Annotated in this window: 58 protein-coding genes, 1 tRNA gene and 1 other RNA gene (2 of these 60 cut by a window edge); 25 read left to right on the plus strand and 35 right to left on the minus strand. The window is 58.0% G+C overall.

From position 1 onward, the window contains the following. Both AC2FFA_RS06545 and AC2FFA_RS06550 read right to left on the minus strand, forming a co-directional pair. Positions 1 to 104, minus strand: partial view of an NADPH:quinone reductase gene (locus tag AC2FFA_RS06545; RefSeq protein WP_496850655.1) — the beginning only. The gene continues 886 nt to the left of window position 1, outside the view; the window shows 104 of its 990 coding nt (coding positions 1-104); its start codon is at positions 102 to 104; the stop codon falls past the left edge of the window. Between the two features lie 95 nt (positions 105 to 199). Then, on the minus strand, positions 200 to 661 hold the full coding sequence (locus AC2FFA_RS06550; RefSeq protein WP_496675846.1) for an SH3 domain-containing protein: 462 nt from the start codon (positions 659 to 661) through the stop codon (positions 200 to 202). 198 nt (positions 662 to 859) lie between these two features. On the opposite strand from AC2FFA_RS06550, the gene AC2FFA_RS06555 reads away from it, so the two are divergent. From AC2FFA_RS06555 to AC2FFA_RS06580, 6 genes are all read left to right on the plus strand, one after another. Next, positions 860 to 1,846 carry a 2-hydroxyacid dehydrogenase gene (locus AC2FFA_RS06555; RefSeq protein ID WP_117872586.1) on the plus strand — a complete coding sequence of 329 codons (987 nt, stop codon included), beginning with the start codon at positions 860 to 862 and terminating at the stop codon, positions 1,844 to 1,846. Positions 1,847 to 1,866: 20 nt separating this feature from the next. Next, complete coding sequence (locus AC2FFA_RS06560) at positions 1,867 to 2,256, plus strand: GFA family protein (RefSeq protein ID WP_117868195.1); 390 nt, start codon at positions 1,867 to 1,869, stop codon at positions 2,254 to 2,256. A gap of 111 nt (positions 2,257 to 2,367) precedes the next feature. Further along, positions 2,368 to 4,155 carry a gamma-glutamyltransferase gene (gene ggt / locus AC2FFA_RS06565; RefSeq protein WP_496850658.1) on the plus strand — a complete coding sequence of 596 codons (1,788 nt, stop codon included), beginning with the start codon at positions 2,368 to 2,370 and terminating at the stop codon, positions 4,153 to 4,155. Between the two features lie 93 nt (positions 4,156 to 4,248). Next, entirely contained in the window at positions 4,249 to 5,658 is a 1,410-nt protein-coding gene (locus AC2FFA_RS06570) for an FAD-binding oxidoreductase (RefSeq protein WP_496850659.1), read from the plus strand. Between the two features lie 86 nt (positions 5,659 to 5,744). Next, positions 5,745 to 6,023 (plus strand): hypothetical protein, encoded by a 279-nt coding sequence (locus AC2FFA_RS06575; protein WP_117868198.1) that lies wholly within the window; start codon positions 5,745 to 5,747, stop codon positions 6,021 to 6,023. Positions 6,024 to 6,165: 142 nt separating this feature from the next. Further along, positions 6,166 to 8,673, plus strand: coding sequence for a GcvT family protein (locus AC2FFA_RS06580; RefSeq protein WP_496850661.1), 2,508 nt, complete (start codon positions 6,166 to 6,168; stop codon positions 8,671 to 8,673). Positions 8,674 to 8,715: 42 nt separating this feature from the next. Here AC2FFA_RS06580 and AC2FFA_RS06585 read toward each other — a convergent pair whose 3' ends face one another. The 3 genes from AC2FFA_RS06585 to AC2FFA_RS06595 form a co-directional block, all read right to left on the minus strand. Then, positions 8,716 to 9,051 (minus strand): carboxymuconolactone decarboxylase family protein, encoded by a 336-nt coding sequence (locus AC2FFA_RS06585; protein WP_496719164.1) that lies wholly within the window; start codon positions 9,049 to 9,051, stop codon positions 8,716 to 8,718. 72 nt (positions 9,052 to 9,123) lie between these two features. After that, positions 9,124 to 9,777 (minus strand): DUF938 domain-containing protein, encoded by a 654-nt coding sequence (locus AC2FFA_RS06590; protein WP_496850663.1) that lies wholly within the window; start codon positions 9,775 to 9,777, stop codon positions 9,124 to 9,126. Next, positions 9,774 to 10,847 (minus strand): NAD(P)/FAD-dependent oxidoreductase, encoded by a 1,074-nt coding sequence (locus tag AC2FFA_RS06595; protein WP_496850665.1) that lies wholly within the window; start codon positions 10,845 to 10,847, stop codon positions 9,774 to 9,776. The genes AC2FFA_RS06590 and AC2FFA_RS06595 overlap by 4 nt, the downstream gene beginning before the upstream one ends. Before the next feature lie 162 nt (positions 10,848 to 11,009). On the opposite strand from AC2FFA_RS06595, the gene AC2FFA_RS06600 reads away from it, so the two are divergent. Both AC2FFA_RS06600 and AC2FFA_RS06605 read left to right on the plus strand, forming a co-directional pair. Continuing rightward, positions 11,010 to 11,438, plus strand: a complete 429-nt coding sequence (locus AC2FFA_RS06600) for a hypothetical protein (protein ID WP_496850667.1) — start codon at positions 11,010 to 11,012, stop codon at positions 11,436 to 11,438. After that, a complete protein-coding gene (locus AC2FFA_RS06605; protein ID WP_496850669.1) occupies positions 11,435 to 12,667 on the plus strand; it encodes an HlyD family secretion protein in 1,233 nt (410 codons plus the stop codon). Before AC2FFA_RS06600 ends, AC2FFA_RS06605 begins: the two co-directional genes overlap by 4 nt. 61 nt (positions 12,668 to 12,728) lie before the next feature. On the opposite strand, the gene AC2FFA_RS06610 is transcribed toward AC2FFA_RS06605, so the two are convergent. The 7 genes from AC2FFA_RS06610 to AC2FFA_RS06640 form a co-directional block, all read right to left on the minus strand. Beyond that, positions 12,729 to 13,874: an iron-containing alcohol dehydrogenase gene (locus tag AC2FFA_RS06610; RefSeq protein ID WP_496850671.1), complete on the minus strand. Its 1,146-nt coding sequence runs from the start codon at positions 13,872 to 13,874 to the stop codon at positions 12,729 to 12,731. A gap of 67 nt (positions 13,875 to 13,941) precedes the next feature. Continuing rightward, positions 13,942 to 15,324: an aldehyde dehydrogenase family protein gene (locus AC2FFA_RS06615; protein ID WP_496850673.1), complete on the minus strand. Its 1,383-nt coding sequence runs from the start codon at positions 15,322 to 15,324 to the stop codon at positions 13,942 to 13,944. 93 nt (positions 15,325 to 15,417) lie between these two features. Beyond that, the gene (locus AC2FFA_RS06620; RefSeq protein WP_299895093.1) at positions 15,418 to 16,770 is read right to left on the minus strand and encodes a glutamine synthetase family protein; all 1,353 of its coding nucleotides are present in this window, start codon (positions 16,768 to 16,770) and stop codon (positions 15,418 to 15,420) included. A gap of 90 nt (positions 16,771 to 16,860) precedes the next feature. Next, entirely contained in the window at positions 16,861 to 17,892 is a 1,032-nt protein-coding gene (locus tag AC2FFA_RS06625) for a TRAP transporter substrate-binding protein (protein ID WP_496850674.1), read from the minus strand. 67 nt (positions 17,893 to 17,959) lie between these two features. Continuing rightward, the gene (locus AC2FFA_RS06630; protein ID WP_299895087.1) at positions 17,960 to 19,285 is read right to left on the minus strand and encodes a TRAP transporter large permease; all 1,326 of its coding nucleotides are present in this window, start codon (positions 19,283 to 19,285) and stop codon (positions 17,960 to 17,962) included. Beyond that, complete coding sequence (locus tag AC2FFA_RS06635) at positions 19,285 to 19,803, minus strand: TRAP transporter small permease subunit (protein WP_496681551.1); 519 nt, start codon at positions 19,801 to 19,803, stop codon at positions 19,285 to 19,287. The genes AC2FFA_RS06630 and AC2FFA_RS06635 overlap by 1 nt, the downstream gene beginning before the upstream one ends. A gap of 16 nt (positions 19,804 to 19,819) precedes the next feature. Further along, a complete protein-coding gene (locus AC2FFA_RS06640) occupies positions 19,820 to 20,605 on the minus strand; it encodes an N-formylglutamate amidohydrolase (protein ID WP_496761344.1) in 786 nt (261 codons plus the stop codon). 103 nt (positions 20,606 to 20,708) lie between these two features. Between AC2FFA_RS06640 and AC2FFA_RS06645 the strand changes: the two genes are divergently transcribed. The 6 genes from AC2FFA_RS06645 (at position 20,709) to AC2FFA_RS06670 (ending at position 27,606) form a co-directional block, all read left to right on the plus strand. Then, the gene (locus tag AC2FFA_RS06645; protein WP_117868212.1) at positions 20,709 to 21,581 is read left to right on the plus strand and encodes a MurR/RpiR family transcriptional regulator; all 873 of its coding nucleotides are present in this window, start codon (positions 20,709 to 20,711) and stop codon (positions 21,579 to 21,581) included. A gap of 104 nt (positions 21,582 to 21,685) precedes the next feature. Beyond that, positions 21,686 to 21,759, plus strand: a tRNA-Gly gene (locus tag AC2FFA_RS06650). 129 nt (positions 21,760 to 21,888) lie between these two features. Then, a complete protein-coding gene (locus tag AC2FFA_RS06655) occupies positions 21,889 to 23,709 on the plus strand; it encodes an ABC transporter transmembrane domain-containing protein (RefSeq protein WP_496850677.1) in 1,821 nt (606 codons plus the stop codon). A 159-nt stretch (positions 23,710 to 23,868) separates the two neighbouring features. Next, positions 23,869 to 25,758, plus strand: coding sequence for an acyl-CoA synthetase (locus tag AC2FFA_RS06660; protein WP_496850679.1), 1,890 nt, complete (start codon positions 23,869 to 23,871; stop codon positions 25,756 to 25,758). Between the two features lie 12 nt (positions 25,759 to 25,770). After that, a complete protein-coding gene (locus AC2FFA_RS06665) occupies positions 25,771 to 26,694 on the plus strand; it encodes an alpha/beta hydrolase (RefSeq protein ID WP_496850681.1) in 924 nt (307 codons plus the stop codon). Positions 26,695 to 26,802: 108 nt separating this feature from the next. Beyond that, complete coding sequence (locus AC2FFA_RS06670) at positions 26,803 to 27,606, plus strand: methyltransferase domain-containing protein (protein ID WP_496850683.1); 804 nt, start codon at positions 26,803 to 26,805, stop codon at positions 27,604 to 27,606. 23 nt (positions 27,607 to 27,629) lie between these two features. On the opposite strand, the gene AC2FFA_RS06675 is transcribed toward AC2FFA_RS06670, so the two are convergent. From AC2FFA_RS06675 to AC2FFA_RS06745, 15 genes are all read right to left on the minus strand, one after another. After that, positions 27,630 to 28,466 (minus strand): alkaline phosphatase family protein, encoded by an 837-nt coding sequence (locus AC2FFA_RS06675; RefSeq protein WP_496850685.1) that lies wholly within the window; start codon positions 28,464 to 28,466, stop codon positions 27,630 to 27,632. A gap of 154 nt (positions 28,467 to 28,620) precedes the next feature. Beyond that, positions 28,621 to 30,258, minus strand: coding sequence for an ABC transporter ATP-binding protein (locus tag AC2FFA_RS06680; RefSeq protein WP_496850687.1), 1,638 nt, complete (start codon positions 30,256 to 30,258; stop codon positions 28,621 to 28,623). After that, a complete protein-coding gene (locus AC2FFA_RS06685) occupies positions 30,255 to 31,070 on the minus strand; it encodes an ABC transporter permease (RefSeq protein ID WP_117868219.1) in 816 nt (271 codons plus the stop codon). The genes AC2FFA_RS06680 and AC2FFA_RS06685 overlap by 4 nt, the downstream gene beginning before the upstream one ends. Then, positions 31,067 to 32,023, minus strand: coding sequence for an ABC transporter permease (locus AC2FFA_RS06690; RefSeq protein ID WP_117868220.1), 957 nt, complete (start codon positions 32,021 to 32,023; stop codon positions 31,067 to 31,069). Before AC2FFA_RS06690 ends, AC2FFA_RS06685 begins: the two co-directional genes overlap by 4 nt. Positions 32,024 to 32,038: 15 nt before the next feature. Then, positions 32,039 to 33,625 carry an ABC transporter substrate-binding protein gene (locus tag AC2FFA_RS06695; RefSeq protein ID WP_117868221.1) on the minus strand — a complete coding sequence of 529 codons (1,587 nt, stop codon included), beginning with the start codon at positions 33,623 to 33,625 and terminating at the stop codon, positions 32,039 to 32,041. Positions 33,626 to 33,860: 235 nt separating this feature from the next. Then, positions 33,861 to 34,964: a DUF4147 domain-containing protein gene (locus AC2FFA_RS06700; RefSeq protein WP_496850689.1), complete on the minus strand. Its 1,104-nt coding sequence runs from the start codon at positions 34,962 to 34,964 to the stop codon at positions 33,861 to 33,863. After that, entirely contained in the window at positions 34,964 to 35,401 is a 438-nt protein-coding gene (gene dtd / locus AC2FFA_RS06705) for a D-aminoacyl-tRNA deacylase (protein WP_117868223.1), read from the minus strand. Before dtd ends, AC2FFA_RS06700 begins: the two co-directional genes overlap by 1 nt. A 42-nt stretch (positions 35,402 to 35,443) precedes the next feature. Next, positions 35,444 to 36,112, minus strand: a complete 669-nt coding sequence (locus AC2FFA_RS06710; protein WP_496850691.1) for a nitroreductase — start codon at positions 36,110 to 36,112, stop codon at positions 35,444 to 35,446. A gap of 65 nt (positions 36,113 to 36,177) precedes the next feature. After that, a complete protein-coding gene (locus AC2FFA_RS06715) occupies positions 36,178 to 37,293 on the minus strand; it encodes a TFIIB-type zinc finger domain-containing protein (RefSeq protein WP_299895054.1) in 1,116 nt (371 codons plus the stop codon). A gap of 7 nt (positions 37,294 to 37,300) precedes the next feature. Further along, complete coding sequence (locus tag AC2FFA_RS06720; RefSeq protein WP_496850694.1) at positions 37,301 to 37,618, minus strand: CPCC family cysteine-rich protein; 318 nt, start codon at positions 37,616 to 37,618, stop codon at positions 37,301 to 37,303. A gap of 9 nt (positions 37,619 to 37,627) precedes the next feature. Next, positions 37,628 to 38,776 carry an SPFH domain-containing protein gene (locus tag AC2FFA_RS06725; RefSeq protein WP_496850695.1) on the minus strand — a complete coding sequence of 383 codons (1,149 nt, stop codon included), beginning with the start codon at positions 38,774 to 38,776 and terminating at the stop codon, positions 37,628 to 37,630. 22 nt (positions 38,777 to 38,798) lie between these two features. Next, positions 38,799 to 39,725, minus strand: coding sequence for a DUF2927 domain-containing protein (locus AC2FFA_RS06730; protein ID WP_299895047.1), 927 nt, complete (start codon positions 39,723 to 39,725; stop codon positions 38,799 to 38,801). Between the two features lie 43 nt (positions 39,726 to 39,768). Next, positions 39,769 to 40,959, minus strand: a complete 1,191-nt coding sequence (locus tag AC2FFA_RS06735) for a toxic anion resistance protein (RefSeq protein WP_299640154.1) — start codon at positions 40,957 to 40,959, stop codon at positions 39,769 to 39,771. A gap of 30 nt (positions 40,960 to 40,989) precedes the next feature. After that, the gene (locus tag AC2FFA_RS06740; RefSeq protein WP_496850698.1) at positions 40,990 to 41,904 is read right to left on the minus strand and encodes a 5-bromo-4-chloroindolyl phosphate hydrolysis family protein; all 915 of its coding nucleotides are present in this window, start codon (positions 41,902 to 41,904) and stop codon (positions 40,990 to 40,992) included. 175 nt (positions 41,905 to 42,079) lie between these two features. Further along, positions 42,080 to 42,958, minus strand: coding sequence for a pseudouridine synthase (locus tag AC2FFA_RS06745; protein ID WP_496850700.1), 879 nt, complete (start codon positions 42,956 to 42,958; stop codon positions 42,080 to 42,082). Between AC2FFA_RS06745 and AC2FFA_RS06750 the strand changes: the two genes are divergently transcribed. After that, on the plus strand, positions 42,957 to 43,421 hold the full coding sequence (locus AC2FFA_RS06750) for a nucleoside deaminase (protein ID WP_496719143.1): 465 nt from the start codon (positions 42,957 to 42,959) through the stop codon (positions 43,419 to 43,421). The genes AC2FFA_RS06745 and AC2FFA_RS06750 overlap by 2 nt on opposite strands. 8 nt (positions 43,422 to 43,429) lie before the next feature. Here AC2FFA_RS06750 and AC2FFA_RS06755 read toward each other — a convergent pair whose 3' ends face one another. Beyond that, entirely contained in the window at positions 43,430 to 44,122 is a 693-nt protein-coding gene (locus tag AC2FFA_RS06755) for a metal-dependent hydrolase (protein ID WP_496719142.1), read from the minus strand. Between the two features lie 60 nt (positions 44,123 to 44,182). Here AC2FFA_RS06755 and AC2FFA_RS06760 point away from each other — a divergent pair, with 60 nt between their 5' ends. Further along, positions 44,183 to 44,854: a ceramidase domain-containing protein gene (locus AC2FFA_RS06760; RefSeq protein ID WP_496850702.1), complete on the plus strand. Its 672-nt coding sequence runs from the start codon at positions 44,183 to 44,185 to the stop codon at positions 44,852 to 44,854. Positions 44,855 to 44,927: 73 nt separating this feature from the next. On the opposite strand, the gene AC2FFA_RS06765 is transcribed toward AC2FFA_RS06760, so the two are convergent. Both AC2FFA_RS06765 and AC2FFA_RS06770 read right to left on the minus strand, forming a co-directional pair. Next, entirely contained in the window at positions 44,928 to 45,491 is a 564-nt protein-coding gene (locus tag AC2FFA_RS06765) for a DUF4202 domain-containing protein (protein WP_496850704.1), read from the minus strand. Positions 45,492 to 45,647: 156 nt separating this feature from the next. Beyond that, on the minus strand, positions 45,648 to 45,806 hold the full coding sequence (locus tag AC2FFA_RS06770) for a hypothetical protein (protein ID WP_162896729.1): 159 nt from the start codon (positions 45,804 to 45,806) through the stop codon (positions 45,648 to 45,650). Between the two features lie 227 nt (positions 45,807 to 46,033). Here AC2FFA_RS06770 and gatC point away from each other — a divergent pair, with 227 nt between their 5' ends. From gatC to rnpB, 5 genes are all read left to right on the plus strand, one after another. Beyond that, positions 46,034 to 46,321, plus strand: a complete 288-nt coding sequence (gene gatC, locus AC2FFA_RS06775) for an Asp-tRNA(Asn)/Glu-tRNA(Gln) amidotransferase subunit GatC (protein WP_117868236.1) — start codon at positions 46,034 to 46,036, stop codon at positions 46,319 to 46,321. 3 nt (positions 46,322 to 46,324) lie between these two features. Beyond that, positions 46,325 to 47,812 (plus strand): Asp-tRNA(Asn)/Glu-tRNA(Gln) amidotransferase subunit GatA, encoded by a 1,488-nt coding sequence (gene gatA / locus AC2FFA_RS06780; protein ID WP_496850706.1) that lies wholly within the window; start codon positions 46,325 to 46,327, stop codon positions 47,810 to 47,812. Positions 47,813 to 47,850: 38 nt separating this feature from the next. Further along, complete coding sequence (locus tag AC2FFA_RS06785; RefSeq protein WP_496850708.1) at positions 47,851 to 48,555, plus strand: hypothetical protein; 705 nt, start codon at positions 47,851 to 47,853, stop codon at positions 48,553 to 48,555. Continuing rightward, positions 48,506 to 49,213: an N-acetylmuramoyl-L-alanine amidase gene (locus tag AC2FFA_RS06790; RefSeq protein ID WP_299895022.1), complete on the plus strand. Its 708-nt coding sequence runs from the start codon at positions 48,506 to 48,508 to the stop codon at positions 49,211 to 49,213. The genes AC2FFA_RS06785 and AC2FFA_RS06790 overlap by 50 nt, the downstream gene beginning before the upstream one ends. Positions 49,214 to 49,337: 124 nt before the next feature. Continuing rightward, positions 49,338 to 49,737: RNase P RNA component class A (rnpB, locus tag AC2FFA_RS06795), an RNA gene on the plus strand. Positions 49,738 to 49,743: 6 nt separating this feature from the next. Here the strand turns inward: rnpB and AC2FFA_RS06800 are convergent. From AC2FFA_RS06800 to AC2FFA_RS06810, 3 genes are all read right to left on the minus strand, one after another. Beyond that, the gene (locus tag AC2FFA_RS06800; protein ID WP_299895019.1) at positions 49,744 to 50,076 is read right to left on the minus strand and encodes a GYD domain-containing protein; all 333 of its coding nucleotides are present in this window, start codon (positions 50,074 to 50,076) and stop codon (positions 49,744 to 49,746) included. Between the two features lie 69 nt (positions 50,077 to 50,145). Then, positions 50,146 to 50,988, minus strand: coding sequence for a DUF2182 domain-containing protein (locus AC2FFA_RS06805; protein ID WP_496850710.1), 843 nt, complete (start codon positions 50,986 to 50,988; stop codon positions 50,146 to 50,148). Positions 50,989 to 51,001: 13 nt separating this feature from the next. Then, positions 51,002 to 51,637 carry a DUF1326 domain-containing protein gene (locus AC2FFA_RS06810; RefSeq protein ID WP_299640183.1) on the minus strand — a complete coding sequence of 212 codons (636 nt, stop codon included), beginning with the start codon at positions 51,635 to 51,637 and terminating at the stop codon, positions 51,002 to 51,004. A 270-nt stretch (positions 51,638 to 51,907) separates the two neighbouring features. Between AC2FFA_RS06810 and AC2FFA_RS06815 the strand changes: the two genes are divergently transcribed. From AC2FFA_RS06815 to AC2FFA_RS06825, 3 genes are all read left to right on the plus strand, one after another. Continuing rightward, positions 51,908 to 52,615 (plus strand): DUF533 domain-containing protein, encoded by a 708-nt coding sequence (locus AC2FFA_RS06815; protein WP_496675770.1) that lies wholly within the window; start codon positions 51,908 to 51,910, stop codon positions 52,613 to 52,615. Positions 52,616 to 52,742: 127 nt separating this feature from the next. After that, entirely contained in the window at positions 52,743 to 52,910 is a 168-nt protein-coding gene (gene rpmG / locus AC2FFA_RS06820; protein ID WP_037309480.1) for a 50S ribosomal protein L33, read from the plus strand. A 206-nt stretch (positions 52,911 to 53,116) separates the two neighbouring features. Further along, positions 53,117 to 53,623, plus strand: a complete 507-nt coding sequence (locus AC2FFA_RS06825; RefSeq protein WP_162896730.1) for a hypothetical protein — start codon at positions 53,117 to 53,119, stop codon at positions 53,621 to 53,623. 136 nt (positions 53,624 to 53,759) lie between these two features. Here AC2FFA_RS06825 and AC2FFA_RS06830 read toward each other — a convergent pair whose 3' ends face one another. Both AC2FFA_RS06830 and AC2FFA_RS06835 read right to left on the minus strand, forming a co-directional pair. Next, a complete protein-coding gene (locus AC2FFA_RS06830) occupies positions 53,760 to 54,539 on the minus strand; it encodes a Bax inhibitor-1/YccA family protein (RefSeq protein WP_117868245.1) in 780 nt (259 codons plus the stop codon). Between the two features lie 184 nt (positions 54,540 to 54,723). Then, complete coding sequence (locus AC2FFA_RS06835; protein WP_496850713.1) at positions 54,724 to 54,933, minus strand: DUF1127 domain-containing protein; 210 nt, start codon at positions 54,931 to 54,933, stop codon at positions 54,724 to 54,726. Between the two features lie 124 nt (positions 54,934 to 55,057). On the opposite strand from AC2FFA_RS06835, the gene AC2FFA_RS06840 reads away from it, so the two are divergent. Next, on the plus strand, positions 55,058 to 55,301 hold the 5' end (the start) of the coding sequence (locus tag AC2FFA_RS06840) for a LysR family transcriptional regulator (RefSeq protein ID WP_117868247.1). Its footprint extends 638 nt past the window's final position; only the first 244 of its 882 coding nucleotides appear in the window; its start codon is at positions 55,058 to 55,060; its stop codon lies off the right edge, out of view.

A 55,301-nucleotide genomic window follows, 5' to 3' on the forward strand; every position in this document is an offset into this window, starting at 1 on the left:
AGCTCTACCGTGACCTCGCCCGGACCCGGCCGGACCGGAGGGAGGTCCTGTATCCGCAGGACATCAGCCGGGTCTCCGAAGGTGGAATATGTAACTGCGCGCATGATCGTCTCCGTTTTGGTCGAGTTTCACAGCATATCGGCGGGAAACTCAAACACCTTGTCGCGAGTCCGCGATGCGGGGGAGTTCAGCCCAGTGGTTATTCGCGAATCTCGGACGGGTCGACACCCCAAAGGTTCGATTTCAATGTCCAACCCCGATACCCGCCGGCGGTGATCCGGCACCAGTCCAGCGAACAGGTTCCCAGCCGGGCCACTACCCCGGATTCGAAATGCGCATTCACGGGCGAGGTCGGATCAGGTCGGGCATAGACAGGCAGCATTTCGGCTTCAACCAGCACTGTCCGAACGCCCGACAGCAAAGCGTAGTGAACCCAGCCTCCAGCGCCGTCGCGGTCCTGAACCCTTCGCCAATTGCCGTATTCGGCAGTAACCTGCAGCGGCATGCCGCGTCGTTTGAACACCCAGTCGATTCGGTGTGTCAAAGAAGGCCCGCGTCGAACGTTGCCTTCGGCCGCTTTCATCGAGACATAACGGGGTAGGGGCAGGTTGGTGACTGATCCACGTTTCACGTCGGCATGAGCAGCCCACGCGCCGAACATGACCAGAAATACGGATAGTGCCGCCAGACAACGGCGTTTTACCGGTCGAATACCACTCACTGACTGCCTGCTCTTATGCCTGTTGATCCGGTTCCGAAAAAAGGTCGACTCAATGCCAAAGGGGTTCTTGTGCCCCGCCTTTTCCTGCGCCACGATGCCATGGCGCGCGTCCGTTTGCAAAGCAGTGGGAGGGCCGAGGTGCCAAGAGAACGTTTGAGTGTTGTCGTTACGCGACGGTTGCCCGAAGCGGTCGAAACACGTTTGAGCGAGTTATTTGACGTGCGCTTGCGCGACGATGACACTCCGATGACGCGCGAGGAACTGGTGGCCGCAGTGCAAGACGCCGATGTGCTGGTGCCTACGGTAACTGATGCGATTGATAGCGGTCTACTGGGGCAGGCGGGCGAAAAGCTGAAGCTCATTGCCAATTACGGGGCTGGTGTCGACAATATTGATGTGTCCACAGCGCGTCAGCGCGGTATTCTGGTGTCGAACACGCCGGGTGTGCTGACTGATGACACCGCCGACATGACGATGGCCCTGATCCTGGCAGTTACCAGACGCATTCCCGAAGGTCTGAGTGTGATGCAGCAAGGAGATTGGTCCGGCTGGGCACCCACCGCTTTTCTGGGAGGTCGTATCGGAGGTCGTCGTCTGGGTATTCTGGGCATGGGACGGATCGGGCAGGCAGTAGCGCGGCGTGCAAACGCGTTTGGAATGCAGGTCCACTATCACAACCGTCGCAGGCTGCGCCCAGAGACTGAGCAGGAACTGGAGGCAACCTATTGGGAAAGCCTGGATCAGATGGTCGCGCGGATGGACGTGATCTCGGTCAATTGCCCCTCAACGCCGTCGACTTTCCATCTGATGAACGCACGTCGTCTGAAACTGATGAAACCCTCGGCGGTGATCGTAAACACGTCACGTGGCGAAGTCGTGGATGAAAATGCCCTGACCCGGATGATCCGTGCAGGTGAAATTGCGGGGGCGGGGCTGGATGTCTACGAACAGGGCACTGACGTGAACCCGCGCCTGCGGCAGTTGCCCAATGTGGTTCTGTTGCCTCATATGGGATCGGCAACGCTGGAGGGCCGGGTGGAGATGGGCGAGAAGGTCATTATCAACATCAAGACTTTCGAAGACGGCCACCGCCCGCCGGATCAGGTTGTGCCGGCGATGCTGTAGCACTCCGGAAAGGAGCAGGAATGGACGTTTATGAAGGAGGATGCCGATGTGGAAATCTGCGCATCAAAGCTTCAGGTCGTCCTCTCAGGGTGGGGATTTGTCACTGTCTGGATTGTCGCAAGCATCATGGCGCTTTGTTCTATGCGGCGGCCGTTTTCCCGGATGACAGAATTGAGGTTTCCGGCGAAGCGCGCGGCTATGTTGACAGGTTCTTTTGCCCTGGCTGCGGCTCTCCGGTCTTTGCGCGCAGCGGAGCTGAAGTGGAAGTGCATCTTGGGTGCCTTGATGCGCCAGACCAGTTGACGCCAACTTATGAAAGCTGGGTCACCCGGCGTGAAGCGTGGTTGCCTGATTTCTGTGGAATGACCCGCTTTGACCAGGGTCGATTGGCAGACGGCTTAAAGGCTTAACTCATGTGACGGAAGTCTGCCGTGTGTTCATGCCCGTGCAGCTTATCCTTGTTCAGAGTGTGTTCGGCGTACAGTTTTGATAATTAAGGATGTATTGGAGGATTTGATCAGATGAGACGTGTTTCAGTTCTACTGCTTTCTGCATTGTGTTGTGCAACCCAGGGGTTCGCTCAGGAAGCGGCCGATGCCGTTGCGCCGGAAACGGCCACGGAAGGGCAGGTGCAGGCCGTGACAGAAGAGGTCATCGCCGCGCTCGAGGCCAAGCTAGATGGTATTCCGGTCACGTCTGAGACCTGGATGATTGCCGCAGCCAACCCGCTGGCCGTGGAAGCCGGAGCCAGAGTATTGCGCGCAGGTGGATCCGCCGCAGACGCAATGGTAGCGGTGCAGGTCGTGTTGGGCCTGGTCGAGCCTCAATCCTCGGGCTTGGGCGGTGGTGCGTTTCTGGTCTGGTACGACGCAGCGACCGGGCAGATGACAACCCTAGACGGACGTGAAACCGCACCGCTTGCGGCCACACCGACCCTGTTTCAAGACGAAAGCGGAGAGCCGCTGAAGTTCTTCGACGCAGTTGTTGGTGGGCTGTCCGTGGGTACTCCGGGCACACCTGCTTTGCTGGAAGAGGCGCATCGCCGCTGGGGTCGTTCTGCGTGGCCGGGATTGTTTGCCGATGGAATCCGGTTGGCGGACGAAGGGTTCCTGGTGTCCCCACGTCTGGCCAGCCTTGTCGAAAACGATGCCGAGCGCCTGTCGCACTTCCCGGAAACCGCTGAATACTTCCTGTCGGGAGGCGAACCGTTGCAGCAGGGGCAGCGCCTGATGAACCCGGCTTATGCCGAAACACTGCGTGTGTTGGCCAGTGACGGGGCGGCTGGATTCTACGGTGGTGAGATTGCAGCAGATATCGTGCGCACGGTTCGCAACGCTCCCGGCAATCCCGGTGTTCTGTCCGGCGCGGATCTTGCGCTGTATCAGGTGATCGAACGCGAGCCGGTTTGCGCAGAATACCGTGCCTATGAAGTCTGCGGCATGGGCCCGCCGTCGTCGGGTGCGTTGACCGTGGGGCAAATTCTGGGGATGCTGAACAGCTATGATCTGGCGGCCATGGGCTCGGAAAGCGCCGAGGCGTGGCGGCTGATCGGAGACGCTTCGCGTCTCGCCTTTGCGGACCGGGGCCGCTACATGGCCGACAGCGATTTCGTACCCATGCCGACCAGCGGGCTGGTCGATCCGGCGTACCTGTCGCAACGTGCTGAATTGCTGGACTCCGAAGGCGCTTTGGCAGAGGTCGGACCGGGGCAACCAGAATTCGATCACGCGCTAAACTGGGCGGATGATGTATCGCTGGAATTGCCCTCGACCTCGCATATCTCGATCGTGGACGGCTATGGCAATGTGCTGTCGATGACCACGACCATCGAGAACGGCTTTGGTTCACGCCTGATGACAAACGGGTTCCTTCTGAACAACGAACTGACGGATTTTTCGTTCAAGACCCACAGTAACGGCGTGCCGATTGCCAACCGACTGGAGCCCGGAAAACGTCCGCGTTCGTCCATGAGCCCGACCATCGTGATGCAGGATGGCGCGCCGGTTTTGGCTATTGGTTCTCCGGGTGGCAGTCGGATCATCGGCTATGTGGCCAAGTCGATCATCGCCTGGGCCGACTGGGGAATGGATGTGCAACAAGCCGTGTCACTGCCGCATCTGGTCAATCGTTTCGGGACTTACGACGTCGAGGCCGGGACCTCTGCAGAAGGCTTTTCTGACGGGCTGACCGAGCTTGGATTCGAGGTAAATCCGCGTGACCTGACATCTGGCCTTCACGCCATCGAAATTGGCGGCGGGCTGAGCGGTGGTGCCGACCCGCGCCGCGAAGGTATTGCGCTGGGCGAATAGGCCCTCGGTATTTGTGGGGATTGCCCGCACTTAGTGGGCCAATTAGTCATAGACTGAAAGGCCCGCGATGTGTTGGGGCAAGGGAGGATGACGATGGTGCAGGCGACCGCTTTGCCTCGGAATGAAACAGGTATCGAAACCGTCATAGGTGTTCTGAAACAACGCTTTGGCGACAGGTTGCAAACTGGTGCCGCAATCCGGGAACAGCACGGGCACACCACGACCTGGATCGAAAACCAGAGCCCGGATGCTGTGGTTTTCCCGCATACAACGCAGGAGGTTTCGGAAATCGTCAAAACCTGTGCCGCGCACAGGGTACCGGTGATCCCCTTCGGCACTGGAACGTCGCTGGAAGGGCATGTGAATGCGCCAGCGGGGGGAGTCTCGGTCGATCTGATGCAGATGGACAAGGTGCTGGCGGTCCACGCCGAAGATCTGGATTGCGTCGTGCAGCCAGGCGTCACGCGTGAGGCGCTGAACACCCATTTGCGGGACCAGGGTCTGTTCTTTCCGATTGACCCGGGGGCGAATGCCTCGCTGGGCGGTATGGCCGCGACCCGCGCTTCGGGCACCAATGCGGTGCGGTATGGAACGATGAGGGACAACATTCTCAGCCTTGAGGCGGTCATGCCGGACGGCCAGATCATCCGTACCGGTCACAGGGCCAAGAAGTCATCGGCCGGGTATGATCTGGCACGTCTTTTGATTGGGGCGGAAGGTACGTTGGGGATCATCACCGAGTTGACTCTGCGGTTGCAGGGCATCCCCGAAGCGATCAGCTCGGCCAGGTGTTCTTTTCCATCGGTCGATGCAGCGTGTCGTGCTGTGATGATGACCATTCAGTATGGCATTCCGGTCGCCCGAATAGAGTTGCTGGATGAAATGTCGGTTCAGGCGGCAAACGCCTATTCCGGGCTATGCCTGCCGGAAACGCCGTTGTTGCTGCTTGAATTCCATGGCTCTGAAAGCGGTGCAGCGGAACAGGCTGAAACCTTTGGTCAGATCGTCGAGGAGTTCGGCGGCACTGACTTTGCTGCGACCTCGACCACCGAAGAGCGGAACAAGCTTTGGCAGGCCCGGCATGATATGTATTGGGCGTGCCTGCAACTGCGCCCCGGCGCGCGTGGCATTTCCACAGATGTCTGCGTGCCGATCTCGCGTCTGGCGGAATGTGTGACCAGCACCCAACAGAAGGCATCCGATCTTGGTTTGCTCGCGCCAATGGTCGGGCATGTGGGGGATGGGAACTTCCACTCGCTTCTACTGATCGACATGGAAAATACCGAAGAAGTTGTCAAAGCCGAAGAGTTTGTCGGCTGGTTGAATGATCTGGCAATTTCAATGGAAGGCACCTGTACAGGTGAACACGGCATCGGTCAGGGCAAAATGCCTTACCTCATCAAGGAACTGGGTGCTGCCACGCAGTATATGGCGGCGATCAAGGCCGCTCTGGACCCCGAAAATATCATGAATCCCGGCAAGGTTTTGTCCGACCAATCGTAATGATTTTCGCGTTCTGGCCCGCATTGCGCCTTCAAATCGTCCACATGTTTTGGTTTCACAGACTTGATTGAGAACAGGTGGTCGACGTGAGTGCAAAATATCTGGCAGGGTTTGCAGCAGTCTGTGGGGTGGTCGTTGCTGGGCTGGATTATTCTCAGCAAGCCAAGGCATCCGAGACTGGGCTGGGTATCAAAGGTTATCTTGCATCGGTATCCTCGCGTGTCGGAATCTCGGACAGTTGGTTCGAAGCAGAAGCTCAACCTGTACAGCCAGAGGAACCTGCGGCTAAGACGCCGTCAGAGGACACTCGGAAGCTCGTCTGCACCACGATCGGGACAAGCAAGCGCTGTCGCTCCAGCGGTTGAGATCAGGGGTTTCATGCCTGATCTTCGATCCGCTTTCGATGTTCGGGTCGTTTTTTTCGTATCACTGGTCGGATGAATGTCGCGCGATCCCTCTCAAGTGCGCCATATGGTGTCAACTGATTTCAAGGGGAGACGCCCGGTTATGAAAACCCAAGTCAAAGCATTGGTCGTTGGCGGCGGCGCCGTTGGGACCTCGATTGCCTATCATCTGGCCAAAGCGGGCTGGGATGATGTGATGTTGATCGAACGGGACGAGTTGACGTCCGGGTCCACCTGGCACGCGGCTGGCCTGCTGCCACTGTTTAACATGTCCTATGCGACAACTCACATCCACAAGTACTCGGTCGACTTCTACAAGACGCTGGAAGAAGAAACCGGGCTGAATGCGGGTTTTGCCGTTGTCGGCAACCTGCGCATGGCACAGACGCAAGAGCGCATGGATGAGTATATGCTCTACGCCTCGACAGCGGAGACCTGCGATGTCGCGTACGAATGGCTGACCCCCGACCAGATCAAGGAGCGTTGGCCCCTGATCGAGACATCGGATCTGAAGGGTGCGATCTATCACACCGAGGACGGCTACATTAACCCGGCTGACGTGACTCAGGCGATGGCCAAGGGTGCCCGTCAGCGTGGTGTCGAGATCGTGCGCAAGATGCAGGCGGATGCCTTCCATTGGAATGGCACCCATTGGGAAGTCACCTGCACCAAGATGGTGGAAAAAGGCGGCAATCTTGTCGAGAGCGATGAGAAGGTCGTGATTACTGCCGAGCACGTCGTCACTGCATCGGGCAACCACGCACAGCGCACCGCTAAGATGCTGGGCATCAAGATGTCGGCGATCCCGGTCGAGCATACGTTCATCGTCATGGACAAAGACCCGGAATTGGTCAAATGGCGTGAAGCGGGCAACCCCGAACACCCCGTTGTGCGCGATGCGGACAACGAATCCTATGCGCGTGAAGAGCGCGGTGGCTGGATTCTGGGTATCTATGAACACGGCGCCCCTGCGCGGTTTGAACACGGTGTGCCGGACAGCTTCCGCGCAGACCTGTTCCCGCTGGATCTGGATCGGATTGCGGATCAGTACATGGCCATGGCCGAGCGTGTGCCGTCCTGCGCCGAATCCGGCCTGAAGGACGATTTCAACGGCCCGATCTGCTATACGCCTGACGGCAACCCGCTGGTTGGTCCTGCACCGGGTCTGCGCAATATGTGGTTGGCAGAAGGTTTCAGCTTCGGTATCACCGCCGCCGGGGGCACCGGCTATTATCTGGCGCAATTGATGGTCGATGGCGAAGCCGAGATCGACATGGCCTCGCTGGACCCCAAACGCTACAGCAGCAACTGGATGACCACCGAGTTCGCGGCCCGCAAGAACGAAGAGTGCTATGAGCACGTCTATATCCTGCACCATCCGGACGAAGAACGTGAAGCCTGCCGTCCGCTGCGAACAGTTCCGGCCTACGACCGTCAGAAAGCGCGCGGCGCTCAGTTTGGATGGGTCAACGGCTGGGAACGTCCGAACTATTTCGGCCCCGTCGATGCAGCTGACAATTTCGACAAGGAAAGCCGCTCGTTCCGCCGTGGAGGCTGGTGGCAGTACGCTGTCGAAGAAGCCAAAGCGATCCGCGAAGGTGTCGGCCTGATCGACGCGTCGGCCTTCACCAAACATGTCGTCAAAGGCCCCGGTGCGACCCAGTTCCTGGATTGGTTCACCTGCAACAAGTTGCCGAAGGTCGGTCGGATCAACCTGACCTACGCGCTGACGTCGCACGGTACCACCCGCACCGAATACACCATCGTCCGCAATGGCGAGAACAACTACTACATCGTCTCTGCCGGTGCCTGGACCGAGTATGACGCCGACTACCTCCGCAAGGCGGCCGAGGACAAGATGGAGGCGTTCGGTTACATCGAAATCCAGGACGTGACCACGCAATGGGGCGTCTTCGCCATCGCCGGACCCAAGTCGCGCGACGTTCTGAAAGAGGTCATTAAAGACGCCGATCCGGAAACCGCGCTGTCCAACAAGCGTTTCCCGTGGCTGTCGGCCCGTCAGATCGAACTGGGCATGTGCCCGGTCAACGCGATCCGCGTGGCCTATACTGGTGAGCTGGGCTGGGAACTGCATCACCCGATCGAGATGCAGAACTACTTGTTCGACCTGCTGGAAAAAGCCGGTGAAAAGCACGGTATGAAGCTGGTCGGTGCGCGCGCCCAGAACTGGCTGCGGCAGGAGAAATCCTATCGCGCCTTCGGCACCGAACTGGGCCGCGATGCGACCCCGCTGGAAGCCGACCTGCCGCGCTTTGTCGATTTGTCGAAAGACTTCTACGGCAAGGCCAAGCTGGAAGAGACCGGCGTGCGCGTGAAGTGCTGTACCCTGCTGATCGACGGCCCGGAGGATGCCGACCCATGGGGCCGCGAGGCACTGTACACACCGGAAGGCGAGCGTGTGGGTCGATTGACCTCGGGCGGTTATTCCGTGGCATTCGAGAAGTCCATCGGCATGGGTTATGTAAAGCCCGAGCTGGCAGTCGAAGGCACAAAGCTGAAGGTCAAAATGCAGGACAAGCTTTGGGATGCGGTTGTAACCTGCGACAGCCCTTACGATCCTAAAAACGAAACCATCCGCAAGGACGGTTGATCGAAGAAAGGCCCTGGAAACCTCCGGGGCCTTTTCTTTTTGTCATGTTGAGAGTTCGTCGAAGCATTCCAGCGCCTTGGCCGCGTACATCATGGCTGGGCCGCCACCCATCTGGATAGCCATGGCCAACACGTCGGACACTTCCTCTCGTGTCGCACCTGCCTTGATCAAAGCTTCGGTATGCAGGGTGATACAGGGTTCGCAGCGCAGGCTGACCGACATGCCTAACGCAATGAGTTCCTTGGTTTTGTAGTCGAGTGTACCGCCCTCTTTGACGGCTTTGCCAAGCGCTCCGAATGCGCGCGTCGTGTCGGGGATAGAACCGTTCAGGTTTCGCAAACTCTTTCGTGTTGCCGAGAGTTTTTCTTGCCATGCCATTTCTGAGTGCCCTTCTTCATATTTCGCAACCGGAATATGAAGTGGGGTACAGCTGTTTGACTTTGATCTCGATCAGACGACAGGGCGCTCGGCAATGAATGCAAGGTTGTTGGCAGGCATCTCGACCGTAGCCAGCATGTGCAGACCGACGTTTTTGAACAAATTCAGAATGCCCCCGTCGTTTTTGTAGCCGATTTCGGGGTCTTGTTGAAACAAAGCCGCATGAAAGCGGACATCCCCGTCACTGGTGAGTTGGCCCGAGCGTTTGAATGGGCCGTACAAGATGAACCGCCCCTTTGGTGACAGCGATTGGGCGACTTCTGAAACGATGGTTCTGGTTTCCTGCCAACTGATCAAGTGAATCAAGTTGATCAGAACGATCAGATCCTTGCCGTAAATCCGCCTGTGCCAGCCTGATATCGCTGCATCCAGTTCTACGACCTGTGCAACATTGGGCGAGTTGCGGGTATAGGCGTCGATACTCACGCGCCGCTCAAGGTCAACTTCCGAAGGCTGCCAGGTCAGCCCGGGCAGCACTTCGGCGAAGGCACTGACATGCTGACCTGTCCCGCTTGCGATTTCCAATGCCTGGCCTTGGGACGGGCCCCATTCTTGCAGCAATGCACACAGGGCGTCCGTGTTTCGGGATGCTGCCGGGGCCACCAGCTTGCCATCTTCAGACGCATTGGCGACGCTTGCAGAAGAGGGGAGGCTGCGTTTGATCATCGTTTCAACCTGTCAGGGGTCAACATGCCTACTATGTCAGGTTCCAGCTCGGGTGTGTTTCCAACAACAAGATCGCACAACAGTTGCGAGGCCGCCGGTGAGGTTTGAAAACCATACCCGCCCTGACCGCCACTCCAGACAAACGAATGGTCCAGTGGGTCGCGCCCAAGCACCAAGGTCCCGTCAGGGGCAAAACTGCGCAAACCTGCCCAATTCGTTTCAACCCTTGTGACCGGCTCGGTCATCAACTCTTCATACCGCGCCAGTCCCTCTGCCAACACCATATCATCTGCATAGGCATCCTGCGGCGGAACCGGATCGGCTTCGGATGGTGAGACCAGAAGCTTGCCCGCATCCGGTTTGGCGTACCATGTCTCGCCAGCGCCCAGCATCATGGGCCAGACAGAAACGTCATGCCCTCCGGGGGCGGGCAGACGCGCCATCGACCGACGGCGAGGTGTGATGCCGATACCAGGCAGCCCTGCAAGCTGTGCAACCTCATCCACCCAGGCACCGGCTGCGTTGACCAGAGTGCGGGCGTCAAAGATCTCATTGGCCTCAACCACCCAATGCTTTTCTTTTCGAATGCCGGTGACTTTGCTTTTCGTCGAAACCGTTCCTCCGTTTTGCCGGATGGTCCGGGCGAAATCCTGCAACAGGCGATCTGTATCGATGTCAAAGGCCGCTTCGCTGATGGCTGCAAACCCGACTTTGTCCGGGTTCAGGATCGGAACGCGCGATATGGCCAGATCCATCGTTATCTTCACCATGTTCAGATCGGCGCGATCGGCTTCAAAAATGTCGGGTTGTTCAACCGCTCCGACCAGCATCAAACCCCGCGGGGTCAGGTACCCGCCATTCTGTGTGCGCAAGAAGGCGGCCCCCGCTTTGTTCAGGGCGACGACCGAGGGAGGCCCATAGCTTTGTTCGAACAACGCCGCCGACCGGCCCGATGCGTGATAGCCCAGGGCGTCTTCGGCTTCGAGAACCACCACAGTTCCATGTTGCGACAGGCGCGCACCCGCACTGAGCCCGGCGATTCCGCCGCCGATGATAAGGAAATCAATCATTATTAGCGATCCGTTCGAGACAGATATACAATGGGTTTCTTGAATTTCATGCTGACCCTAAAGCTCCTCATTCGCCACGCGTTTGGGTTTTCAGACTATAAGCAGCCTTGAAATTGTGCTTCAACCCGGTCAAAGAAGTATCAAAATAAACAGGAGGGTAAGGTGACCGCAGCAGACCTTCATCCAATGGCCACAGGGCATATTCCCGGATATGTTGTCGCAGCTGACGGAAGCGATTACCTTTTCTCCGCCATGGTCGTTTTTTTCGTCGTTCTGGTGGTGTTGATCGGTGTCGGATACCTAACACTTCATTCAGTTCCTGAAAAAATGGCCCACGAAAACAATCACCCGCAATTCCAATTGGTGGGTATTCTGGCGCTGCTGGCACTGTTCACACATAATGGGCTTTTCTGGGTTGCCGCTATTTTGGTCGCAGGGTTCCAGTTTCCGGATTTTGCCACCCCGCTTAGAAATATTGCCGACGCCATTCGTGCTCTTGGTCAATCTCCTGTTCCGGAACCGGTGCCTGAAACAACGGTACCGGCATCGCCGGATTCCGAAGCCAGCAATGCGCAGGAGCAAACCACATGATCGAGACCATGCTCTGCGCCCTGATAACGGTGCTGCCCGACTATCTGTTCCGCCGGTTCGTTCAGGGTAAGCGGATCGGTCACGAGATTACCTTGTTTACCATGTGGTACGAACTGCGGTGGGGGTTGACCACCTGTGCCATTCTGGCGCTGACCGTGATCACCACGCTGTTTTATTTTCATCCAGCCAGTAAAACCGCGGCGTCCTATTTCCGGACAGTGACCATTCTGCCGCAATTGGGCGGCCGTGTTTCCGAGGTTTTTGTCAAGAACAACGAGCTGGTAACCGCTGGGCAACCGATTTTCCGGATCGAGGATTTTAGTCAGACTGCACAGGTTCAGGCGGCAAATGCGCAGATTGCACAGGTGCAGGCCTCACTTAAGGTTGCGGAAACCGACTTAGCCGAGGCCGAAGCTGGAATTGCCGGTGCCAAGGCAGCGCTTGCGCAGTCTCTGGAGGATCTTGAGCGCAACACAACCCTGCGTGACGAAGGTTCAAGCGCGGTAAGGTTGGCCGAGATTGAGAGGCTGGAAAACCTTGTTGCCCAGCGAGAGGCCCAGGTTCTTGCAGCGGAATCCAAACGTGCTGCGGTTGAGCAGCAGATTGAAGAACTGATCCCCGCTCAGCTGGCAAGTGGCATTGCGCAACTGGATGCTGCGCAGACCGAATTGGACAAAACCGTAATCATCGCGGGCGTCACGGGGCGGGTCGAACAGTTCGGCCTGCAGGTCGGTGACTACGTAAGCCCGTTGTTGCGACCTGCTGGTATTCTGGTGCCATCGCACACCGGACATGACCGCTTTCAGGCCGCTTTCAGCCAGCTGTCTGCTCAGGTGATAAAGCCGGGCATGATTGGCGAATTGGGCTGCATGACCAAGCCATTCACCGTGATCCCCACTGTGGTGGTCGAGGTGCAGGATGTCATTCCTTCCGGCCAGATCCGTCCATCGGATGAATTGCGGGACGTGCAGACCAACAGCAATCCCGGCTCGATTCTGGTTTATATGGAGCCGCTATACAAAGGTATGGCCGATGACATTCCACCGGGCAGCAATTGTCTGGCCAATGTCTACACAGACAACCACGAGCGGTTGGAGCACGGGGATCTGGGCTTTTGGGAGGCGGCTTTCCTGCATGTGGTTGACACGATCGGAGTAGTGCATGCGGCCGGTCTGCGTTTGCGTCTGATCCTGATGCCTGTCAACACACTGGTGCTGACCGGGCACTGATCTGGTACAGGCTGCGCAGTTTTGTAGGGCCCGGCAGAAACTCACTGCCGGGCCCTTGGTTTTACAGAGCTGCCTTGAACAGCTGCGTCAGGTTGTCTTTCGTCAACTCAATCGGGTTTCCGCCGCATGAAGGATCGACGATCGCCCCTTCGACAAGCTCTGCGATTGAGGCTTCGGTCACACCCAGGTCGGACAGAGTGCGGGGGATGCCAAGGCTGTCGTTGAAATCCTGCACGAAGGCGCGGAACCCATCGAAGCCACCGTCGATGTCCAGATATGCCGCGGCTTGCTGGAACCGGTCTGCAATGGCCGGGGCGTTGAAGTCCAGAACAGCGGGCATGCAGACCGCGTTTGTGGTGCCGTGATGGGTGTTGAATACCGCACCAATTGGGTGGCTCATCGCGTGGATCGCGCCAAGGCCCTTCTGGAATGCCGTTGCGCCCATGGCAGCGGCGCTCATCATCTGGGCGCGGGCTTCGATATCGGTACCGTCAGCATAAGCGCGTGGCAAGTACTCCTTCACCAGTCGCATACCTTCCAGCGCGATGCCCTGGCTCATTGGGTGATAATGCGGGCTCGAGAAGGCTTCGACGCAATGCGCGAAGGCGTCCAGGCCTGTTCCTGCCGTAATGAACTTGGGCATTCCGACGGTCAGATCCGGGTCGCAAATCACAACGGTGGGCAGAACCTTGGGATGAAAGATGATCTTCTTGGCATGGGTCTCGGAATTGGTGATGACGCTTGCGCGGCCTACTTCCGACCCTGTCCCTGCGGTGGTCGGAACCGCAATGATTGGCGCGATAACGTCGGCATCGGCACGGGTCCACCAGTCGCCTATATCCTCAAAATCCCAAACGGGGCGGGTCTGACCCGCCATGAATGCGACCATCTTGCCCAGATCCAGCCCGGAGCCGCCGCCAAAGGCGATCACCCCGTCATGGCCACCCGCGTTGTAGGTCGCAACTCCGGCCTCGAGGTTTTTCTCGTTCGGGTTGGGGTCCACATCGCTGAACACCCCACGGCCCAGGCCGGCGGCGTCCATGATATCCAGTGTCGCGGTGGTGATGGGCAGATCGGCCAGCCCCTTGTCCGTGACCAGCAATGGCTTCTTCATTCCGGCGGCGGCGCAGGCTTCGGGTAATTCCCTGATGCGCCCGGCTCCGAATTTGATGGCGGTCGGATAGGACCAGTTTCCAACAAGTGTCATGTCAGGTTTCCTTTGCAAAATAAGGCCTGCTTCGGCGAGGGGGTGGGTCCGAAGCAGGCCGTCGTCCTTAGCCCGTTACCTTTTTGAGGTGGTAGGATTTGGGACGTGTCAGGTTGTGATATCCGATCACGGACAGACCGCCGCCGCGCCCTGTATTCTTGCAGCCCGTCCAGCACAGGCCGGGGTCCAGATAGTCGGCGCGGTTCATGAACACAGTGCCCGTTTCAATCCGGTCACCTACCCGCGCCGCACGATCCACATCACGGGTCCAAAGGCTGGCGGTCAGGCCAAACTCACTGTCATTCATCAATGCGATGGCCTCTTCGTCGGATGACACTTTCATGATGCCCACCACGGGCCCAAAGCTCTCGTCCCGCATCACGCGCATGTCATGGGTGACATTGGTCAGGATTTGCGGTGTCAGATACGCGCCACCATCGTCTTCAGCGAAGGTGTCGATATGCGCGACCGCGCCGGATGCAACCGCCTCGGCGATCTGTGCTCGCACCTCATCGGCAAAACGCACATTGGCCATCGGGCCAATCGTTGTCTCGGCATCCAGCGGGTTGCCCAGTTTGTACCCCTTCACGATGTCCACCGCCTTGGCGACAAAGTCATCATAGAGGCTTTCGTGGACATAGATCCGCTCAATACCACAACAACACTGGCCCGAATTGAACATCGCACCGTCAATCAGCGTGTCGACTGCGGCATCCAGATCGGCGTCGTCCATGACATAGCCGGGATCCTTGCCGCCCAGCTCGGTGCCGACGCCGGTAAATGTGCCCGCCGCGGCACGTTCCATCGCCTGGCCGCCGCCGACCGAACCGGTGAAGTTCACAAAATCAAACGCGTTACCCGCAATCAGGTCGTTCGTAACATCGTGGTTCAGAAAAACGTTCTGGAACACGTCCTCGGGCACACCCGCCGAATGGAACGCCCTTGCCATGCGCTCGCCCACCAGCAAGGTCTGGGTGGCGTGTTTCAGGACGACCGTGTTGCCCGCGATAAGCGCCGGTGCGACCGTGTTGATCGCCGTCATGTAAGGGTAGTTCCAGGGCGCCACCACAAAGACGACCCCGTGCGGGATGCGCTTGATATAACGCTTGAACGTCTCATCCTCGCCCACAGCGATATCTGCCAGGGACGCCTCGGCAATCTTCGCCATGTGGCTTGCGCGTTCGTTGAACCCACCGAACTCACCACCAAAACGCACCGGGCGACCCATCATACGGGCCAGTTCGGGCACGATCTCATCGTTCATGGCACCAATGGCGGCCACGCCAGCCATCACAAGATCAATCCGCTCCTGCAACGGACGGGTCGCCCATTCCGCCTGAGCAGCCCGAGCGCGGGCTGCGGCCCCGAAAGCGGCGTCTCGCGACAATACTTCACGTTCGGCAAAAACCGATCCGTCGATCGGCGAGACACATTTCGATATCTGCCCCATTTTCACTCCATTTCCGAAAGAAACAGGAACCCTGCTTCATCTGGCTAAAAATATCCCGGGGGCTGGGGGCAGAGCCCCCAGCACGACCCGAACTCACGCCCGCTCGAACCCGCGGGCGATTTCCCAATCCGTCACCACGCGCTCGAACTCCTCGATTTCGACCTCAGCAGCACGGGTATAGTGGTCGACGACGTCATCGCCCATGGCCGCCCGCAACATGACCGAACCATGCAGGGCATCCCGCGCCGCACGAAGGTTGCCAGGGATCATGCCAGTCTCGCCCTGATAAACGTCCCCTTGGGTGGGTGGCTGCAAGTCCAACTCCTCTTCGATGCCCGCGATCCCTGCCGCCAGCATGCCAGCCATCGCCAGATAGGGGTTCATATCTGAGCCCGGAATCCGGCACTCGACTCGCACAGCCTTGGTGCCGTCTCCGCACAGGCGGAAACCAGCGGTGCGGTTGTCCACTGACCAGATGATCCGCGTCGGCGCGAAGGTGCCTTTCATGAAGCGTTTGTAGCTGTTGATGTAAGGTGCCATGAAACAGGTATAATCCGGGGCGTATTTCAGCAGACCGGCCATGTAGTTCTTCATCAGCGCCGACATGCCCAGTTCGTCAGCGTCATCGTAAAAGGCGGGCTTGCCGTCGGCCCACAGTGACTGATGCACGTGGGATGAACTGCCCACCTTATCGTGATGCCATTTCGGCAGGAAAGTCGCCGCATGACCATGCTGCCACGCGATCTCTTTCACCGCGTTTTTGGCAATCGAGTGGTACTCGGCTGTATCCATGGCGGGCGCGTATTTGATGTTCAGCTCTTCCTGCCCAGTCTCGGCCTCACCTTTGGTGTTCTCAACCGGAATACCCGCATCCCACAGATGGTTGCGGATCGGACGCATCACATGTTCTTCCTTGGTGGTCTGCAAGATGTGATAGTCTTCGTTATAGCCCGATATCGGCGCCAGATCGCGGAACCCTTCCTTGCGGATCTGATCAAAGCTCTTTTCGAACAGGAAAAACTCAAGCTCGGTCGCCGTCATGGCGTCATAGCCCATGGCCTTCAAACGGTTGACCTGCTTTTTCAGGATTGAACGCGGTGCGTGCGGCACTTCCTCATGGGTGTGATGATCCAGCACATCACACATTACCATCACCGTGCCCTCAAGCCACGGCACCGGGCGCAGAGTGCTAAGGTCCGGCTTCATGACATAATCGCCATAACCCCGCTCCCAACTGGTCGAGGCATAGCCATCGGGTGTCGCCATCTCCAGATCGGTGGCCAGCAGGTAGTTGCAGCAATGGGTCTCTTCCCATGCGCCTGCCACGAAATGGCCCGCGTGAAATCGTTTGCCCATCAATCGGCCCTGCATGTCCACCATGCAGACCAAAACCGTGTCAACCGAACCCTCGGATACCTGCGTTTTCAGATGTTCGAACGTGAGCATGTGCCACCTTTATCTTTGCCGAGATCCATCATCGGCCATTCGTCCTGTTTGACCCGCCCCCACGGAAGGGGCAGGTCGCTTGGCCAATTCTTAGCCGTAGCGGTAGGGCCGTCCAGCCTTCAGCATGTCGGCGTTATACTGTTTGAAGATTTCAACAACCTTCGCCTTGGTCTCGGACTCAGCTGCTATCTCATCCCAGAATGCAACGGCGGCCGCCTCGACCGTCGCCCATTCTTCGTCCGGAATCGAGGTCAGCTTCATCTTGTCGCCATTGACGCGCAGGCTGGCTTCACCGCCCCAGTACCACCACTGACGATAATAGTGCGACTGATCGGTGCAAACGCGGAACAAGGTCTGCAGGTCTTCGGGCAACTCATTCCAGCGATCCATGTTGGCGAAGAACGATCCAGCCCATGCGCCCGAAATGTTGTTGGTCAGGAAGTAGTTGGTCACATCCGCCCAGCCGACAGTGTAGTCTTCGGTGATGCCGGACCATGCGATGCCGTCCAGCTCACCAGTTTGAACCGCGACTTCGATGTCTTCCCAGGGCAGGGTGACCGGCACAACGCCGAACTGAGACAGGAAGCGGCCCGCAGTCGGGAAGGTGAAGACACGCTTGCCCTGCAGGTCAGCGAGACTGTTGATCGGGTCTTTGGTGGCAAAGTGGCAAGGGTCCCACGCACCGGCCGAGATGTGTTTTACACCGACTGCCGAATATTGCTCGTCCCAGATTTCATTCAGGCCGTACTGGTTGAACAGAACCGGCACATCCAAAGAATAGCGTGATGCGAATGGGAAATAGCCGCCGAAAACAGTGACCTCGGTGGGTGACGCCATCGAGTCATCATCCGACTGCACGGCATCAATCGTGCCGCGCTGCATGGCGCGGAACAATTCACCCGTTGGAACCAGCTGATCGGCATAGAACAGCTCGATCTGCATCCGGTCGCCGGCGATTGTGTTGAACATCTTGATGGCGGGGTCGATCACGTGTTCGGCCAACGCCGGGCCGGCATAGGTCTGCATCCGCCATCTGATGGTCGATTGCGCCAGTGCAGGCGTCGCCAGCGCAGCAGCGGGGGCCGCCGCGGCACCTTTCAGAAATGTACGTCTGTTCGTCATTCTCTCTCTCCGTTGGTCAGTTTCAGTTATGCGGGGATTGCCCGCGAAGCCCCGGTTTGATCCGGGATCATTTGTTGTAAACGTATTCGGGCAGCCAGAGCGCGATCTGCGGGAAGGTCATGATAATCGCCAGCGCCAGCGTCATCACCATCACGAAAGGCAGGATTGACCCGTAGATGTCGCGCAGCGAAATCTCTGGCGGTGCCATCGCGCGCATCAGGAACAGGTTATAGCCGAAGGGCGGTGTCATATAGGCGATCTGGGTCGTGATCGTATAGAGCACCCCATACCAGATCAGATCGAATCCCATTGCGCCGACCAGGGGAACGTACAAAGGCGCGACGATCACCAGCATGGCAGTGTCGTCCAGAAACGTGCCCATCAGGATAAAGCTGAGCTGCATCAAGATCAGGATCAGCCAAGGGTTCAGGCCCAGACGTTCGGTAAACAGGTTCTCGATTGCGCGCACCGCGCCCAGCCCGTCGAATACGGCTCCGAACGCGAGCGCGGCGAGGATGATCCACATGAACATACAGGTGATGCCCAACGTTGACCGGACCGAGGTCTCGAATACTTCGCGTGTCATACGGCCTTTGAAAATGGCCGCGGCGAACGCCGTCAAGGCGCCGATGGCTGAGCTTTCGACCAGCGAGGTCCAGCCGTTGACGAAAGGCACCATCATCGCGGCGAATATAGCCAAAGGCAGAAGGCCCGCGCGCAACAGGCGCAGTTTCTCTGCCATGGGCACGTCGCGCTCTTCGGCTGACAGAGCTGGCCCCAAGGCCGGGTTAATGCGGCAGCGGATCACGATATACAGGATGAACATTGCAGCCATCATCAGCCCGGGAAGCAGCCCGGCAAGCCACAGTTGCCCAACCGGCTGGCGCGCGATCATTGCATAAAGAACCAGCACGACGGAGGGTGGCACAAGGATGCCCAGTGATGATCCGGCTTGTATCACCCCGGTCACCATCTTCTTGTCGTACCCACGTTTAAGCAACTCAGGCAGCGCAATGGTCGCTCCAATGGCCATGCCCGCAACACTCAGCCCGTTCATGGCCGAAATCAGCACCATAAGGCCAATCGTGCCAATCGCGAGACCGCCGTTCAGACCGCCCATCCAGACGTGGAACATCTTGTACAGATCGTCTGCGATTTTGGATTCGGCCAAAACGTAGCCCATGAAGATGAACATCGGCAGGGTCAGCAGCGGGTACCATTTCATCAGCTTCATGGCTGCCGAAAAACCAATGTCATAGCCGCCGCGATCCCCCCACAGGAACAGGGCGGCCATCACGGCGACGAAACCAATCGCGCCAAAAACGCGCTGCCCGGTCATTAGCATCAGCATCATGGTCGAAAACATCAGGATGGCGATCAACTCGTAGGACATCAGATCACCTCGCGCGGGATGTCATCGCCCTGGAGGCGCAGAATATCTTTGAACAGTTCCGAGATTGCCTGAAGCAACATCAGGAACAGACCCACGACCATTATGACCTTGATCGGCCACAGATAGGGACGCCACGCCGTCGGGCTGCGTTCACCATATTGCAGCGAATAGCTCAGCGAGTCGTATCCGCCATAAATCATCACACCAAGATAGGTTATCAGGAAAAAGACGGTGATCGCATCCGTCCATGCCCGACGGCGGTCGGACCATTCGCCGTACAGCAGGTCCATGCGGACGTTGGACCCCATCTGGATCGAATAAGGGCCGCCCAGAATGTAGTAGGCGACCATTGCGAACTGGGCCATCTCCAGTGTCCATAGCGATGGCAGAAAGAACGTTTTCGAGATCGAGGACCAGAGCAGGATGCCCATCATGACGAATATTCCGTACATGACAACGCGCCCGATCCAGCGGTTCGCGCGGTCAATGACCGCCACATATCCCCGCATGAAATTCATCTCGATACCTCTGTTCTCATGGTTTCGCCTCTGCGTGCGATATGTCTTTGATGACCGATTGCAGAATTGGCATCAGCAATCCCGCAATGCGATTCACGCCTTTTGGTGAGTCGATCAGATCGTTTCGGACTTCGATCATGACATTTGGAAGCCCACGCCTGATCGCGTGTTCGCGCAACGTGTGTGTGACGCCATCTGTGGCCGAGTAGGGCTCATTCAAAGCCACACGTAGCCCCGAGCCTTCCGAGTGCCGCAGCATGAGTTGTGCGGCGCAGTCGTCTGCATCATGAAGAATTCCCAGCTCTACCGATCTGGGTTTTCCTTTGTAGACAGGCGTGAAGCTGTGGATCGTAAACACAACCGGCGGTTCACGTCGCGAATCCAGCGTGGATGAAACCAGCTGTTTGAACGGTTCATAGACATCGCGAACCCGCTGGGCACGTTCAGCGTCCGTCAGGTTCATATTTCCGGGAACGGAAAACACTTCGCTGACCTGCGGCATGGCATCTTCGCGTTCGGGCGGACGGTTGCAGTCATAAACCAACCGACTGACGCGCGAGTGGACAAGCGGCGCATCCAAAGCGCCCATCAGTTCCACCGAAAGGTCCAGCGCGCCGATGTCCCACGCCGCATGAGAAGACGCAGCCACCTCATCCAGCCCCAATCCACCCAGCGCGGCAGGAATAAACCGGCTTGCATGTTCGCATATCAGCACAGCAGGCGCGCGACCGTGCGCATTGAGCACGCGGGCTGCCGGGGCTTCAGTCGGCTGTAGCAGTGATGACTCGGTCTCGTGACGCATAGGTAGCATTTGTTACAGCAACTTCTCACCTGTCAAGAAAATTTCTGTAGACAAAATTACAAACAAACATATTCTGTAACAAATTTAAGAAATGAGAGCGCCAATGGCCACCGTTGCCAAACTTGTCAAACAGCGGATTCAGGATGAGCTGGACGATCTGACACGCTCCGAGCGTCAGTTGGCCTCTGTCCTGTTGCAGGATTATCCGATGGCCGGTTTGCAATCGATCACCAAGCTGGCGGCTGCAGCGCAGGTTTCGACCCCGACCGTTATTCGGATGGCGCGCAAGCTTGGCTTCGACGGGTTCCCGGACCTGCAGGACGCTCTGCGCGAAGAAGTGGCGGCGCAGATCAAAAAGCCGATCTCGAAGCGGGACGCCTGGGTTGTGGATGATGAGGCTGAGCATCCAACAACGCGCTTTGCGCAAGCGGTATGGACCAACATGCGCCACACGCTGGAACGTCTGGACAAAGAGATGTTCGATGCCGTTGCGCATCTTCTGGCAGAGACAGAGCGCCATCTTTATGTCGTTGGTGGCCGCATCACCCGGTCAAACGCGGATTACCTGTTCAATCACATGCAGATCATCCGACCCAATGTGACGATGCTGGGCAATTCGGCGAATGTCTGGCCTCAATACCTTTTGGATATGGATGAATCATCCGTTCTGGTGATCTTCGACATCCGCCGTTACGAGGCGCATCTGGAGAAGCTGGCACAGGTTGCCTCGGGCCGCGGCGTCACCGTTGTGCTGTTTACGGATCAATGGGGGTCACCGATAGGAAAGACCGCCAATTATTCCTTCCACGCGCTGGTTGAGGCACCATCCAGTTGGGATTCGACGATTGCCTTGCAGTTGATTTCAGAAACGCTGATTGCAGAAGTTCAGGAGGCACGGTGGGAAGAAAGCAAGGAGCGGATTGAAGAACTGGAACGGTTTTTCTCGTCGACCAGAATATTCCGTAACCAGGACTGAACGTCCGGTAGTGGGCGGCGCAGTTTCCGAAAAAATGCACCACTAAATTTGCCACTTCCGGCTTGACGTGCCCGAACGCATGACTTAACCAGCGCAAACCATTTGCGGGTATAGCTTAATGGTAAAGCCCCTGCCTTCCAAGCAGGCTATGTCGGTTCGATTCCGTCTACCCGCTCCATTCCTTTCACTGAATTCTGCGTCAAATGGCCCTTTCGACCTACCGATTGTGGTCGTGATGCTTGACCATACCTGACTGTACCTCCAAGAAAGCGGTCACTCAGTACCGTTCAGGACACAAAGGCCAGACATGGCAAGACAAACCGTCAGCAAACCAGCAAATGCCGCAGCCCCCGGCGCCTCTGAAGAACGCGCCCGTTCAAAGAAGATTGGGGTGCTGGCCTCGCTTTGGCCGTTCATGAAGCCCTACAAGTTCCTGATGATCGGCGCGACGCTGGCGTTGATTTTGACGGCGAGCATGACCCTGACGCTGCCACTGGCAGTACGGCGCGTCGTTGACAATTTCCGCATTCAGGATGGCGAGCTTCTGGATTGGTATTTTCTGGCCGCGCTCGGCATTGCCGCCGTTCTAGCCGTGGGCACCGGTATTCGGTATGCACTGGTCACTCGTCTGGGCGAACGGGTGGTGGCTGATATCCGCAAGGCGGTGTTTGACCGCGTCATCGGCATGAGCCCGGAATTCTACGAACGCATCATGACAGGTGAGGTGCTAAGCCGGATCACCACTGATACGACGCTGATCCAATCGGTTCTTGGTTCATCCGTGTCCATTGCCCTGCGAAATATGTTGATGTTCGTCGGTGGGCTGGTTCTGATGCTGCTGACATCTGCCAAACTGACCGGGCTGGTATTGTTGCTGATCCCTGTCGTCATAGTGCCGATTCTCGTTCTTGGCCGCCGCCTTCGCGTGATCAGCCGCGAGAATCAGGACTGGATCGCCGCCTCGTCCGGCAATGCGGGTGAGGCATTGGGGGCAGTGCAGACCGTTCAGGCCTTTTCTCACGAACAAGCCAGCCGTCAGCAATTCGGTGAGATGACCGAGACCTCTTACGGTGTATCGCTGCGCCGCATACAGACCCGTGCGGTCCTGACGGTTATCGTGATCTTCCTGGTCTTCTCGGGTATTGTTGGCGTTCTGTGGATGGGTGCGAACGACGTGCGAAACGGGCTAATGACCGAAGGCGTTCTGATCCAGTTCGTGATCTATTCGATCATCATGGCAGGTTCAGTCGCAGCCCTGTCCGAAATCTGGAGCGAACTTCAGCGCGCCGCAGGTGCCACCGAGCGTCTGGTCGAGTTGCTGCATGCAGAAGATACTGTCACCGACCCTGCCAATCCTAAAGCGCTGCCCAAAGACATTCAGGGTGAAATCCGGTTTGAAGACGTCAGCTTCCGCTACCCGGCGCGCCCCGATACAGTTGCATTGGATCATCTCTCGCTTTTGGTGAAACCCGGCGAGACGGTCGCATTTGTCGGGCCATCGGGTGCGGGAAAAACAACCGTGATTCAACTGATCCAGCGCTTCTATGATCCAAACTCGGGTCGCGTGACGCTGGACGGCCTTGATCTGCGCGACCTCGACCGGTCAGACTTCCGCCACCACATGGCTTTGGTGTCTCAGGATCCTGTGATCTTTGCTGCGTCCGCGCGTGAAAACATCCGCTTTGGGCGTCTGGACGCCTCGGATGCAGAAGTCGAATCTGCCGCGCGGGCCGCTGCCGCGCATGACTTTATCGCGGCCTTGCCCGAAGGATATGACAGCTTTGTCGGCGAACGGGGTGTCATGCTGTCCGGCGGGCAGAAGCAACGTATCGCCATTGCCCGCGCAATCCTGCGCGACGCGCCGGTTCTGCTGCTGGACGAGGCGACTTCGGCGCTGGATGCGGAAAGTGAACGCGCAGTGCAAGGTGCTGTGGACAAGATGCGTGCCGGGCGTACGACCCTGATTGTTGCGCATAGATTGGCAACTGTGAAAAAAGCGGACCGCATCGTTGTGCTGGAAGAAGGCCGCATCGTAGCGCAAGGCAGCCATGAGGATCTGGTGTCTCAGGACGGGCTGTACGCACGCCTTGCGCGCCTGCAGTTCACCGATGGTGTCGCTGCCGAATAAGAGTGACGCTCCGGCATTTGCGAATTCGCCGTAGCGTCATTCTACATTTTACCCCCCTTGAAGGCTAAGGCCTCGCTTGCGCGAGGTTTGTTTTGCTTCCATCTTGGTCGCGAATAACAAGCCCGCGCAAAACGCGGGAGAATATACGGGAGGAACCACATGGCCTTTGTGGGATTGGAAGACAAGAAGCGTATGGAACAGGAAATGCCGTGGGAGGATCGGGATTTGCCTGTCACCTTCCATCAGCTTTTGTCGCGCACGGCAGGGAAGTTTCCCAACCATAATGCCATGAGTTTCCAACTGTTCTCGGGCCCGAACGACAAGGCCGAGACCCTGACCTGGTCGCAACTTTTGGCTCAGGTCAATCAGGCGGCTAACCTGTTCCGCTCGCTGGGTGTGGGCGAAAAAGACGTGGTCGCTTTTGTGCTGCCCAATTGCAATGAGACATTGGTCACACTGATGGGCGGTGCGGTCGCGGGGATCGTGAACCCGATCAATCCCCTGCTTGAACCGGAACAGATCGCCGCGATCCTGCGCGAGACCGGCGCCAAGGTCGTGGTGACGCTGAAATCCTTCCCGAAAACAGATGTCGCCCAGAAGGTCGAGGAAGCGGTGCGCCACGCACCCAAGGTCAATACCATTCTGGAAATTGATCTGAACCGGTATCTGACCCCGCCCAAATCATGGCTGGTGCCGTTCCTGCGCCCCAAGATGGGCGACAAGGAAAAGCTAGCCCATGCGGATTACAAGAACTTCCACACTGAATTGGCCAAACAGCTGACGACGCTGACTTTTGAAGACAGCAAGGAAGATCGTGTCGCCTGTTACTTCCATACCGGTGGCACCACAGGTATGCCGAAGGTGGCGCAGCACAAGTATTCCGGATTGATCTACAATGGCTGGTTGGGAAGCACGCTTCTGTTTGACGAAAACGACGTCATCATGTGCCCGCTGCCCATGTTCCACGTTTTCGCGGTGCACGTGATTGTGATGGCGGCCGTTTCATCCGGTGCCCATGTGGTTTTCCCGACACCACAGGGATATCGCGGCGACGGGGTGTTCGACAATTTCTGGAAGCTGATCGAGCGTTGGAAGGTGAGTTTTATCATTACCGTGCCAACTGCGATTTCAGCCAAGATGCAACGCCCGGTCGATGCCGATATCTCAAGCGTAAAAACGGCCTTCTCGGGCTCGGCCCCGCTGCCGGTGGAACTGTTCCGCCGGTTTGAAGAAGCCACCGGCGTCACCATTGTCGAAGGGTATGGTCTGACAGAAGCAACGTGCTTGGTCTCGTGCAATCCGGTGGACGGCGAGAAAAAGATCGGATCGATCGGTATTCCGTTTCCTTATACAGACGTCAAAATCCTGCAGGACGGGCCGGACGGACCGACCGAATGCGGGACTGATCAAATCGGTGAGATCTGTATCTCGAACCCAGGTGTCTATGCGGGAAATACCTACACCGAGGCCGACAAGAACGTTAACCTGTATCACTTCGATGAGTACCTGCGGACAGGTGATCTGGGGCGCTTCGACGAAGATGGGTATCTGTGGATCACCGGTCGGGCGAAGGACCTGATCATTCGTGGCGGTCACAATATCGATCCTGCCGAGATCGAAGAGGCTTTGCTGGGCCATGAAACCGTTGCTTTTGCCGGTGCTATCGGCCAGCCGGATGCGCATTCCGGTGAAGTTCCCTGCGCCTTTGTCGAACTGGTCGAGGGCGCATCGGTCACCGAAAAAGAGCTGATGGATTACTGCAAGGTTCACGTGCATGAACGCGCGGCGCAACCCAAGCACATGACCATTCTGGATGAGCTGCCCAAAACTGCCGTTGGCAAGGTGTTCAAGCCTGATCTTCGGAAACAGGCTATCACTCGTATCTACAACGGCGCTCTCGAGGATGCTGGTTTAGCGGCACGGGTGGTCTCTGTCATCGATGACAAGAAGCGCGGCCTGGTCGCGCAGCTTGACGCGAACGGATCTTCGGAAGACGATGTTGCAAAAGTGCTGGGGGTATACACCCGGCCGTGGGAGTGGTCTGAATAAGCCGGAGGGACAATGGACTATGAACGCCTGATCGACGAAGAAACCTGGGCGTTCATACGTCGCACGGCCGAAAGCTATCCTGATGACGCGGTACAGTTGTCGATTGAGGATCAGCGTCGTGTCTATGACACCATGTGTCAGGACTTTCGCCAACCACGCCCGGCTGGCGTGGAAACAGAGGACAGGGCGGCCGATGGTGTTCCGGTTCGTATCTACTCTGCCGGGCAACCAACTCGAACAGTCGTCTATTTTCATGGTGGCGGTTTCGTTGTTGGTGGTCTCGAAAGCCACGACGATGTTTGCGCTGAGTTATGCGTCCAAACCGGGTACCGGGTCGTCGCCGTCGATTACCGGCTGTGCCCTGAACATGTGCACCCGGCACAGTTTGATGACTGTTGGACGGCTGCGAACTGGGCCGCAAGCGAATACGGTGACCCGCTGATATTGGCCGGTGACAGCGCCGGTGGAAATCTGGCTGCAGCTGTTTCCCATCACGCGCGCGGGCGTTTGGACGGGATCCTGGGGCAGGTGCTGATCTACCCGGGCCTCGGTGGGGACCCCAGTCAGGGGTCCTACACGGAACATGCCCAGGCCCCCTTGCTGACGTTGGATGAAATCAAGTTTTATGAGACCGTCCGATACTCGGGCGTTCAGCCCAAGGGCGATCCAACCTATGCTCCGTTGCAGGACAGTGACTTTTCAAACCTGCCGCCGACCGTGGTTGTAACGGCTGATTGCGATCCGCTGCGAGACGACGGGCAGGTTTATTGCAGGCGGATCAACGCGGCGGGCGGGCGGGCCCACTGGATCAACGAATCCGGTCTTGTTCACGGCTATCTGCGCGCGAGAACCTCGGTGAAACGTACGGCTGACAGTTTCGAACGTATTTCGGTTGCGATAGAAGCGCTGGGGCAGGGGATTTGGTCCTACGACTAATGCAGCGAATGTCTCGGCAATGGTGCTCGAAAGCCCGGTACGTTCACAACCCAACAAACCGTTAGGCTGTGGTATAGTCTCTTGGAATTTCCAAGGAGACATTAGGTTATGACCGACCCCTTCCAGAACGTTGATGCCGCAGGGCCTGAATTCATCAAGTTGTTTGCGGATTCAATGGACCAACGGCAAGCGGACCCGACCATGGAACGGATCGTTGCTGCGTATCTGGATCATCTGCATGTGACGCGGGCGTCCACAGTTGTAGAGGTCGGTGCGGGTGCAGGCGCCGTAACGCGTCGCATCGCATCACGCTGCCACCCGGCAGCAGTTGTCGGGTTTGAACCCTCGAAAGGGTTTGTCTCGGAAGCCAGCGATCGGGCTAAAGAGTATTCGAACCTGACGTTTAAGGTGGCGGACGGTGCCGCGCTGCCTTTGGAAGATGATGCCGTCGATGCGGTCATTATGCATACGGTGCTAACGCATGTGGAAGATCCCGGATCTCTGGTTGCTGAGGCTTTCAGAGTGCTTAAACCTGATGGTCAGTTGATTGTGTGTGACGCTGATTTTTCCAAAGCGACGTTCAGCTCTTTTCCAAATGATCCACTGGATATCTGCGCAAAAGAGTTCGTTCGCGAGTTTGTGACCGACCCCTTTGTCGTCGCAAAACTCAGGCCAATGATTGCCGATGCCGGACTTTCTGTTAGGCACTTTGACGTTCAGAGCAGAGTTGTATCAACACCAGAGCACATGTTGCCTTGGGTCGACCTGACCACCAAGCAAATGTACGAGCGAGGTGACATCGGAAAAGAATTGGCGGCGGGGCTTGTGGCCGAGCACGAAAGACGTGCTCGAAACGGGTCACTTTACGGATACCAGGTGTTTGCGACAATGGTGGCCGCAAAGGCCACATAAGCGACCCCGAAACTGCATGCGCATTACCGCAGAAACGGTTCGGCCTTCATTGTCTCTGCAATGGGGGCACCTATCCGGCTCAGGATGGTCGGGGCCAATTGCAACTGTTTTATGACGGTCTCAGAGTCTGGCCCTTCGGCGTCGCCGAAATAATACAGCGCCGTTTCCTGTTGCAGTGGGCTGCGTCCACCGTGGTGCCCACGCTCGTCCTGGCCGTGATCCGCCGTGACGATCACTTCATATCCCAACTGGCGCCAGCGGGGGATGAAAGGGGCCAGCATCTCGTCGGCGACAAAGCAGGCGTGATCCATTTCTTCGCAATCGTGGAAGAAACGGTGGCCCATACTGTCCAGCGTGCAGGTGTGCAGAATGCCATAGTCCAGCCCGAACCGCAGGCACAGATTGGTCAGAGTGGCATACAGGTCGACATCAGATGGCGTCATCTGATTGGCTTTGCCATAGCCGGTCATGCTGTGAAAACGGCCATGGTTGATCGTCCGGCTTTCGGGTTCGTCATATTCGATGTCGCGGACGTAATCAAAGGGATGACGGTTGAAGAACTGCGACCAGTAGCTGTGTGTCACCGCTCCGGTCACACCACCGGATTCACGCACCTGACTAAAGACGTCCTTGTGGCTCAGCCGGAAGACGTTTCCATTCCCGGTGCAGCCGTGCTCTTGCGGCGTCACGCCTGTGTGGATCGACGCATAGCAACTGGCCGATGTCGAAGGCAGCACCGCGCGCAGTTTCCAGACACGCGCTTCGCCGCTGTCGACCCAGCCTTCGAGATTGCCGAACAGGCGGCGAAAATTGCGATAGGGGACACCGTCCAGAATGATGAGAAGTAGCTTGCGGTCCATGTCGAGGCCCTTTGAGAGACATTGCGTTCCGGCGACCCTAGGAGATTCGACGTCCATCGGCTGCCACTTTGCGCCCCCAATAGCAAAATCCCGACACCTGTCATCAGACAAAGTGCCGGGATTTCAAACCGTCATTGAATTGTCGCGAACCGGATCAGTTCCCGGCGCTTTCCATCTTGCGATGGGCGACAACTTCCTCCAGCCAGCCCAGATGCATTTCAGGCACCGAACTGAGCAGCAGGTCGGTGTAATCGTCGAAAGGCGGGCTCAGCACCTGACTCTTTGAGCCATAACGGGCCACGCGACCCTGATACATCACCGCGATGCTGTCGCTGATCGCGCGGACCGTCGCCAGATCGTGGGTGATGAACAGATAGGCCACATCCTCGATCTTCTGCAAGTCCAGCAACAGTTTCAGGATGCCGTCCGCCACCAGCGGATCCAGCGCTGAAGTGACCTCGTCACAGATGATCATCTTGGGCTTTGCCGCCAGCGACCGCGCGATACAGACACGCTGTTTCTGGCCGCCAGACAGTTCCGCAGGATAGCGGTCGATGAATTTTTCGCCCAGCTCGATCTCATCCAACAACTCGATGATCCGTTTGCGCTTCTCAGCGCCGCGCATGTTGAAATAGAACTCCAACGGGCGGCCGATGATGGTGCCGACGGTCTGGCGTGGATTCATTGCCACGTCTGCCATCTGATAGATCATCTGCAACTCGCGCAGATCCTCGCGAGACCGTCCCGCAAGGTTCGGCGAAAGTGTGCGCCCGGCAAAATTGATCTCACCATCGCGCGGCGGCAACAGGCCGGTGATAACCCGGGCCAGTGTTGACTTGCCCGAACCGGATTCGCCAACGACCGCCAGCGTCTGTCCCGGATGAAGTTCGACATTGACGTTGTGCAGCACGTCGAAGTTCAGCCCCTTGTAGCGTGCCGTGATGCCTTCGACGGTGAGCAGCGGTTCCGGCGTGGGCTGTTTTTCTTCGTGCTCGATTGAACGAACCGAGACCAAAGCCTGCGTATACTCTTCCTGCGGGTTGTTGATGATCTGGTCGGTGCTGCCGTATTCGACTGTATCACCCATCCGCAAAACCATGATATCGTCGCTGACCTGCGCAACAACGGCCAGGTCATGCGTGATGTACAAAGCGGCAACGCCGGTATCGCGAATGGCATCCTTGATTGCCATCAGAACGTCGATCTGGGTGGTCACATCAAGCGCTGTGGTCGGTTCGTCGAACACCACCAGATCAGGTTCGGGGCACAGAGCCAGAGCGGTCATGCAACGCTGCAACTGACCGCCCGAGACCTGGTGCGGATAACGGCTGCCGATGTTGTCAGGATCGGGCAATCCCAGCTTGGCGAACAGTTCGCGCGCGCGGCCTTCGGCCTCTTTGCGGCTGAACTTCTTGTGCTCGACCGCGGCTTCGACAACCTGATCCATGATCTTCTTGGCCGGGTTGAACGACGCAGCAGCGGATTGCGAGACATAGGCAACCTCACCCCCGCGCAGATTGCGGATATCGCCATGCGATGACTTCAGGACGTCACGTCCGTTGACCCAGACTTCGCCGCCGGTGATTTCAACGCCACCCCGGCCATAGGCCATTGATGCGAGACCGATTGTGGATTTCCCAGCACCGGATTCACCGATCAGGCCCAACACCTTGCCGCGCTCGAGGTCAAAACTGACCCCGTGCACGATTTCGATTTCATGGGGTTTCTCACCCGGTGGGTAAACGGTTGCACCGATCTTGAGGTCGCGGACCTTGAGAAGGGTATCACTCATCCCCGGCCTCCTTTCAGCGATGTGGTTCGGTTCAGGATCCAGTCAGCCACAAGGTTGACCGAAATCGCCAGCGTCGCGATGGCGACAGCCGGGTACAGCGCCGCGCCAATGCCATAGACGATGCCATCTTTGTTTTCCTTCACGATGCCACCCCAGTCGGCCAGTGGGGGCTGTACGCCTAGGCCCAGGAAGGACAGGGTAGAGATGAACAGCACCATGAAGATGAACCGCAGTCCAAACTCGGCCACCAATGGGGACAATGCATTCGGCAGGATTTCCCGGAAGATGATCCAAGCCCGTCCCTCACCGCGCAGTTTTGCGGCTTCGACGTAATCCATCACGTTGATATCCACGGCAACGGACCGCGACAGGCGATAGGGGCGTGTCGCATCCAGAAGGCCCATGACAAGGATCAGGATCGGAACAGTGACCGGAACGATGGCCAGAATGACCAGCGCGAGGATCAGGGTCGGGATCGACATGATCAGATCGACTGTCCGGCTGAGCGCCTGATCCGCCCAACCGCCCAGAACGGCGGCCAGCAAACCGAGCGAGGTACCGGTCAGAAAGCTGAGCAATGTCGCGGCGGCGGCAATGAAGATCGTCGTGCGCCCGCCATAGATCATGCGGGTCAGCAGGTCACGGCCGATATTGTCAGTACCCAGCAGGTGCTCGGCACTGGTCGGCTCCCATACATCGCCGACCACTTCCGCCATCCCGTAGGGCGCGATCAACGGGGCAGCGATTGCCACGAAGAAATAGGCGCCGGTGAACATAAGGCCAATCAGAGCCGAAATAGGAATGTTCTTCATTTCGGATGCCTCAGTCTTGGGTTTGCAAGGATCGAGACGATATCCGCGACCATGTTCAGGCCGATGTAAACAGCCGCGAACACCACGCCGCAGGCCAGAACGACCGGCACGTCACGCTTGGTCACGGCGTCCACAAGGTACTGCCCCATGCCGGGATAGACGAAGACAACTTCGACCACGACAACGCCGACAACCAGATAGGCGAGGTTCAGCATGACGACGTTCACGATGGGCGAGATTGCGTTGGGAAAGGCATGCCGCGCGATGACCTGAAATGTGCTCAGGCCCTTAAGCTCTGCCGTTTCGATATAAGCGGATTGCATCAGGTTCAGAATTGCAGCCCGGGTCATACGCATCATCTGCGCCAGCACCACAAGTGTCAGAACAAATGCCGGCAAGGCGACGGCGTACAGTTTCTGGCCGATGGACATGGAATCATTGACCATGGCAAGCGAGGAAAACCATCCCAGTTTGACTGAGATGTAATAGATCACAACGTAGCCGATCAGAAACTCGGGGATCGATACCGTCGTCAATGTGATGGCGGAAATCAGCTTGTCTGGCCAGCGATTGCGGTACCTGACGGCCAGCAGCCCAAGGAAAATCGCTAGTGGAACCGAAACGATTGCCGCAACACAAGCCAGGAAAAGCGTGTTGCCGAGGCGTTTTCCGATGCTCTCAGAAATATCAAGCTTGTTGGTAAGCGATTGACCAAGGTCGCCCTGAACAATGCCTCCCAGCCATTCGAAATAGCGGGTCAGGGCGGGGCGGTTCAGGCCCATTTCTTCGCGGAGGTTAGCCAAGGCCTCGGGGGTTGCGGACTGCCCCAGGACGGCTTGCGCGGCGTCTCCGGGAAGAGCTTCGGTCAGGCCAAAAATCAAGGCCGAAGCGCCAAACAGCAATAGGATTCCCAGCGCGAGGCGCTGGGAAACCAATTTGATGATAGGATGCATTATCCGTGGCCCGTCTTAGACGAACCACATTTTGCGGGACATGTTGCCGTTCATCATCTCTTGCGTCGGGTCGCTTTCCCAGCCGTCCAGTTGGTTGCTGACACCTTCGACAAAGTCGTTGAACATCGGGCAGATCAGGCCGCCTTCGTCGCGGACCATTCTGCCCATCTGGCTATAGATGCCCTTGCGTTTTTCAACGTCCAGCTCCGCCTTTGCCGCGAATAGCATGTCATCGAACGCCTGAACCTTGAACCGAGTGTCGTTCCAGTCTGCGGTTGATAGATACGCGGTCGAGTACATCTGGTCCTGAACCGGACGGCCGCCCCAGTAGGAGGCACAGAAAGGTTGCACGTTCCAAACTTCGGACCAGTATCCGTCATTGGGTTCACGCTTGATCTCAAGCGGAATTCCGGCCTGCGCCGCCGTCTGTTGGAACAGCGCTGCGGCATCCACAGCACCCGGGAAGGCACCGTCAGCAACACGAAGGATAATCGGCGAGCCGTCATGACCGGACTTCTTGTAGTGCTCGGCGGCTTTTTCCACGCTGAACTCGCGCTGTTCGATGGTCTCATCAAACAGTGGGTAGGCGGCGTTGATCGGCATATCATTCCCGATCGAGCCATAGCCGCGCAGTACCTTATCCACCAGATCCGTACGGTTGATTGCGTATTTCAGTGCCGTGCGCAGTTCGTTGTTGTCGAACGGAGCCGTGTCGCAATGCATGATGAAGACATAATGTCCGCGACCCGCTGTTGAATGCACCGTCAGGTTTGGCGCGCGCCCCAGTAAGTCGGCTACTTTGGGTTCTACGCGGTTAACGGCGTGCACCTGACCGGACTGCAGCGCTGCAGTACGTGCGGTCGCATCGTTGATGACAACCACTTCGACGCTGTCAAAGTTGCCGAAATCGCTGTTCCAGTGGTTTTCGTTCTTGGTGAACAGGTGACGGACACCGGGCTCGTCAACTTCCAGTTTGTACGGACCAGTGCCGATCCCAGCCGCCGGGTTATCCATGCCGCCGTCCGGCTGAATGATCAGGTGGTAGTCCGCCATCAGATAAGGCAGGTCGGCGTTCGCTTCGGTCAGAGTGACCTGGAAGTTGTCGCCGTCGGCCTTCATTGACTCGATGCCCTTCATGATGCCGAGGGCGCCAGATTTGGAGTCTTCGTTCGAGTGGCGCTGCATGGTCTTCAGCACGTCCTCGCTGGTCATAGTCTTGCCATTGTGGAACTCGACACCCTGACGCAGTTTGAAGGTCCAAACCTTGGCATCCGCGCTGCCTTCGACGCTTTCAGCCAGGCGCGGCTCGATGGTCCCATCAGGTGCAACTTCTACAAGCTGGTCGCCGAATTGCTTGCCGTTCTGGAACGGAACCGAGCTGGCATAGGTCGCGGGATCCAGCGAGTTTGTGGACTCGCCACCCTGAAGGCCAAACTTCAGGTCGCCGCCCTTTTTCGGGCCAGCTGCGCGTGCTGCGTCGGCGAACATCGTGCTAGCCACGGCAGCCGAAACGCCCAGGGCCGCGGCTTTCCCCATGAATTCGCGGCGGGTCATTTTTCCGGCTGTGACCTGACCGGCCATATGCGTGATTTGTTCGTTCATTTAGTGATCTCCCTATCGAGTGGTTCCAGCCCTTTTCGGGCTTTTGTTGACGCATGAGTCAACGTTGGCTTATTTCCGCGGACCGGGCAAGGACATTTCTCCTAAATACCGATGGCCGAAGCCCTCTCTTTCTTGTCCGGTGTGCGGCAATTGCTGATTGGGTGTTCAGGTGCAGTCTGCATTTCCGGGTAGTTTCCGGTCGATTGCGGGTCAAGGTGGCATGATAAGCGTCAATTCATCCACGTATCGCGACAACCAGGTCCATGACATTGGTGCCGGTTGGCCCTGTTATCAGCAAAGCATTGGCTTTATCCAGGAAAGACCCGCTGTCGGCTTTTCGAAGCGCGCGATCTGCGCCATCACCCCAGGTTGCGCCTGTTATGATTCCTCCCGCCGCATTTGTCGGACCGTCCGTGCCGTCGGTGCCGCCCACGACCACCGCAAGATCTGTTTGGCCTGAAATCTCTTTGGCTAAGGCAAGCGCAAGGGCCTGATTTCTGCCGCCACGCCCCGGGTGATCAGGCAAAACCACGGTCGGTTCTCCGCCAAAGATCATCACTCCCTTTTTCATTTCGCGCAGCATGGGCCCAAGACGCGCCGCGACCTGCAAATAATCGTCGTGCAGGGCCTCATTATTGGTCAAGACACTCAACCCCGCCGTTTCCGCTGCTTTGGCAGCCGCATTGCGGGCATGCGCGTTCGAAGCAACGATCCGGGTGGTGGCCGCAAAGGAATGGTTATCAGGCAATGCTCCGATTCCCGATCCGATGACATTCAGGTCGTCTCCGGGCACATCTGAAATCGCCAGAACAGTGGCGCGGTTTCCGGCGAAATGGGACAGCAGACCGCCGCCCTTGATACGCGACAGCTTGCGCCGCTCGGCATTCATCGCGCGGATATCCAGCCCTTTGGACAGCAGTTTGCGGTTTAACACCTCGAGGTCATCAAGTGATGTTCCGGGAAGTAGGTCCTCGGCCAGGGATGACGCGCCGCCCGAAACCAGCAGCAGCACATGTGATCCGGGTTCCATTTGTTCCATGGCCAAGCGCAGAGCACGCCCGCCCGCCAGGCTGCGGTCGTCCGGAACGGGGTGTGACGCTTCAATCACCTCGACCCCACCCGGCAAGTCGCGGCCATGGTCGTCTTTGGTGACCACAAGCGTGGGGATAGCGCCAAATTGTGCCAGCGCAGCCCGCGCCATGGCTGCGGCTGGTTTGCCCACGGCCAGAATACGGTCGGGTTTAGAGACATCAGGCAAGGCGGCTTGGGTGGCCTGATACCCGCCGACGGCCTCAACCCCGGCCTGCCACAACCTGACGGCTTGCTTCTCAATATCCATCAATTCTCCACCCAGATCGTGACTGGCCCATCATTTACAAGCTCAACCGCCATGTCCGCGCCGAACTGTCCGGCTTCCACTGCAATCCCCTGCGCGGCAAGGTGCTCTGCGAAGACCGTGTACAGCTGCTCTCCCAGCTCAGGCGGGGCTGCGTTCGAAAATCCGGGGCGATTGCCGCCGGAGGTGTCCGCCGCCAATGTGAACTGGCTGACCACCAAAGCAGAGCCTTCAACATCCAGAAGTGAGCGGTTCATCTTGCCGGCGTCGTCCTTGAAAATCCGCAGTTTCGCGGTCTTCTCGGCCAGTTTTTCTGCCTGTGCCTTGCTGTCGCCTTGCATGGCACAGACAAGAATCATGAGCCCAGGGCCGGTTGTGCCTATGACGGTGCTTCCGACCGACACTTTGGCCTGTGTCACCCTTTGCAGCAATGCGCGCACTTGGTTCCTCCCCCGAAACGTTGAGCCTGCCTGAGCGACGGTTTAGCCGCGCCAGTCCACAAAGTCACCCAATGCCGCGCGCTCCGTACGGAAGCTGTTTGCAGGATGATCCATATCCGAATAGCCAAAGGAAATTGCGCACAGGATCAGCCGGTCATCGGGGATCTGAAAATACTGATGCAAAAAAGGACTATATGTGGCCAATGCCGCTTGCGGGATGGTTGCCACGCCCAAAGCCTGAGCAGCGAGCGCAAAAGCCGTGACAAAGCCGCCGCAATCCATTGCACCATATGGTCCAAGCTCTGCCGGGCTTGAGATGATGGCACAATGTGGTGCGCCAAACAGGGCAAAGTTCTGCATCATTTGCTGGGCCGATTCCTCGCGGTTCCCCCGTTTTACGCCAACCGCGTCGTAGAGTGCCCAGCCGCACGTCCTGCGGCGGTCTTGGTACACGCCGGAGTAAGACGTGGGAAATGGAAGATCCGGGGCCGGTGTGCCGTTTTCCGCCTCGTTTAGCATCGCGTCGCGGAACCTGTCGGTTTCGTCTCCGCTGGTGATGATCAGTTGCCAAGGTTGCGCGTTGCACCAGCTTGGCACCCGGGACGCGCTGGTCACGATCTGCGCGATCTGTTCCTGCGGTACCGGGTCCGGCAGAAAGGCCCGGCAGGAATGACGTTTGTCCAGCAAGGCATTCAATTCAGCAATCGACACATGGACCTCTTCTCAACGTTGCAGGCCTGAGGATGAAGGTGCGGTGTACAATGTACAAGAGGCTGTTATTGCTGTCCTGTTGCCATCAAGTACCCGACACCTGCGGCAACCAGCAGACCAAGTACAACGGCGATTGTGATCTTTATTGCCGACCAGGGGCGCTCTCCCTGAACCCGACCGGTCCGGCCGTTCACCACGAAACGATAGGTCTGGCCGCGATACTTATAGGCCGCCAACCAGACCGGCAGCAGGATATGTTTGAATGTGACATCGCGCACATCGGTGTCCACTGCGTGGATACGTTGCCTGTCGCCACCAATATCAAAACGTACATCCCGCTCGATCACGCGCGCCATATGTGCTCGGGCCTCGGCATATCCCTCTTTCAGCTCAACCGTATAGGCCTCGGCGCGAAACCCGGCGAGGTATTCTGGCTGGTAGGGTTCCAGAGCCGGTAGATCCCAAGGCTCCAGAGCATCGGTGTAAGTCTTGGGCAGTGACCTTGAGGCCAATACCAACACGTCGTCAAAAAAACGCGCCACCCGGCCGGACTTGGGCGTCCAGCGGACTTTTGGCACCTGTTGTTGCACCCGTTTGCCATCCCGCATGACGGTGCGGGTTTCATAGTAGACTGTGCCGCGCTCTCCGCGATAGGCCGATTTGGTATCGGCATCAAAGGTCCAGTACGGCACGTAGATACCCTGCATCCTACGTCCTTTGCGGGCATAGTCCTTGAGCCCGTTCGGAGCGAACCACAACCGCCCCAGCCAATCGCTCATCGCCGTGTGGGCCACGCGTTCATCCAGAGCAAAAGGCAGAACGCCCTTCGGTTTGATATGTCGGTTCACCCCGGTGTCCGTCACAACCGGAGTAGCGCAGAACGGGCATTCCGCAGCATGGGTGTTGGGGTCGAATTCAACCTGCGCCGCACAATTTGGGCAGGACAGAACCCGTGTCTCTTCGATTTCGCTGTCGGGCAGGCGGTCGGCGATGGCCGCGTCGAAATCCAGCTCGCGCAGGCTGGCGCCGCCCCAGGGGCCCGCACCGATCGGTTCGGAATGGCCGCAATGGTCACAGGTCAGCGTGCCGGATTTCGGGTCGAACCGATAGTCCGCGCCGCACTGGTCACACGGAAAACGGTGTTCCGCGACATCAGGCGATGGGGCAGGGGCATGAGTCATGACGCGCTCAGTCCTTGAGAGGGAAGTAGAGATAGGCCGCGCGGTTTTCCTCGGGCAGGACATGCGGCAGCATCGCGGCCTCGCAGGCCCCGATCGTCTTGAAACTGTCGCGCCCTTCGGCCAGCGTCAGGCTATGATTGGCCGCCGAGGGCTCGCGTGGGTTCGTGTCACAATGGATTTCCTCGTCCTCCCAGAAACAGATCGGACAGATCAGGTACTTTCCGCGCTCCGAAAGGGTGACATAGTCGCAGCAGGGGCAGACGAAATGCGGGCCGAGCCGCGTTCTGCGTCTGACCTTCTTCGTGCGCTTTCCAGGGCCGGCCATGCGGTGCCCTCATGTGCCGGGTGGGGGCGGAGGCAGAATGGTGAACAGCTGCGCCAGCTCCTGCACCTCGCCCGCTTTCTTCCATCCGTCCTGACCAGGCGTCCACACGAAAGTGTCGCGCGTGATGTCGCCGTCGCTGGCCATGCGGCCCATCTTGGCCTTTGAGAACGGGCCGCTGGTCTGTCCGTCCACCGCGATATGCCACACATGCTCGACGGGGGGCGGAGGCGGCGGGGCCACATGCGCGGCCGGTTGCGCAGCAGCGGGCGCGGTCGCGCCCCACGGGCCTGACGGCTGACCCGCTGCCATGTTCGCCATCTGGTTCGCCATCGCCATGCCCATTCCCATGCCAAGGCCAGCGCCCATGCCGCCACCGCCGTTTGGGTTGCTGGCGGCCGCCGTCATTGCCTCGGCTGCGGAATACTGTGTAAACTTGCCCAGATCACCGGCCAATCCCATCGAGGTGCGCTTGTCCAGCGCCGCCTCGACCGCTGGCGGCAACGAGATGTTTTCGATATAGAACTCAGGCATCTCGAGCCCGTATCCGTCCAGTACCGGCGACACCTCGGCCGCGATCAGCTTGCCCAGATCGGCGGTGTTGGCGGCCATGTCCAGAACCGGAATGCCCGACCCCGCGATGACCCGACTGAATTCCTGCACGATGATGTTGCGGATCTGAAAGCTGATCTCGTCCATTGTGAATTCACCGTCAGTTCCTACGATCTCGATCAGGAACTTGGCTGGGTCCTTCACACGTACAGTATAAGTGCCATAGGCGCGGATCCGGGTCGGCCCGAACTCCGGATCGCGCAGCATGATCGGGTTCTTTGTGCCCCATTTCAGGTCGTTGAACCGTGTGGTGTTGACGAAATAAATCTCTGACTTGAACGGAGATTGAAATCCATGATCCCAGTGCTGCAACGTGGTCAGGATCGGCATGTTGTTTGTTTCAAGCATATAAAGGCCCGGCGTAAACACATCCGCCAGTTGGCCTTCGTGCACAAAGACCGCCGCCTGACCTTCGCGCACGGTCAGCTTGGCGCCATACTTGATCTCGTGACCTTCGCGCTCGAACCGCCAGACCATGGTGTCACGGGTGTCATCCACCCAATGAATGACATCAATGAATTCTCCGGTCAGAAAATCGAATATTCCCATTTGGGTTCTCCTGTCCTTGGGGTCAGAGCGGCTGCCCCATCAGTTCGTGTGCAATAATTCTTACAATGGGTCGTGCTTCGTCGACGTCTACGCCGGGCTGCAGTCGCGGGTCATACAGCATCGTCAGCAGCTTTTCGTCGTGGCTGGTCAGCAGGGCAAACTCGTCGTCATCATTGAAAATCGAAGGTCGCGCTGCCGGGCTGTCATTGGACAGGCCAAGACCCTGAGCAATTTCTTCGTGAATGCAGCTTTGGCGGCCCAGATCCGTCAATTCGGCCCGGATAAGGGAAACGGCTCGTACGTATCTGTGTGGTGATGAGGTCGTTGCCGATGCAAACACCAGACAATCGATATTGGCACGTGGATTGGCCACCAGGTTCAGCGAGTCCTGACCGATATTCGGGATCAGCTGCTTCAGGCGGGATACGACATAGGCGCTGTCGTCCTTGCCTGCAAAAAAGACATGGAAATTGGCGTTGCGAGAGACGACGGAAATCGGATGATCGGTCAATCTGGCCAGACGGGTGGCAAAGGACCGAACCTGATCTGTGTCTTTCTGCCGTGCAGAGGGAAGCACGGAAGGGCCGAACTCGGTCTGTATGCGCACCGACCCGGACCATCGGCTGAGTTGCCCGTCCGTCTGACGCGAGCCAACCGCGACGCTCTGCGTCGGATACTCACTGTAGAACGCAATCGCTTCGAAATTCCGCGACAGATCTTCGGCATCATAGGGGGTGTCGGGGCCGCCCCCATCGATGCGCAAAAGTCCCCGCACCAGCAGGTCCCGTTCAACCCGCCGATAAAAGCGCGCCAGATCCTGACTTGCGGCAGACGGCGGCACATAAGCATTGGCTGCCACAGGTGCGGGTGCGGGGCGGGGTTGCGGAACAACGGATGACGTCAGGGTCTCATCGCAATTGGCCAGGGCCAGGAATGATACTATCCCCAATGTTCGTTTCAAGTAACCGAAGGCCCGCACGCTGAACCCGCCCTTAGCCAGGTACCGCCGTACCGGCATTGTCGCCGGTTCCGTCGCGCCGTGCCTTGGCAGACGCCAAAGTGTCGCGCAGTTCCTTTTCCATCTTCTGCAACTCAGCTTCGGCTGCGGCGCGTTTGGCCTTGCCTTCGTCCGCAATCGCAAGGCTTTCGTTGATGGTGCCAATTAGGTCGGCATTGGCCTGCTTGACCGCTTCGATGTCAAACACACCGCGCTCCATTTCTTGGCGGATCATCTTGTTCGATTCTCGCAGGTTGGCTGCGTTCGAGGTCAAAAGCTCGTTGGTCAGGTCATTGGCATCCCGCACCGCGGCAGCGGCCTCGGCGCTGCGCTGGATCGTAACCGCCTGGGCCAGTTGCGTTTCCCAAAGCGGGACGGTGTTCACCAGTGTCGAGTTGATCTTGGTGACCAGCGACTTGTCGTTTTCCTGAACCAAACGGATCGACGGCAGCGACTGCATCGTGACCTGTCGTGTCAGTTTCAGGTCATGAACCCGGCGTTCGAGGTCATCGCGTGCCGCGCGCATGTCGCGCAGTTCCTGCGCCTTCATCACCTGTTGTTCTTCGGGTGCTGCCTGAACTTCGGCTTCTTTTTCAGGGATGGCGTGGCTGTCGAGTTCGGTCAGTTTCTCTTCGCCCGCCGCGATGTACAGCGCCAGTTCATCATAGAAATCCAAGGTCTTTTCATACAGCAGGTCCAAAGACTTGATATCCTTGAGCAGCGTATGCTCATGCCCCAGTAGATCGTCGGTAATGCGGTCGATCTGGTCCTGAACCTCTTCGTACTGAGCGGTAAATTTTGCAAATGGTGCAGCTCTGCCCAACAGTTTTTCCCACCAGCTACGTTCGCGACGCACGTCAAGTTCACTGACCGAGAACCCGCGTATCGTGGTTACGATGTTGCGCAGGCTGTCACCGGCCGGGCCGACATCCTTGTTGCGCACATCCGCCAGCATGGCCTGGCTGATTTCCTGAAGTTCGGCCTGAGCGGACGAGCCAAACGCGACGATCGAATTGGTGTTGTCCATGTCGATTTCATTCATCCGCTTGCGGATTTCGGCGCTGACGGGTTCGTCGGCTTCCTCCAGCGACACGACTTCGGCCTGTGGTTCGGGCAGGGCAACTGCGGTGACTTCCTGTACCAGAGTTTCGGCCTGAACTGCCTTTTTCTTGATCTCATCGGACATGGGGATGTTCCTCGCTCAAATAATGGCCGGTCAGTCCAGCCGGACGCCTTCGCGCTGCAGTCTTTCACGCAACACGTCGATTTCGACCGTCAGATCACTGCGGTCATCCAATAACATTTTCCGCGTACGTGCGGAAAAATTCTGCTCCAGATCGTCCAGCAGGGCGGAATAGTCGGCAAGCGCCTGCGCATCGCGGGTGCGCGCGTAGACATCAGCAAACTTGACAGTCGCGTCACGCGCGCCCCGCAGATAGACGGTCAGGTATTTTCTGGCTCCGGCCAGATCGCGAGGATCTTCCTCGACCGTGCGGAACAGGTCACGTGCGGTGTCCTGAAACCGCTCCACACGGGCTTCGACGCGTCGGTCGCCCGCGCGTTTTATGGCATCCGTCATTTCCGACAACTGTTTCTCGGCATCATCGACCACGCGGGCCACACGGTCTTGCTGATAGGTGTCGATCCCTTCCATCCCTTTGTCCTTCATCGGATCAAGTCCAAATGAGACAGAGTGCAGAACGGTCGCCGCAACGCCAAACAGTACGGGGGCCAACAGGCTGACCTGCGCGGCTGCCTCAGCGTCCAGAAACTCGGATCTGTAAGACGCAAGGCCTGCGCCAAGGCCAGTGAGAACACTGGCAAAGATCTTGCGCGGAAAAGCGGGCCTTCGGGCGGTTTTGCGGGCGTTGTACGCGGCCTCGGCCCTCAGGCCTTCCCGCAGCAAGAATGCGGCCGCCGTCAGAAAACCAGCGGCGATCAACCCGATGGTCATGCCAATCGCGCCGTCGTTCAGGGACAGAAACACCAGAGGAATGGCGGGCAGAAACAAAATATTCGCACGCGCACCAGCGGGCTCGACCCGCGCGCCGTCAAACTGACTCCTTGGCAGCGGAGCGTTTTCCGTTTCATCGCCCTGTGGGCTGTATTTACCGCCAAACCGTTTTGCCATGGCTTACAGACCCCCGAGCAAGCCAGTGCAGACGCCGAACAACAGCACCAGCAGTACAGCGTAGGCCAGTTTTTGCACTCCGCTTCCGGACATCACGCCCCCCAAATAGCAGCTTTCACTGAAAATTTAGGGGATACGCGGGCTTAGCGCTAGGGGGAAGGTTGCCGAACCCGCATCACTTGCGGGGATTCTTGCCGATTTGAGGTCGTTTTCTTTGTGGCCGTGACGGGCGTTTGGGCGCGTTGTCGGCTTTATCTTCGGAATCCAGACCCAGTTGATCGCGCATGACCCTGCGACGGACTTCTTCGACCTCACCCTGTTTCAGAGTCCCCAGCTGGAAGGGGCCGTAGGACACGCGCAACAGTCGGTTCACGGTTAAACCGATATCTTCCATCGCGCGGCGGATTTCGCGGTTCTTGCCTTCGCGCAAGCCGATCGTCAGCCAGGCATTTGCGCCCTGTTGGCGATCCAGCGACACGGTCATCGGCTGAAATCGCTCTCCTTCGATTACCAGCCCCTTGCGCAACGGTTCGAAGTCTTCGTCCTTCGGGCGACCGTTCACTCGCACGCGGTACTTCCGCAACCAGCCGGTCGAGGGCAGTTCAAGCTTGCGCTTGATGCCGCCATCGTTGGTCAACAGCAGCAACCCTTCGGAATTCAGATCCAGCCGCCCGACGCTCATCACCCGTGGCATGTCGGCGGGCAGCCTGTCGAATATTGTCTCTCGCCCTTTTTCGTCGCTGGTCGTTGTCACCAACCCGGCAGGCTTGTGATACAGCCACAGGCGCGATGGTTCCGGTTCCGAGACCGGTTTGCCGTCGACTACGATCTTGTCTTTCGCCGTCACGTTCAGGGCAGGGCTGTCAATGGTCTTGCCATTCACTGCCACGCGGCCTGCTTCGATCATGCGTTCCGCCTCGCGCCGCGACGCTACGCCAGCGCGGGCCAGGACTTTGGCGATCCGATCGCCGGGGGGTGGGGTCTTGTTCATGTCAGGGCCATACCGCATCCCGCGCGCTTGCGAAAGGCGGGTTTCTGATGCAGTCAGGGGCATGGTGTTCAAATCGCATATGGAACAGGCCCTGGCCGAGGCGCGTGCAGCGGCTGACCGCGGCGAGGTGCCCGTGGGGGCTGTTATCGTCGGTCCGGACGGAACCGTTGTGGCGGCGGCTGGAAACCAAACGCGTGAGTTGAACGACCCCACGGCCCACGCTGAAATCGTGGCCTTGCGTGCAGCCTGTGCACAGGCGGGGTCTGAACGGCTGCCGGATCACGATCTTTATGTCACGCTGGAGCCTTGCGCGATGTGCGCAGCGGCCTTGGCCGCCGCGCGCATCCGGCGAATCTATTACGGCGCGGCAGACCCCAAGTCCGGGGGTGTGGCGCATGGTGCACGCGTGTTTTCGCATGCACAGGCGCATCACGTGCCCGAGGTCTATGACGGGATTGCCTGCGAAGACGCCGCCGCACTTTTGAAAGACTTCTTTGCGTCGCGCCGGAAGGACGTGCCAAGCTGAAGTCGGGCCTAGAGTTTGATCGGCTGCATCACCTCAGGCTCGATCACATCGACCCCCGGCAATCCGTCGATCAACGCCTGTGCGGACTGTTCCAGGATGGGGAACGTTCTGTAGTGGCATGGGATGACCGTCTTGAAGTTGAAGTAGCGCTTGGCGGCATAGGCGGTGGCTTTCATGTCCATGGTGAAATGCCCGCCGGCCGAAAGGATGCCGATATCGGGCTTGTGGTAATCTCCCATCCAATCCATGTCGGCCATGATGTCGGTATCGCCCGAGACATAGAGCATATGCCCCTCAGCCGCGATCATGAAGCCGACTTCACTGCCACCGGTGCGCAGACCGTCCGGTGTTGAAAAGGTCGAGCTGTGAGAAGCCGGAACCATTGTCACCTTGACGCCGTTCAGATCGACGGTGCCACCCTTGTTGAAACCGATGGTCTCAATGCCTTCAGTTTCGCTCCAGAATCCCATCAGATCATACTGGCCGACAACGGGGACTTTCAGGTGTTTGGCCAGCGGCAGAATATCAACCACGTGGTCGAAATGCGTGTGGGTCAGAAGGATATGAGTCGCACCATCCAGCGCTGCATCATGCTGATCTTCCGGCAAGACCGGGTTGCCGGTCAGCCACGGGTCGATCAACAGAACCTGCCCCTGAGTTTCAATGCGAAAACTGCCATGGCCCAGCCAGATAATGTTCATTCCGGTTTTCCTCCCATAAGGTCTCTTGGCAGCAGCCTAGCATCGGCTATGTAAAATTCCATGGACTGGATTCGAGAAATCAATGGCTATTGCGAACGCTTGTCGGCGGACTATTGGGCCGAGCCGATCAATGCGATCACAAACGCTGCTTTTCTGATTGCCGCATGGATCATGTGGCGGCGCGTACGCGATCAGGACATGCCACTGGCCAAGGGTCTGGTCGTGATTCTGGCCATGATTGGGATCGGCAGCTATCTGTTTCACACCCATGCCAGGGTGTGGGCGGCATTGGCGGATGTGGTGCCGATCCTGCTGTTCATATTGGTCTATATATATGCGGTGAACCGGGACATCTGTTGCATGTCGTCTGGATTGGCCTTCGTCGGTATGATTCTGTTTCTTCCCTATGCGGCGGCCGTTGCACCATTGTTCCAACATGTGCCAGGGATTGGTGGGTCGGCGGCTTATGCGCCGGTCCCTTTGTTGATCCTGATCTACGCGTTCCTGCTGCGGGGCAATGACCCGAACTTGGCCAGAGGGATGACGCTCGGGGCCCTGATCCTGATTCTATCGATCACTTTCCGTGCGCTCGATTTGCAAATTTGCAAGCAATGGCCGATGGGGACGCATTTCATGTGGCATGTCCTGAATGCCATCATGCTGGGTTGGATGATCGAGGTGTATCGCACGGCCCTCATAAGGGGCCGTTTCGACGATGGCCTCGGGCCTTGAGTCGCGGAATGGTCCTTTCCGGCCATCCCGCGTCTCATGGAGACGAGGTCGGCGAATCCGCATTGGTCCGTGTTCAGGTCTGAAAGGCCGCGGCCAGATGATCGGGCAGATCGAATTCGCGCAATACCCGTGCGCGGCCGTCGGGCGACATCTTGCGGGCAGTCTTTTCGACGATGCTCTGGATTTTCTCGGCTGAGTGTTTCGCAGCAAAGGGCTGGAAATACCATTTCAGGAATACAAAGCAGATCACGTCTTCCAGCGCCTGCACCTCTGCGTCGCGCTTGAGGCCCTGTTTGCGCAACATGCGCCCTGCGGCCTCAACCTGTTCCGCGTCATAACCTTCACGGGACATCAAACCCATGACCACTTCGGCATGGTGTTCGCCCTGCGCCTTGCGCCAGGCCAAATATCCCGCCCGGCCTTCGGGGTATTCACTGCGGGCAAGTTTCCAACGCTCAACATGCTGCCCGCGCGCGGCGATCTGAAGGGCGTCAGAAGCTTCCGGAAACAGGCGGTCCAGCTCGGCACTCATGCGTTCGCCATACAACAGCGCCGCGGGGCGGCTATCGTCTTGGTTGGGGTCATTTGCGTTGGCTGCGTCGATTGCGCCCAGAACCGCTTGTTTTTGCGTGCTCATTTTCTGCTCCACTGGCTTGCCTGAACTACGAAACCTCGGCGCAGTTCTGTTCGTCATTCGACGTCATGCTAACGGCTTGCCCTGGGATGTGCATCCTCGAAAATGAAAAACGGCCGGGTCAGAGAGGGGATATCTGACCCGGCCGGGACCTGCGCTTTAGCTGGCAGGTTTAACCTGATCCTGCGTGACCGGTTCCGCAATAGGGGACGGGAAGGTCAACGTGCGTGTCAGGTTGCTTGTGTCGATACCCAAGGCCATGGCCGGTGCGGCCAGAAACGTGGCGGACAAGACTGCGGCTGTTATCAGGGGTTTCATGTTTTTTCTCCGGTTTGCGTTATGTCGCACAAATAAAATGAACAGTACAGTTTAGTTTTCAAGGTCCGCAATGAACTATTCAGTTTACTTTTCCGCATACCACTCATTCAGTTTTGAATGGCAAGAGAAGAGGAGGACTCCAAAACTCGGACCTGCCAGTGGCGCGGCGGTCTTGCGACTGTCGCAACAGACGGGTAAACGCCCCTTAACGTAGATGAGGGAAGCCGATGTCGATTGACCAAAGCACCGCCGCCAAAGTGGCCAAGCTGGCCCGGATCAAGGTCGAGGATGACGCGCTGCCGGCGCTGGCATCCGAGTTCAACACCATCCTAGGGTTCATCGAACAGCTGAACGAAGTGGATGTGGAAGGTGTCGAGCCGATGGTCTCGGTCACACCCATGCGCCTCAAGCGTCGTCAGGACGAAGTCACTGATGGCAATCAGCAGGACAAGATTCTGGCCAACGCCCCCGACGCCCGTGAAGGGTTCTTCGCAGTCCCCAAAGTGGTGGAGTAAGACATGAGCGAACTGAACAAACTGGGCCTGGCCGAGGCCCGCGACGCATTGCGAGCCGGCGACGTCACTTCTGTCGAGCTGACAGACGCCTGCCTGAAAGCCATTGATGAAGCAGATGCGCTGAACGCATTCGTCCATAAGACGCCTGAGATCGCGATGGAACGCGCCAAGGCTGCGGATGAACGGATCAAGGGTGGCGACGCTCCGTCTATGTGTGGCCTGCCGATCGGCATCAAGGACCTATTCTGCACCAAGGGCGTGCCGTCGCAGGCCGCGTCGGGCATTCTTGAAGGCTTCAAGCCGGAATACGAATCCACTGTTTCGCAGCAACTGGCCGACGCAGGCGCAGTGATGCTGGGCAAGCTGAACATGGACGAATTCGCCATGGGGTCGTCCAACGAAACATCGGTCTATGGCAATGCCGTCAGCCCATGGCGTCGTGGCAACGATGATGCGCAGCTGACGCCGGGTGGCTCGTCCGGCGGATCTGCGTCTGCTGTGGCCGCTGACCTGTGCCTTGCGGCAACGGGCACCGATACCGGCGGTTCCATCCGCCAGCCCGCGGCTTTTGTCGGCATCACCGGCATCAAGCCGACCTATGGTCGCTGCTCCCGTTGGGGCATTGTCGCCTTCGCATCCTCGCTGGATCAGGCCGGCCCGATGACCAAGAACGTCCGCGACGCCGCGATCATGCTGGAAACCATGTGCGGTCATGACGCCAAGGATTCGACGAGTACGGACCTGGCCGTCCCGAATTTCGAAGCGATGCTGACCGGAGACATCAAGGGCAAGAAGATCGGTATCCCTAAGGAATACCGCATGGACGGCATGCCCGCAGAGATCGAAAAGCTCTGGGCCGACGGTGCCGCGATGCTGAAGGATGCGGGTGCCGAGATCGTCGATATCTCACTGCCGCACACCAAGTATGCGCTGCCAGCCTACTATGTGATCGCCCCGGCCGAGGCGTCTTCGAACCTCGCCCGCTATGACGGTGTCCGTTATGGGCATCGTGCGCAGTTGGCGCAGGGGGATGGCATCACCGAGATGTACGAAAAAACCCGCGCCGAGGGCTTTGGTCACGAAGTGCAACGCCGGGTCATGGTCGGTACATACGTGTTGTCGGCGGGCTTCTACGACGCCTACTACAACCGTGCCCGCAAGGTGCGCACGCTGATCAAGAAAGACTTCGAAGACGTGTTCGCGGCCGGAGTCGACGCCATCCTGACCCCGGCGACCCCATCGGCAGCCTTCGGTCTGGGCGAAATGACCGAGGCAGATCCAGTTCAAATGTATTTGAACGACGTCTTTACAGTGACTGTGAACCTGGCCGGATTGCCCGGAATATCGGTCCCCGCCGGGTTGGATACACAAGGCCTTCCACTGGGTTTGCAACTGATCGGGCGTCCATGGGAAGAAGGCGATCTGCTCAACACCGCCTATGCGCTGGAAAACGCAGCCGGTTTTGTGGCCAAACCCGGGAAATGGTGGTAAGCCTAAGGCAACAGAATATCTAGACACGGAGCCAAACAATGCGCGTTTTGCTTTTGGTGCCCGCTCTGACACTGGCAGCTGCATGCACAGACGTCGCACCGCTGACCAGCACAGGTTTCAACACGCCTGAATATCAGGCGCAGCGAGAAGCTCAATTGGCAGGTCAAGGTGCGGTCGGCAACCCTCTGCTGGCTCCGGTCGATGTGTCACAACAACCGCTGGGCGCTCCCGGTGCGGCGACTGTTGCCACGGGTGAAAACGCGGATATCGCCAACCAGGCCGCGGCGGCATTGGCCATCACATCTGGCCAAAACCCAGCCGCGGCTACGGCGGTTCCCGTGGCGAACACTGGCGCGATTTCGGATGAACAGGATTTTGCCGCCGTGTCCGAACGCCGCAGCATCGAAACCGACGCCGTCCGAATCGAGCAGAACCGCCAGACGTATGAGCTCGTGACCCCGACGGCAGTGCCCGAGCGTACGGCGAGCGGCCAGACAAACATTGTGCAATACGCGCTGAGCACGTCCAATCCCGTTGGCACCCAACTCTACAGCCGCTCGGGCTTCAACCTTCAGGCCAAAGCTCAGAGGAACTGCGCGCAATTCCAATCCCCGGATCAGGCTCAGATCGAGTTTCTGTCCAATGGCGGCCCACAGCGCGACCGCAAAGGTCTGGACCCGGATGGGGACGGCTATGCGTGTGGCTGGGACCCAAGCCCGTTCCGCAGTGCCGTCAGAAACTGAAACCTCGCCCATTTGGCATCCGTCGCCCAATTTTGGTGAACGCCGGGATGGGCTGACGCCATCTTTAATCGTGATTCATTACACCGCGATGGACAACGCGCAGGCGGCTCTGGATCGTCTGTGCGACCCCGAGGCCGAGGTCTCGGCCCATTACCTGATCGGCAATGATGGCACGCTTTGGCAAATGGTGCGCGAAGAAGACCGGGCCTGGCACGCGGGTGCCGGAGAATGGCACGGTCAGACCGACATCAACTCCCGTTCCATTGGCATCGAGTTGGACAACACCGGCAAGCATCCGTTCTCGGAACCCCAATTGCACAGGCTCGAACAGTTGTTGCATCAGATAATGCACCGTTGGGCCATTTTACCAAATGGCGTTATCGGCCATTCGGACATGGCGCCCGGGCGCAAATTTGACCCCGGTCCGCGATTTGACTGGTTGCGGCTGGAGCGCAACTTGCTGGCTACGCCACGCGGATATGCCCTTGGCCCGCAAGCTGCATCAGAGGACCAGTTCCGAAATCTGGCTCAAGCCGCCGGTTTCAGCGCTGATGTAGACGATGAAACGCTGTTACGTGCCGTCCGCCTTCGATACCGCCCATGGGGCAGGGGGCCATTGCAGCAAGCCGATCTCGCCCCGTTGATCCGGCACTCCTGATCCGCACTTCATCTGGCCGAAAATATCCCAGGGTTGAATTGGCCGCAGGCCAAGAAGGGGCTGGCCCCTTCTTTGAACCATCATCCCTTGACGCCGCTGGGCGCAAAGCCTAACCAGCCCAAGCGCGGAGGGCCGGATGGCCGCTGGGGTCGCAAGGCCCGAGAGGAAAGTCCGGACTCCACAAGGCATCGGTGCCGGGTAACGCCCGGGCGGGGTAACCCGACGGAAAGCGCCACAGAAATCAGACCGCCTGCGATTTCGGTCAAAGGTAAGGGTGAAACGGTGGAGTAAGAGCCCACCGCGCCTCTGGCAACAGCGGCGGCACGGCAAGCCCCACCGGGAGCAATGCCAAATAGGGTCCCCGCGCGGGCCGGTCGGCGCAAGCCGATACCGCCGCTAAGCGCGTCTTGGCCGAGAGGGACCGGGTTGGCAGCTTGAGCCGTGCAGCAATGCACGGCCTAGAGGAATGGTCATCGAAGGGGGAAACCCCGGAACAAGATCCGGCTTACAGGCCCTCCGCGCGTACCCTCCTACCCTCCGGGCGGCGTGTAGGAACCGGTCAGCGCTGCTGCCTTTTCGGTAATCGACGTGAACTCGTCCGCGGTCCAGGCACGAACGGTTTCTATGTTCGTCACTGCACCCGATGCGGCGACAGCCATGCCAACGGCCACAGCGTCTGTTCCATCGGGGGCTTCGCTGATCACGACCACGTCGTTGCTGCCGGTTGTCATGTAAAAGGACAGCAGCCTGCCACCTACTTTTTCCAGCAAGGCTTTCACCGGCCCGGTGCGGTTTTCAGGTTTTTGCAGCATCCCTTGGACGCCAGCCTGCGAGTAGGATGCATAAGTAATGAAAATAGGCATTGGTTTCTCCGTCTATTTGTTGAAACAGTGCAGGGGTTTATCGTCTACCGACCCCTTGGCGGACGGGCGTCAGATGCCAGAAAACAACGGTGCAGTGATGAACCAGAGGCCAGCACTGATCAGCGCCAAGCCAGTCACGGGAACAAGCCACCGGGCCCTGGGCAGGAGCTTTTCCAGCGCGACGTAGGCGGCAATTCCTACAATCCAGTAGAGATTCATAATCCCTCCTACGAACAGCAGCAACATCAGTGCCCAGCAGCACCCCAGACAATATGTGCCGTGTTCCGCACCGGTTCGGAACGCCCCGAATGGTCCAGGTCGGTTGTGATCGGCCAGGAAACGTGCAGGGCTTTGGCAGTGGCGCAGGCATGCGTTCTTCAAACCTGAAAACTGATAGGCACCGGCAGCCAGCAGAATACTTCCTGCGAAGACACCGGAACTGATCGTCATCATTGGACCGTCGAACAGACCGACATGCTCCAGCCCCCATTGCAACGCAGTTGCGGTCAGACTGAATGCACCCCAGGCAACAAGATAACCTGACAGGAAACAGAATCCGAACGTTGCCGTTCGATGCTTTTCAGGCCCTATCCGTTTGATCGCGATGAACAGAAGAACGGCAGGTGCAGCGCTCGGGGCCATCATGGCGATCATCATGGCCCACCACATCAGAAAGATCAGCAAGGCATAGCTTGCGCTCCAGGCGGACTTAGAGCCCATTTGCATGGGATCTCCGATCGGGCCGGCCATTCGGGTCATCTCGACCGCAGACATGGTCATTCCGATACCGGTTATCGTGTACCAGGCTGCTGCGAGAATAATCAGAAGAACACTTCCCAGAACAATCGCTTTGTCCTGTCTCAACAACCGTTCAACCGCCCCAACCCGGGACGATATGTTTTGTCTGGTCATGGGAGGTCTCCGCCTAAGCGCCAAGAACGCCGTGGCCCGAGATGTTCAGATGCGCCAAATGAGCGTGCGTCGCGTCAAAGGTCAGGCTGATCTGACCGCCTGTTGTCGTCGCACTGCCCGATGCCGCCTCGGCATGGCGGTATTCAAAGCCATTCGGCAATTGTATCGACGCGCGGTGAGGTGCGCCCGATACGATATGTGGGATCGGGTTGACCTCAACATCGAAAACCCCGGCAACCTTGGCGTATCCGCTACGTTCTTCGCGGTTCCAATCCAGCTCGATTGGAACGAAAAGTGTTTCGTGTTTCGTTGGTGCCATGGCGCTGAAGACATACCAGAACGTGGCCATTTCATCGGTATCCTGACCGGTCATGATCGCTTGCAACGCGGCCCGCTGTTCAGCCGTTGCGCTTTCATCAATGATCAGCTGCATCTGACCATTCCCTTCATGAATTGGTCCCGGCCAATAATAAACCCCTGCCGCCCGAAGCCCGCCCAGATCAGTGTCACCGTAGTGACCGCTTTGAATGTCGAAAACGACAACCGCCTCGCAATTTCCGTGAGACGGAAGTACGCTGAACTGACACGGGCAACCGAAATTGCAATTGCAATTGGCCAGTTCTTCGGCCTGAATAGCCCATTCTGTCATGATAGCCCCCAAGAAAAGTCACGCAAAACACCCCTGCTCGATGCGGATCAATCCCACTTGGCACTGCCTCGGCCTTCGAGCCTGAATTCGGCTTCTTGGATACGCAAACCTATCACGAAAGCGTGATATGTACAAACATCATGTCAAATAACCCGCCTTCTCTAGACGTTATAGTGCGCGTCAGTCGCGCTGGGGTTGAGTGCGGTATTCGTGCTTCCATTCTGCTGTTAGGCTTGCGGCACCAATTTTTTTTGAAACGGGAGGTTGATTATGAGCTTTATGAAAACGCTGGCGTCCGTGGCCATTGGGTTTGCTGCTGCCAAGGGCATGGACAAATATCAGAAGATGGGCGGCATGGCTGGCCTGCAGGACATGATGCAGGGCGCCGGCGGCGGTTTTGGCGTGGATCAGCTGGGCAAAATGGCAGAGCAGTTTGGTCTGCCCGGTGGCGCGTCAGGCTTGCAGGACATGATGAGCAAGATGGGTATCGGCGGCAGCGCAACCGGTGCGGCCGGATTGGGTGGGTTGTTGAATGCCATGCAGGGGGCCGCCAAGACGGCCAACCAACAAACAGGTGACATGATGGAAACCGTGTTCGGCGGCACGCCCGCGGGTGCGGCGATGGAAGAGCAGGCGAAGCTGATGCTTCGGGCGATGATTCAGGCAGCCAAGGCGGATGGCGAACTGGACGAACAGGAAAAGGAAATCATTCTGGGTGAATTGGGCGATGACATCAGCGATGAGGAACGCGCCTTCGTGCAAGATCAGCTGAGCGCACCGATTGATGTAATGGGATTGGCGGCTGATTCTGGTGCGCCGTTCAAAACGCAGATCTATGCAGCATCTCTGGCCGCGATCCGTCTGGATAACACGCGCGAGGCATCATACCTGCGGCAACTGTCCACCGCGTTGGGCCTTTCGGACGCTGAAAGAGACCAAATTCACACCTATATGGGCGCTCCAACCCTGCCTGGTTGAACCTGCACCCGATTCCTGAGCCGGTATCATCGGATTGGCCTTGACATGGGCGGTGCAGCGCGTAAAAGCGCACGCTCATAGGAATTCAACCGAAAGGCCCCTGCCTTTTCGGACGCAGGAGATAACCATGGCGAAGCCGACGACAATCAAGATCCGTCTGAACTCGACCGCGGGCACGGGCCACTTCTACGTGACCAAAAAGAATGCGCGCACCATGACTGAGAAAATGACCATTCGTAAATACGATCCGGTCGTTCGCAAGCATGTCGAGTACAAGGAAGGCAAGATCAAGTAATCTGCCGTTCCAAATGGAAATTCCGAAAAGGGCTCTGGTTCACAGAGCCCTTTTTCAGTTCTGATTTCCTGTTTTTGACAGGTGGCAATCCAAGCAGTCCGTTGCAGTGGCGCATCAGCGTTTGGTGCAATCGCATAACCTGCGGCTTGCTTTTTGTGGGGACCTGCAAGTACGTTTCAGCAAACCGCCACAAAATGTTGACCGCCATGAAAAAAATCTTGTTATCCACAATCGCCGTTCTAACCCTAACGGCCTGTGAAGACCCGTTTAACCGCGAAGGTGTCGGGTTTACTGGAATCGATGGCGAACCACGCACGATTTCGGACGTACCCGGAGCCGTAGCCTTTCTGCCGGATGCGACCAACGTTCCTGCGGAACTGGCGGAACTGCGGACAGTCACGCTTTTGAGTGATGAGGTGGAATCTTCCAAGGTAGCATCGGTTGCAATCGATAACGGCGGCCAGACGCCAGACAACGCGGTGCAATTGCAAGGTAGCGACACGAACCTGTTCCTGAGCACTGTCAGCGTGAACGGCACTTTGTTTGGTGTGCTGCGCACGCCCTCCAACAGTGTGAAAGTCGACAATTCGATCGGTGTGAGCTTTGCGGAAGAAACAGAGCGTTTTACCGGCTGTCTGCCGGCTGGCAATGTCTTCCGCAAAGGTACATCCGAGAAGAGCTCGGGCTTTGCCATACCGCTAAACTGCAGTTGAACACATAAACGCTTCGGAAACAGAAAGCCCCGCCTGGTCAGGCGGGGCTTTTCATTTCCGGGCAAAAGAAGTCCGGCGCGCAAAGAAAAGGGCCGGTCAATGACCGGCCCCAAACCAATTCAGGTGTCAACAAGGGCTATTCTTGCTGGCCCATGAACATCAGCAGGAACTGGAACATGTTCAGGAACGAGATGTACAGGCTCAGCGCGCCGTCAAAGGCCGCTTTGTCCAGCCATTCCTGGTCGCCATGCGCAGCATGGGCGACGTACGTGTTCTTGATGTCCTGTGTGTAGAACGCGGTCAGACCGGCAAAGATCAGGATGCCGATGGCCGAAATGGCCAGCATCATCACACCGGATTGCAGGAACAGGTTGATGATCATCGCAACCAGCAGACCGATCACACCCATCATCAGGAAGGTGCCCATTCCGCTGAGGTTCCGCTTTGTGGTGTAGCCATAAAGGCTGAGGCCAGCAAAGGCGATCGACGTCACCAGGAAGGTCTGGGTAATCGAGTAGGGTGTGAAGACCAGAAAGATCGAACTCATCGAGATGCCCATCACGGCGGCAAAGACGAAGAAGCCAAGCTGAACTGTCGCCGCCGAGCCGCGGCGCATCAGGGCACCCCAGCCAAAGAGGATAAAGGCCAGCGGCGCGAACATGACCACCCATTTCAACGGCGACAGGAACAGCGTGCCGCCCAGGCTGGTCAGATAGCGATCTGCGCCGATCTGTGCGACCGCGTTGCTTGGATCGCTGGTGACAGCCAGACCCGCAATAGCCCATGCCGCCAGCGCAGTGATCAGCATGCCGACGGACATCGTGCCGTAGACTTTGTTCATGTGGGCGCGCAGGCCCTGATCAATCTCGGCGGCGCGCGCGCCGGATGCCGTCCGGATCGTATCGAATTGTGCCATCAAAGGGTCTCCCTAGTCGTCAAGTTACATCGCCCCGTCTGTGCGGGTCGGTTTTCCATCTGAATATCGGCAACAAGGGGCTGTGTTTCAAGAGATTCCGGGCGAAAACCGACCAAAACACGCAACAAAAATGGCGACAGGCGACTCAAGGCCTCCTATCGCCATTAAAATATGAGTTTCACGGTTACCTTTTCCAGAATTGGGGGGCATCCCAGAAAAAGCGATTTGCTTCTGCAGATGCTTCTTCCCGGGTCACGCCGACATCTTCCAGCACGGCGTCGTCCAGCTGTGCCAGCTTCCGCCGCTGTCTGGTCAGCTCGAAGGCTTGAGAGATCAGGGTCACCAAAGAACGTTTGGCTGGTTTGCAAGGATGATGGATCGCGAGTTGGGTCATAACTTGTCCTTTCTGCATTCTCGATGGTTTCGCCGGTTATCATCAATTTCCTTGATTGATATGGGTGAGTATGACATATTTTTAAAACGAATATTTTTGATGGAACACATAAGGAATCGTGAAGATGCGAAACTTGGACATTACCACCCTGCGCTCCTTTGTGGCGGTTTCGGATCAAGGCGGCGTTACCCGCGCTGCCGGATTTCTGCACCTGACGCAATCTGCGGTTTCCATGCAACTGAAACGGCTGGAGGAGCTGTTGGGCCTGGAGTTGCTGGACCGAAGCGGCAGAACAATTGCCCTGACCGCATCCGGTGAGCAGCTGTTGGCTTACGCGCGCCGTATGATCGCTTTGAATGACGAAGTTA

This window comes from Ruegeria sp. YTSB088 (genome assembly GCF_059609825.1).

What these genes read in the sequence shown, in the direction of transcription:
- AC2FFA_RS06680 (WP_496850687.1), bottom strand. Translation starts at nt 30,258, where the DNA reads ATGAGTGATACCCTTCTCAAGGTCCGCGACCTCAAGATCGGTGCAACC.
- AC2FFA_RS06745 (WP_496850700.1), bottom strand. Translation starts at nt 42,958, where the DNA reads ATGCCCCTGACTGCATCAGAAACCCGCCTTTCGCAAGCGCGCGGGATG.
- AC2FFA_RS06590 (WP_496850663.1), bottom strand. Translation starts at nt 9,777, where the DNA reads ATGATCAAACGCAGCCTCCCCTCTTCTGCAAGCGTCGCCAATGCGTCT.
- AC2FFA_RS06585 (WP_496719164.1), bottom strand. Translation starts at nt 9,051, where the DNA reads ATGGCATGGCAAGAAAAACTCTCGGCAACACGAAAGAGTTTGCGAAAC.
- AC2FFA_RS06690 (WP_117868220.1), bottom strand. Translation starts at nt 32,023, where the DNA reads ATGCATCCTATCATCAAATTGGTTTCCCAGCGCCTCGCGCTGGGAATC.
- AC2FFA_RS06660 (WP_496850679.1), top strand. Translation starts at nt 23,869, where the DNA reads ATGGCCTTTGTGGGATTGGAAGACAAGAAGCGTATGGAACAGGAAATG.
- AC2FFA_RS06620 (WP_299895093.1), bottom strand. Translation starts at nt 16,770, where the DNA reads ATGCTCACGTTCGAACATCTGAAAACGCAGGTATCCGAGGGTTCGGTT.
- AC2FFA_RS06720 (WP_496850694.1), bottom strand. Translation starts at nt 37,618, where the DNA reads ATGGCCGGCCCTGGAAAGCGCACGAAGAAGGTCAGACGCAGAACGCGG.
- AC2FFA_RS06830 (WP_117868245.1), bottom strand. Translation starts at nt 54,539, where the DNA reads ATGGCACAATTCGATACGATCCGGACGGCATCCGGCGCGCGCGCCGCC.
- AC2FFA_RS06765 (WP_496850704.1), bottom strand. Translation starts at nt 45,491, where the DNA reads ATGAGCACGCAAAAACAAGCGGTTCTGGGCGCAATCGACGCAGCCAAC.
- AC2FFA_RS06755 (WP_496719142.1), bottom strand. Translation starts at nt 44,122, where the DNA reads ATGAACATTATCTGGCTGGGCCATGGCAGTTTTCGCATTGAAACTCAG.
- AC2FFA_RS06580 (WP_496850661.1), top strand. Translation starts at nt 6,166, where the DNA reads ATGAAAACCCAAGTCAAAGCATTGGTCGTTGGCGGCGGCGCCGTTGGG.
- AC2FFA_RS06615 (WP_496850673.1), bottom strand. Translation starts at nt 15,324, where the DNA reads ATGGGGCAGATATCGAAATGTGTCTCGCCGATCGACGGATCGGTTTTT.
- AC2FFA_RS06665 (WP_496850681.1), top strand. Translation starts at nt 25,771, where the DNA reads ATGGACTATGAACGCCTGATCGACGAAGAAACCTGGGCGTTCATACGT.
- AC2FFA_RS06785 (WP_496850708.1), top strand. Translation starts at nt 47,851, where the DNA reads ATGCGCGTTTTGCTTTTGGTGCCCGCTCTGACACTGGCAGCTGCATGC.
- AC2FFA_RS06635 (WP_496681551.1), bottom strand. Translation starts at nt 19,803, where the DNA reads ATGAATTTCATGCGGGGATATGTGGCGGTCATTGACCGCGCGAACCGC.
- AC2FFA_RS06695 (WP_117868221.1), bottom strand. Translation starts at nt 33,625, where the DNA reads ATGAACGAACAAATCACGCATATGGCCGGTCAGGTCACAGCCGGAAAA.
- AC2FFA_RS06625 (WP_496850674.1), bottom strand. Translation starts at nt 17,892, where the DNA reads ATGACGAACAGACGTACATTTCTGAAAGGTGCCGCGGCGGCCCCCGCT.
- AC2FFA_RS06760 (WP_496850702.1), top strand. Translation starts at nt 44,183, where the DNA reads ATGGACTGGATTCGAGAAATCAATGGCTATTGCGAACGCTTGTCGGCG.
- AC2FFA_RS06675 (WP_496850685.1), bottom strand. Translation starts at nt 28,466, where the DNA reads ATGGACCGCAAGCTACTTCTCATCATTCTGGACGGTGTCCCCTATCGC.
- AC2FFA_RS06595 (WP_496850665.1), bottom strand. Translation starts at nt 10,847, where the DNA reads ATGATTGATTTCCTTATCATCGGCGGCGGAATCGCCGGGCTCAGTGCG.
- AC2FFA_RS06835 (WP_496850713.1), bottom strand. Translation starts at nt 54,933, where the DNA reads ATGACCCAACTCGCGATCCATCATCCTTGCAAACCAGCCAAACGTTCT.
- AC2FFA_RS06685 (WP_117868219.1), bottom strand. Translation starts at nt 31,070, where the DNA reads ATGAAGAACATTCCTATTTCGGCTCTGATTGGCCTTATGTTCACCGGC.
- AC2FFA_RS06725 (WP_496850695.1), bottom strand. Translation starts at nt 38,776, where the DNA reads ATGGGAATATTCGATTTTCTGACCGGAGAATTCATTGATGTCATTCAT.
- AC2FFA_RS06645 (WP_117868212.1), top strand. Translation starts at nt 20,709, where the DNA reads ATGGCCACCGTTGCCAAACTTGTCAAACAGCGGATTCAGGATGAGCTG.
- AC2FFA_RS06570 (WP_496850659.1), top strand. Translation starts at nt 4,249, where the DNA reads ATGGTGCAGGCGACCGCTTTGCCTCGGAATGAAACAGGTATCGAAACC.
- AC2FFA_RS06805 (WP_496850710.1), bottom strand. Translation starts at nt 50,988, where the DNA reads ATGACCAGACAAAACATATCGTCCCGGGTTGGGGCGGTTGAACGGTTG.
- AC2FFA_RS06800 (WP_299895019.1), bottom strand. Translation starts at nt 50,076, where the DNA reads ATGCCTATTTTCATTACTTATGCATCCTACTCGCAGGCTGGCGTCCAA.
- AC2FFA_RS06815 (WP_496675770.1), top strand. Translation starts at nt 51,908, where the DNA reads ATGAGCTTTATGAAAACGCTGGCGTCCGTGGCCATTGGGTTTGCTGCT.
- AC2FFA_RS06715 (WP_299895054.1), bottom strand. Translation starts at nt 37,293, where the DNA reads ATGACTCATGCCCCTGCCCCATCGCCTGATGTCGCGGAACACCGTTTT.
- AC2FFA_RS06655 (WP_496850677.1), top strand. Translation starts at nt 21,889, where the DNA reads ATGGCAAGACAAACCGTCAGCAAACCAGCAAATGCCGCAGCCCCCGGC.
- AC2FFA_RS06605 (WP_496850669.1), top strand. Translation starts at nt 11,435, where the DNA reads ATGATCGAGACCATGCTCTGCGCCCTGATAACGGTGCTGCCCGACTAT.
- ggt (WP_496850658.1), top strand. Translation starts at nt 2,368, where the DNA reads ATGAGACGTGTTTCAGTTCTACTGCTTTCTGCATTGTGTTGTGCAACC.
- AC2FFA_RS06750 (WP_496719143.1), top strand. Translation starts at nt 42,957, where the DNA reads ATGGTGTTCAAATCGCATATGGAACAGGCCCTGGCCGAGGCGCGTGCA.
- AC2FFA_RS06700 (WP_496850689.1), bottom strand. Translation starts at nt 34,964, where the DNA reads ATGGATATTGAGAAGCAAGCCGTCAGGTTGTGGCAGGCCGGGGTTGAG.
- AC2FFA_RS06640 (WP_496761344.1), bottom strand. Translation starts at nt 20,605, where the DNA reads ATGCGTCACGAGACCGAGTCATCACTGCTACAGCCGACTGAAGCCCCG.
- AC2FFA_RS06610 (WP_496850671.1), bottom strand. Translation starts at nt 13,874, where the DNA reads ATGACACTTGTTGGAAACTGGTCCTATCCGACCGCCATCAAATTCGGA.
- AC2FFA_RS06560 (WP_117868195.1), top strand. Translation starts at nt 1,867, where the DNA reads ATGGACGTTTATGAAGGAGGATGCCGATGTGGAAATCTGCGCATCAAA.
- AC2FFA_RS06790 (WP_299895022.1), top strand. Translation starts at nt 48,506, where the DNA reads ATGCGTGTGGCTGGGACCCAAGCCCGTTCCGCAGTGCCGTCAGAAACT.
- AC2FFA_RS06670 (WP_496850683.1), top strand. Translation starts at nt 26,803, where the DNA reads ATGACCGACCCCTTCCAGAACGTTGATGCCGCAGGGCCTGAATTCATC.
- AC2FFA_RS06810 (WP_299640183.1), bottom strand. Translation starts at nt 51,637, where the DNA reads ATGACAGAATGGGCTATTCAGGCCGAAGAACTGGCCAATTGCAATTGC.
- AC2FFA_RS06735 (WP_299640154.1), bottom strand. Translation starts at nt 40,959, where the DNA reads ATGTCCGATGAGATCAAGAAAAAGGCAGTTCAGGCCGAAACTCTGGTA.
- AC2FFA_RS06740 (WP_496850698.1), bottom strand. Translation starts at nt 41,904, where the DNA reads ATGGCAAAACGGTTTGGCGGTAAATACAGCCCACAGGGCGATGAAACG.
- AC2FFA_RS06630 (WP_299895087.1), bottom strand. Translation starts at nt 19,285, where the DNA reads ATGTCCTACGAGTTGATCGCCATCCTGATGTTTTCGACCATGATGCTG.
- AC2FFA_RS06550 (WP_496675846.1), bottom strand. Translation starts at nt 661, where the DNA reads ATGTTCGGCGCGTGGGCTGCTCATGCCGACGTGAAACGTGGATCAGTC.
- gatA (WP_496850706.1), top strand. Translation starts at nt 46,325, where the DNA reads ATGAGCGAACTGAACAAACTGGGCCTGGCCGAGGCCCGCGACGCATTG.
- AC2FFA_RS06825 (WP_162896730.1), top strand. Translation starts at nt 53,117, where the DNA reads ATGAAAAAAATCTTGTTATCCACAATCGCCGTTCTAACCCTAACGGCC.
- AC2FFA_RS06770 (WP_162896729.1), bottom strand. Translation starts at nt 45,806, where the DNA reads ATGAAACCCCTGATAACAGCCGCAGTCTTGTCCGCCACGTTTCTGGCC.
- rpmG (WP_037309480.1), top strand. Translation starts at nt 52,743, where the DNA reads ATGGCGAAGCCGACGACAATCAAGATCCGTCTGAACTCGACCGCGGGC.
- gatC (WP_117868236.1), top strand. Translation starts at nt 46,034, where the DNA reads ATGTCGATTGACCAAAGCACCGCCGCCAAAGTGGCCAAGCTGGCCCGG.